The sequence below is a fragment of the Leptospira fluminis genome (genome assembly GCF_004771275.1).
Lineage (GTDB): Bacteria > Spirochaetota > Leptospiria > Leptospirales > Leptospiraceae > Leptospira_B > Leptospira_B fluminis.
The window spans coordinates 229,194-286,864 of record NZ_RQEV01000011.1; the positions used below are offsets into that span (position 1 = coordinate 229,194).

General features: G+C 47.3%; 55 protein-coding genes, 1 tRNA gene, 1 rRNA gene and 2 pseudogenes (2 of these 59 cut by a window edge). 19 read left to right on the top strand and 40 right to left on the bottom strand.

Annotated features, from left to right (window positions below; all coding sequences use genetic code 11):
• Positions 1-653, bottom strand: partial view of an acyl-ACP--UDP-N-acetylglucosamine O-acyltransferase gene (gene lpxA / locus EHO61_RS11185; RefSeq protein WP_135813670.1) — the 5' portion only. It extends 127 nt beyond the left edge of the window; the window shows 653 of its 780 coding nt (coding positions 1-653); it begins with the start codon at positions 651-653; its stop codon lies beyond the left edge, outside the window.
• 167 nt (positions 654-820) lie between these two features.
• Between lpxA and EHO61_RS11190 the strand changes: the two genes are divergently transcribed.
• The gene (locus EHO61_RS11190; protein WP_135813671.1) at positions 821-1,168 is read left to right on the top strand and encodes an Hpt domain-containing protein; all 348 of its coding nucleotides are present in this window, start codon (positions 821-823) and stop codon (positions 1,166-1,168) included.
• Between the two features lie 64 nt (positions 1,169-1,232).
• Here the strand turns inward: EHO61_RS11190 and EHO61_RS11195 are convergent, their stop codons facing one another.
• The 4 genes from EHO61_RS11195 to EHO61_RS11210 form a co-directional block, all read right to left on the bottom strand.
• Positions 1,233-2,375 carry an N-acetylneuraminate synthase family protein gene (locus tag EHO61_RS11195; RefSeq protein ID WP_135813812.1) on the bottom strand — a complete coding sequence of 381 codons (1,143 nt, stop codon included), beginning with the start codon at positions 2,373-2,375 and terminating at the stop codon, positions 1,233-1,235.
• A gap of 100 nt (positions 2,376-2,475) precedes the next feature.
• The gene (gene panB, locus EHO61_RS11200; RefSeq protein ID WP_135813672.1) at positions 2,476-3,276 is read right to left on the bottom strand and encodes a 3-methyl-2-oxobutanoate hydroxymethyltransferase; all 801 of its coding nucleotides are present in this window, start codon (positions 3,274-3,276) and stop codon (positions 2,476-2,478) included.
• 9 nt (positions 3,277-3,285) lie between these two features.
• Positions 3,286-3,723 carry a 2-amino-4-hydroxy-6-hydroxymethyldihydropteridine diphosphokinase gene (folK, locus tag EHO61_RS11205; RefSeq protein ID WP_135813673.1) on the bottom strand — a complete coding sequence of 146 codons (438 nt, stop codon included), beginning with the start codon at positions 3,721-3,723 and terminating at the stop codon, positions 3,286-3,288.
• Entirely contained in the window at positions 3,720-4,589 is an 870-nt protein-coding gene (locus EHO61_RS11210) for an ATP-binding protein (protein WP_167884859.1), read from the bottom strand. The genes folK and EHO61_RS11210 overlap by 4 nt, the downstream gene beginning before the upstream one ends.
• A gap of 368 nt (positions 4,590-4,957) precedes the next feature.
• Between EHO61_RS11210 and fcpA the strand changes: the two genes are divergently transcribed.
• The 3 genes from fcpA (at position 4,958) to EHO61_RS11225 (ending at position 8,132) form a co-directional block, all read left to right on the top strand.
• Positions 4,958-5,881, top strand: a complete 924-nt coding sequence (gene fcpA, locus EHO61_RS11215) for a flagellar coiling protein FcpA (protein ID WP_135767941.1) — start codon at positions 4,958-4,960, stop codon at positions 5,879-5,881.
• Between the two features lie 133 nt (positions 5,882-6,014).
• On the top strand, positions 6,015-6,389 hold the full coding sequence (locus EHO61_RS11220; protein ID WP_135813675.1) for a hypothetical protein: 375 nt from the start codon (positions 6,015-6,017) through the stop codon (positions 6,387-6,389).
• A gap of 165 nt (positions 6,390-6,554) precedes the next feature.
• A complete protein-coding gene (locus EHO61_RS11225) occupies positions 6,555-8,132 on the top strand; it encodes a flavin-containing monooxygenase (RefSeq protein ID WP_135813676.1) in 1,578 nt (525 codons plus the stop codon).
• On the opposite strand, the gene EHO61_RS11230 is transcribed toward EHO61_RS11225, so the two are convergent.
• The 21 genes from EHO61_RS11230 to EHO61_RS11335 form a co-directional block, all read right to left on the bottom strand.
• The gene (locus tag EHO61_RS11230; protein ID WP_135813677.1) at positions 8,133-8,915 is read right to left on the bottom strand and encodes a TlyA family RNA methyltransferase; all 783 of its coding nucleotides are present in this window, start codon (positions 8,913-8,915) and stop codon (positions 8,133-8,135) included. It abuts the gene before it with no gap.
• Complete coding sequence (locus EHO61_RS11235; RefSeq protein WP_135813678.1) at positions 8,896-9,846, bottom strand: polyprenyl synthetase family protein; 951 nt, start codon at positions 9,844-9,846, stop codon at positions 8,896-8,898. The genes EHO61_RS11230 and EHO61_RS11235 overlap by 20 nt, the downstream gene beginning before the upstream one ends.
• Before the next feature lie 6 nt (positions 9,847-9,852).
• Positions 9,853-10,881 (bottom strand): synaptic vesicle VAT-1 family membrane protein, encoded by a 1,029-nt coding sequence (locus EHO61_RS11240; protein ID WP_135813679.1) that lies wholly within the window; start codon positions 10,879-10,881, stop codon positions 9,853-9,855.
• Between the two features lie 143 nt (positions 10,882-11,024).
• Positions 11,025-11,816: a dienelactone hydrolase family protein gene (locus EHO61_RS11245; protein WP_135813680.1), complete on the bottom strand. Its 792-nt coding sequence runs from the start codon at positions 11,814-11,816 to the stop codon at positions 11,025-11,027.
• Between the two features lie 139 nt (positions 11,817-11,955).
• Positions 11,956-13,188, bottom strand: coding sequence for a hypothetical protein (locus tag EHO61_RS11250; protein WP_135813681.1), 1,233 nt, complete (start codon positions 13,186-13,188; stop codon positions 11,956-11,958).
• Positions 13,189-13,263: 75 nt separating this feature from the next.
• The gene (locus tag EHO61_RS11255; protein ID WP_135813682.1) at positions 13,264-13,785 is read right to left on the bottom strand and encodes a GlcG/HbpS family heme-binding protein; all 522 of its coding nucleotides are present in this window, start codon (positions 13,783-13,785) and stop codon (positions 13,264-13,266) included.
• A gap of 366 nt (positions 13,786-14,151) precedes the next feature.
• Positions 14,152-16,188, bottom strand: a complete 2,037-nt coding sequence (locus tag EHO61_RS11260) for a neutral/alkaline non-lysosomal ceramidase N-terminal domain-containing protein (protein ID WP_135813683.1) — start codon at positions 16,186-16,188, stop codon at positions 14,152-14,154.
• 279 nt (positions 16,189-16,467) lie between these two features.
• The gene (locus tag EHO61_RS11265) at positions 16,468-17,367 is read right to left on the bottom strand and encodes a tail fiber protein (protein WP_135813684.1); all 900 of its coding nucleotides are present in this window, start codon (positions 17,365-17,367) and stop codon (positions 16,468-16,470) included.
• A 160-nt stretch (positions 17,368-17,527) separates the two neighbouring features.
• Positions 17,528-18,433 carry a phage tail protein gene (locus tag EHO61_RS11270; RefSeq protein WP_135813685.1) on the bottom strand — a complete coding sequence of 302 codons (906 nt, stop codon included), beginning with the start codon at positions 18,431-18,433 and terminating at the stop codon, positions 17,528-17,530.
• The gene (locus tag EHO61_RS11275) at positions 18,430-19,383 is read right to left on the bottom strand and encodes a hypothetical protein (protein ID WP_135813686.1); all 954 of its coding nucleotides are present in this window, start codon (positions 19,381-19,383) and stop codon (positions 18,430-18,432) included. Before EHO61_RS11275 ends, EHO61_RS11270 begins: the two co-directional genes overlap by 4 nt.
• Complete coding sequence (locus tag EHO61_RS11280) at positions 19,380-20,582, bottom strand: baseplate J/gp47 family protein (protein ID WP_135813687.1); 1,203 nt, start codon at positions 20,580-20,582, stop codon at positions 19,380-19,382. The genes EHO61_RS11275 and EHO61_RS11280 overlap by 4 nt, the downstream gene beginning before the upstream one ends.
• A complete protein-coding gene (locus EHO61_RS11285) occupies positions 20,579-20,938 on the bottom strand; it encodes a DUF2634 domain-containing protein (protein ID WP_135813688.1) in 360 nt (119 codons plus the stop codon). Before EHO61_RS11285 ends, EHO61_RS11280 begins: the two co-directional genes overlap by 4 nt.
• A complete protein-coding gene (locus EHO61_RS11290) occupies positions 20,935-21,561 on the bottom strand; it encodes a Gp138 family membrane-puncturing spike protein (protein WP_135813689.1) in 627 nt (208 codons plus the stop codon). Before EHO61_RS11290 ends, EHO61_RS11285 begins: the two co-directional genes overlap by 4 nt.
• Positions 21,558-22,352 (bottom strand): phage protein, encoded by a 795-nt coding sequence (locus EHO61_RS11295; protein WP_135813690.1) that lies wholly within the window; start codon positions 22,350-22,352, stop codon positions 21,558-21,560. Before EHO61_RS11295 ends, EHO61_RS11290 begins: the two co-directional genes overlap by 4 nt.
• Positions 22,349-22,690: a phage baseplate plug family protein gene (locus EHO61_RS11300; protein WP_135813691.1), complete on the bottom strand. Its 342-nt coding sequence runs from the start codon at positions 22,688-22,690 to the stop codon at positions 22,349-22,351. The genes EHO61_RS11295 and EHO61_RS11300 overlap by 4 nt, the downstream gene beginning before the upstream one ends.
• A gap of 6 nt (positions 22,691-22,696) precedes the next feature.
• Entirely contained in the window at positions 22,697-23,269 is a 573-nt protein-coding gene (locus EHO61_RS11305) for a phage baseplate protein (protein WP_135813692.1), read from the bottom strand.
• 1 nt (position 23,270) lies between these two features.
• On the bottom strand, positions 23,271-24,911 hold the full coding sequence (locus tag EHO61_RS17300) for a hypothetical protein (protein WP_210415334.1): 1,641 nt from the start codon (positions 24,909-24,911) through the stop codon (positions 23,271-23,273).
• On the bottom strand, positions 24,911-25,120 hold the full coding sequence (locus tag EHO61_RS11315) for a hypothetical protein (RefSeq protein WP_135813693.1): 210 nt from the start codon (positions 25,118-25,120) through the stop codon (positions 24,911-24,913). The genes EHO61_RS17300 and EHO61_RS11315 overlap by 1 nt, the downstream gene beginning before the upstream one ends.
• Positions 25,121-25,521: 401 nt before the next feature.
• Entirely contained in the window at positions 25,522-25,938 is a 417-nt protein-coding gene (locus EHO61_RS11325) for a phage structural protein (protein ID WP_135813695.1), read from the bottom strand.
• An 11-nt stretch (positions 25,939-25,949) separates the two neighbouring features.
• Positions 25,950-26,978, bottom strand: a complete 1,029-nt coding sequence (locus tag EHO61_RS11330; protein WP_135813696.1) for a DUF3383 family protein — start codon at positions 26,976-26,978, stop codon at positions 25,950-25,952.
• 3 nt (positions 26,979-26,981) lie between these two features.
• Complete coding sequence (locus tag EHO61_RS11335) at positions 26,982-27,515, bottom strand: phage neck terminator protein (RefSeq protein ID WP_425460348.1); 534 nt, start codon at positions 27,513-27,515, stop codon at positions 26,982-26,984.
• A gap of 567 nt (positions 27,516-28,082) precedes the next feature.
• On the opposite strand from EHO61_RS11335, the gene gcvT reads away from it, so the two are divergent.
• The 3 genes from gcvT to gcvP are packed head-to-tail and all read left to right on the top strand — an operon-like array spanning position 28,083 to position 32,498.
• Positions 28,083-29,195, top strand: a complete 1,113-nt coding sequence (gcvT, locus tag EHO61_RS11345) for a glycine cleavage system aminomethyltransferase GcvT (protein ID WP_135813699.1) — start codon at positions 28,083-28,085, stop codon at positions 29,193-29,195.
• Between the two features lie 15 nt (positions 29,196-29,210).
• On the top strand, positions 29,211-29,603 hold the full coding sequence (gcvH, locus tag EHO61_RS11350; protein WP_135813700.1) for a glycine cleavage system protein GcvH: 393 nt from the start codon (positions 29,211-29,213) through the stop codon (positions 29,601-29,603).
• Positions 29,604-29,612: 9 nt separating this feature from the next.
• Entirely contained in the window at positions 29,613-32,498 is a 2,886-nt protein-coding gene (gene gcvP, locus EHO61_RS11355) for an aminomethyl-transferring glycine dehydrogenase (protein WP_135813701.1), read from the top strand.
• A gap of 114 nt (positions 32,499-32,612) precedes the next feature.
• On the opposite strand, the gene EHO61_RS11360 is transcribed toward gcvP, so the two are convergent.
• On the bottom strand, positions 32,613-33,077 hold the full coding sequence (locus tag EHO61_RS11360) for a hypothetical protein (RefSeq protein ID WP_135813702.1): 465 nt from the start codon (positions 33,075-33,077) through the stop codon (positions 32,613-32,615).
• Between the two features lie 579 nt (positions 33,078-33,656).
• Positions 33,657-33,773, bottom strand: a 5S ribosomal RNA gene (rrf, locus tag EHO61_RS11365).
• 124 nt (positions 33,774-33,897) lie between these two features.
• Here rrf and EHO61_RS11370 point away from each other — a divergent pair.
• Positions 33,898-34,278, top strand: coding sequence for a c-type cytochrome (locus EHO61_RS11370; RefSeq protein WP_135813703.1), 381 nt, complete (start codon positions 33,898-33,900; stop codon positions 34,276-34,278).
• Here EHO61_RS11370 and EHO61_RS11375 read toward each other — a convergent pair.
• Genes EHO61_RS11375 through EHO61_RS11385 form a run of 3 tightly spaced genes read right to left on the bottom strand, consistent with a single transcriptional unit; the run spans position 34,275 to position 35,811 of the window.
• On the bottom strand, positions 34,275-34,934 hold the full coding sequence (locus tag EHO61_RS11375; protein ID WP_135813704.1) for a biosynthetic peptidoglycan transglycosylase: 660 nt from the start codon (positions 34,932-34,934) through the stop codon (positions 34,275-34,277). The genes EHO61_RS11370 and EHO61_RS11375 overlap by 4 nt on opposite strands.
• Positions 34,931-35,587, bottom strand: coding sequence for a RibD family protein (locus EHO61_RS11380; RefSeq protein ID WP_135813705.1), 657 nt, complete (start codon positions 35,585-35,587; stop codon positions 34,931-34,933). Before EHO61_RS11380 ends, EHO61_RS11375 begins: the two co-directional genes overlap by 4 nt.
• Positions 35,584-35,811, bottom strand: coding sequence for a (2Fe-2S)-binding protein (locus EHO61_RS11385; RefSeq protein WP_135813706.1), 228 nt, complete (start codon positions 35,809-35,811; stop codon positions 35,584-35,586). Before EHO61_RS11385 ends, EHO61_RS11380 begins: the two co-directional genes overlap by 4 nt.
• 160 nt (positions 35,812-35,971) lie before the next feature.
• Between EHO61_RS11385 and EHO61_RS11390 the strand changes: the two genes are divergently transcribed.
• Both EHO61_RS11390 and EHO61_RS11395 read left to right on the top strand, forming a co-directional pair.
• A complete protein-coding gene (locus EHO61_RS11390; protein WP_135813707.1) occupies positions 35,972-37,321 on the top strand; it encodes an MFS transporter in 1,350 nt (449 codons plus the stop codon).
• A gap of 64 nt (positions 37,322-37,385) precedes the next feature.
• On the top strand, positions 37,386-37,616 hold the full coding sequence (locus EHO61_RS11395; protein WP_135766921.1) for a hypothetical protein: 231 nt from the start codon (positions 37,386-37,388) through the stop codon (positions 37,614-37,616).
• A 44-nt stretch (positions 37,617-37,660) separates the two neighbouring features.
• On the opposite strand, the gene EHO61_RS11400 is transcribed toward EHO61_RS11395, so the two are convergent.
• Together EHO61_RS11400 and EHO61_RS11405 are read right to left on the bottom strand one after the other, a co-directional pair.
• Positions 37,661-38,215, bottom strand: coding sequence for a hypothetical protein (locus EHO61_RS11400; protein ID WP_135813708.1), 555 nt, complete (start codon positions 38,213-38,215; stop codon positions 37,661-37,663).
• A gap of 207 nt (positions 38,216-38,422) precedes the next feature.
• Positions 38,423-39,217 (bottom strand): LIC13212 family protein, encoded by a 795-nt coding sequence (locus EHO61_RS11405; protein WP_135813709.1) that lies wholly within the window; start codon positions 39,215-39,217, stop codon positions 38,423-38,425.
• A gap of 86 nt (positions 39,218-39,303) precedes the next feature.
• Here EHO61_RS11405 and EHO61_RS11410 point away from each other — a divergent pair, with 86 nt between their 5' ends.
• From EHO61_RS11410 to EHO61_RS11420, 3 genes are all read left to right on the top strand, one after another.
• Complete coding sequence (locus EHO61_RS11410) at positions 39,304-40,512, top strand: hypothetical protein (RefSeq protein WP_246032102.1); 1,209 nt, start codon at positions 39,304-39,306, stop codon at positions 40,510-40,512.
• Between the two features lie 97 nt (positions 40,513-40,609).
• Entirely contained in the window at positions 40,610-41,200 is a 591-nt protein-coding gene (locus EHO61_RS11415) for a cytochrome C oxidase subunit IV family protein (RefSeq protein WP_135813711.1), read from the top strand.
• Between the two features lie 120 nt (positions 41,201-41,320).
• Complete coding sequence (locus tag EHO61_RS11420; protein ID WP_135813712.1) at positions 41,321-41,944, top strand: LIC_13215 family putative lipoprotein; 624 nt, start codon at positions 41,321-41,323, stop codon at positions 41,942-41,944.
• Between the two features lie 10 nt (positions 41,945-41,954).
• Here the strand turns inward: EHO61_RS11420 and EHO61_RS11425 are convergent, their stop codons facing one another.
• The 6 genes and pseudogenes from EHO61_RS11425 to EHO61_RS11445 form a co-directional block, all read right to left on the bottom strand.
• Complete coding sequence (locus EHO61_RS11425; RefSeq protein WP_135813713.1) at positions 41,955-43,082, bottom strand: bacteriohemerythrin; 1,128 nt, start codon at positions 43,080-43,082, stop codon at positions 41,955-41,957.
• Between the two features lie 154 nt (positions 43,083-43,236).
• Complete coding sequence (locus tag EHO61_RS11430; RefSeq protein WP_135813714.1) at positions 43,237-43,794, bottom strand: gamma carbonic anhydrase family protein; 558 nt, start codon at positions 43,792-43,794, stop codon at positions 43,237-43,239.
• A 7-nt stretch (positions 43,795-43,801) separates the two neighbouring features.
• On the bottom strand, positions 43,802-46,207 hold the full coding sequence (gene pheT / locus EHO61_RS11435; protein ID WP_135813715.1) for a phenylalanine--tRNA ligase subunit beta: 2,406 nt from the start codon (positions 46,205-46,207) through the stop codon (positions 43,802-43,804).
• Positions 46,208-46,267: 60 nt separating this feature from the next.
• Positions 46,268-46,963 (bottom strand): annotated as a pseudogene (locus tag EHO61_RS17440) (ATP-dependent helicase); the annotation flags it as partial.
• A gap of 510 nt (positions 46,964-47,473) precedes the next feature.
• Positions 47,474-48,970, bottom strand: a pseudogene (locus EHO61_RS17445) (DEAD/DEAH box helicase); the annotation flags it as partial.
• A gap of 161 nt (positions 48,971-49,131) precedes the next feature.
• On the bottom strand, positions 49,132-49,836 hold the full coding sequence (locus EHO61_RS11445) for a 7-carboxy-7-deazaguanine synthase QueE (RefSeq protein ID WP_135813717.1): 705 nt from the start codon (positions 49,834-49,836) through the stop codon (positions 49,132-49,134).
• 223 nt (positions 49,837-50,059) lie between these two features.
• Between EHO61_RS11445 and EHO61_RS11450 the strand changes: the two genes are divergently transcribed.
• Positions 50,060-52,633 carry a hybrid sensor histidine kinase/response regulator gene (locus tag EHO61_RS11450; protein ID WP_246032103.1) on the top strand — a complete coding sequence of 858 codons (2,574 nt, stop codon included), beginning with the start codon at positions 50,060-50,062 and terminating at the stop codon, positions 52,631-52,633.
• 96 nt (positions 52,634-52,729) lie between these two features.
• Positions 52,730-54,040, top strand: a complete 1,311-nt coding sequence (locus EHO61_RS11455) for a formylglycine-generating enzyme family protein (protein WP_135813719.1) — start codon at positions 52,730-52,732, stop codon at positions 54,038-54,040.
• A gap of 30 nt (positions 54,041-54,070) precedes the next feature.
• On the opposite strand, the gene EHO61_RS11460 is transcribed toward EHO61_RS11455, so the two are convergent.
• Positions 54,071-54,868: an SDR family oxidoreductase gene (locus tag EHO61_RS11460; RefSeq protein WP_135813813.1), complete on the bottom strand. Its 798-nt coding sequence runs from the start codon at positions 54,866-54,868 to the stop codon at positions 54,071-54,073.
• A 120-nt stretch (positions 54,869-54,988) separates the two neighbouring features.
• Between EHO61_RS11460 and EHO61_RS11465 the strand changes: the two genes are divergently transcribed.
• The 4 genes from EHO61_RS11465 to EHO61_RS11480 all read left to right on the top strand — a co-directional run.
• The gene (locus EHO61_RS11465) at positions 54,989-55,630 is read left to right on the top strand and encodes a DUF2889 domain-containing protein (protein ID WP_135813720.1); all 642 of its coding nucleotides are present in this window, start codon (positions 54,989-54,991) and stop codon (positions 55,628-55,630) included.
• Between the two features lie 39 nt (positions 55,631-55,669).
• Positions 55,670-55,741 (top strand) — tRNA-Thr (locus EHO61_RS11470).
• Positions 55,742-55,871: 130 nt separating this feature from the next.
• A complete protein-coding gene (locus tag EHO61_RS11475) occupies positions 55,872-57,053 on the top strand; it encodes a M23 family metallopeptidase (protein WP_135813721.1) in 1,182 nt (393 codons plus the stop codon).
• A gap of 34 nt (positions 57,054-57,087) precedes the next feature.
• Positions 57,088-57,671: the 5' portion of an AEC family transporter gene (locus EHO61_RS11480; RefSeq protein ID WP_135813722.1), read on the top strand. It continues 433 nt past the right edge of the window; only the first 584 of its 1,017 coding nucleotides appear in the window; the start codon lies at positions 57,088-57,090; its stop codon lies off the right edge, out of view.

Consider the following 57,671-nt stretch of genomic DNA (forward strand, 5'->3'; position numbering starts at 1 on the left):
TAAATGACCTTATATGCCTGTTTGATGGCGGCCCTAACCTCGGGGGAAAAACCTCCACGCTTCAATCCTACCGTATTCAATCCGATGATCGTACACGGGTTCCCGTCCGCCGTGGAATAGGGGGGAACATCCTGAACGACTTTGGAACAACCTGCGATCATCGCGTAATCGCCTACGAAGCAGAATTGATGGACTGCGACTAATCCGGAAATGAAAGCCTTATTTCCGACGGTCACGTGGCCGGCGAGGACCAAACCGTGGGTAAGAATATTATCGTCTCCCACGATACAATCGTGGCCGACGTGGGCGTTCCCCATAATATAATTCCGATTTCCTAAAACCGTCGGCGAATCCGTTTTCGTGCCGCGATGGATATTCGAATATTCCTTAAACGTATTATGATCCCCGATGATCGTTTTGGTCGGAGTGGCGGCGTCAAAACCTAGATCCTGAGGTACGACTCCGATAACCGCTCCGTGAGCGACTCGATTGAACTTTCCCATTTTCGTTCCGGAGAAAATACGGGCTCCGGTCTCGATGATCGTCCCTTCTCCGATCACCACGTCTTTTTCTATGATCGTATAAGCTCCCACTTCGACGGATTCGTGCAATTCTGCCTTGGAATCGACTATGGCTGTTGGGTGAATTTTCATTCTGTTTCGCCTCTTAAATCTCCGAGAATACGAAAAACGACCTGGATTTTTTATTCAAGCTATAAATAATTGGGGGGAGGCTCGTCTTCGAAGGATCCGAACCATGTTCGATTCGTTCCGAAAAAAGAAGCCCGATTCGATCCATTTTTCGGCTGAGGGGGAGAAGTATGATTCTAGATTGGTCCCGCTTGAACGGTCTGAAGCAAGGTGACGAAGAGGAAGATAGACTCTGGTTGGAGGACATGATTCGTTCTCTTCGAAAGAACATGAATGTCCGTTTGGATAATATAAAATCCTTCGCAGCACAACGAAAATCCGAAGAGCTAAGAGCGGAATTGCACCAAACCAAAGGGGTTGCAGCTAATTTCGGCTTGGCTGCCCTACAGGCAAAAGTCACCGAGGCCGAAGCGAAATTAAAACAGGGAGATCTCGCCACCTGTTTGACGTTATGCGAAGACTTACCTGTTATCTGGGAAAAAACGAAAACCGAGCTAGAAACGAAATTTCCGGAATAGAATAACTTCTAAATCCGGGCCGGAAGATGGAATTCTCTTCCGACACGACGAAGTTCCGAGCGGGTTACTTTTTCCCCTTACGTTCCGAAAAATAAGAATCCACCTGATTCGTCAGCGGTCGGATTTTTTCTTCGTAGGTCAGAATCGCTTCCACCGTTTTTTCGTACAAACTCATAAGCAAGGCTTGCGCAGCGTCGCACATCTGTTCCTTACGGAACTCCTCGACATGCAAAGTCTCCGTGATGGACCCGTCAGGATTGAAAGGCAAAGAAGCTAAAAGGTTGGAAACCACGATCTTATCGTCCCCAGCGACGTGACTCGGATCGAAAATCACAGGTAGGATGGTTTGATTCTTCGCGTGAGTGATCACGTTTAGATCCGGAGTATTCCTGCAATATCCTTCCTTGATGAACAGGGTCTTTACACCTCTTTCGCAAAGGATAATATTCAAATTTCCTTGATTAGCGATATATTCCGCGGCGGAAAACCATTCGATTGCCTCGTTTCCGAATCCCCGCTTCAGAATAACCGGCCTTCCCGTACGGCCTACTGCTTCCAGCAGCTCGAAGTCCTGGGCGTTTCTAGTTCCGATCTGAATCATGTCGGCATGTTTGGAGACTTCTTCCGCCATGGTGTGGTCCATCACTTCAGTGACATAGGGAAGACCCGTTTCTTCTTTTACCCGATCCAGAAGTTTGATCCCGTCCCAACCCATTCCCCTCCAATCGGTAGGTCTTGTTCTGGGCTTAAATGCTCCTCCGCGAAAGACGATGCGATCGAGGATTCCGAATTTTTTTCCGATCTCGACCGCCTGCTTCGCGATCGTAACGGTTTGCTCGTAGGTCTGGGGAGAATCCGGTCCGACGATGAAGATGTGTTTTCCGGTTCCGAATTTTCGGACAAGACCGTCCGCACCTTTAACTTCCACGATTCTATTCTCGCGATGAACGACTTCTCCGTTCTTGCCTGCAGCGGTGCGGGCGATATTCTTATAAGGCAATGACACGTTCCAAATTCGAGTGACCCCTGGGAGTTCCTTCACATAGCCTTCTTTTTCGGAGATATTTCTAGTGTCTCCGATGAAATGGATGGTATCCGACACAACCGCTCCTCGGATGATTTCGGTCTGGTTGCCGCATTCTCCGGCCAAAGCCTTGATCTTCGCTTCCGTTTCCGGGTGTCCCTTCTCTAGTTCGACTATGTCCACGTAGCCTCCGCCCGGGTACGGGCATCCTCCCGTTTCGGGAGACATTCTCGTTCCAGGCTTTCCTTAAACCGCAGAACGTCAAGAAATCCGTGGAAATGGCTCAGTGAGAATGTTCCGGCCCGGGAAAAATTCCTTCCTTCACTTCCTTGACGTACGTTTTCACGGCTTCGAAAACGCCGGAACGACCGTCCATGTACGTCTTTAGGAACTTAGGATGAAAGTCTTTGTTCAATCCGAGAAAATCGTATAACACCAGTACTTGACCGTCGGTGGCCGGTCCTGCTCCGATTCCTATAGTCGGGATCGGAATGGACGAGCTGATCTCCCCCGCTAAAATGGAAGGAATCAATTCGAATACGACGGAAAAGGCGCCGGCGTCCGAAATCCCTTTTGCTTCGTTTAACAATCTAATCCGGTCTTCTTCCGCTTTTCCCTGAATCTTATGTCCTCCGAACACGTTCACCGATTGGGGAGTCAACCCGACATGGCCCATAACGGGAATACCGATCCTCTCCAATTTATAAATCAGTTCCAGAATTTCCGGCCCGCCCCCTTCGAATTTCACCGCATCGCAACCGGATTCTTTCATGACTTTTCCCGCGGAGCGAATTCCATCTTCGAGAGAAACTTGGTAGGACAAAAAAGGAAGGTCCACTGTGATGAAAGTATTCGGCGCCCCTCGGCGCACGGCCTTCGCGTGGTAGATCATTTCATCCAATGTTACGGGCAGGGTACTAGGATGTCCTTGGACCACCACTCCCAACGTATCCCCCACTAAAATCGAATCCACCCCCGCTTCTTCCAGAATACGCGCGAACATATAATCGTAGCAGGTCAGCACTCCGATTTTCTTTTCCAAAGGTTTTTTCCCTTTCGGGAAGACTTTATTAACGTCCCTCATATTTCGTTCCTAAGATATCTCGAACGCGTCCGCAAGAAATCCTTCTCCCAATTCTTCCAATAACTCCCGGACAAAAGGACGCGTAAATAGACTATGATGCGGAAGGTGCAAACCTTTCTCATGCAAGCGGACACGATCGTAAATCAATATGTCTATGTCTATCGTCCTGGGGCCCTTATCCGTGGTTCGTACGCGCCCCATTTCCGTTTCGATCCGCAATAAAACGTCTAGCAGTTCGTGAGGGGGTAAGGACGTCGCGATTTCCAGAATCTGGTTCAGAAAATCCGGCTGGTCGGTTACTTCCAACGCTTCCGTGTTCAAAGGAGTCCCGCTCCGGACCAACCGTATTCCGGGTTTTTCCGAGATCCTGGAGGCGGCTTCCTTGAGAGAAGCCTGCCTGTCTCCTAGATTGGCTCCGAGGCAAAGAAAAACGCGGTGTTCCGTCATGGTTTCGTATGCACCGCGTGACTTACTCTATAATCGGAGCAATCCAGATGGATCTCTTTGGTCATCTCCATCAAACGGGAAAAGATCCGTCCTTCCGCTTTATCCTTCCAATCCGCAAGAGAAATATTGGAAGTCAATATCGTCACCCTCTCCTCTTCGTATCTGGAATCGATCAGATCGTAAAGTTGCGAATTCGCCCAATCGGATTCCTTGTTCGCGCCGAAATCGTCCAATACCAGAACTTCCACTTCCATGAACTGTTTTTTGATCGTTTGTTCCATCCCGTGGATCTGGCTGTCTTTTTGGTACGTATCCCTGATCGTGGAAAGAAAATCCCGATTGATTTTGGCGTATTTGCATTCCAGTCCGTAACGAAGAATCAATTCGTTTAATATGGCACAAGCGAGAAGTGTTTTTCCCGAGCCCGTATTGCCCCAGAGATACAACCCCTGCCGTAGAGATCCCAATCTATCCCACTCTCTGACCAAATGACTCGCCCAATCATGAGCGATAAAGAAACCCTGTTCGCTGGTGGTCGGAATATTCATATCCAAGCTATCCAAGGTTCTATACCTGTACTTCGCGGGAATTCCCGCTTTTTTCACCAGAGACTCGATGCGATTCATCTCCTCTCTAGCATCATGGCAAACGCAGGACATCATCCTGTTTTGGCTCTCGTCGTATATCATGAAAGGCGCTCTGCCTCTGGATGGACAGGCTCCGCATGCTTCGCTCATGCAGGAGCAAAGCACCAAAACGCCGGAGGACGAGTTTTGAACGTTCTCCTCCAGTAAAAAACCCACACCTTCACAAATCCTGCAACCTGGAGAGCCCGCTCGAATCGGAGTTAAATTCTTTAAGTTCATGCCGACAAACCGAGTCTAGTGGAGGACGGAGGAAGAGAAACAAAGAAAATCGCATATAGAGACGGAAAACCGTCTTAGGATCGAAAAATCTGCTCGCATTCCCGGTTCCATATTCGATTCTGGAGGTCGATTCCGACGGGAAATAAACCTCGGAATTCTTACGCGAAAACGTCTATCGGAGATCGACTGAGCGCTTTGGACCGGAAAAGATTCGGCGATTATGTCGCGAATTCGGCAAAAAAGGGAAAATTTTTTTCTCCCGGGTTTATCTGGAACCCCGAGCAACCGATAGTTAAACAGGAGAAAAGGACTTTGCCGTTCTTTTCCCGAATCCTATCTTTGAAAGAGAAGGCACAGGTGTGAGCACTATGAAGGTGATGAAGACTATTTTCGTTCTTCTGGCCGTGGTCGGACTCAACCTCTCCTTGTTCGCACAGAACCAGCAGCAAGGCGGAGGACAACAGAACCAACAAGAGGCCAAAGCGGCGGCCGATAAGATCGACGAACTCCTCAAAGGGGAACTCGTTCCCGAGGACGACGACAAGAACCTTACGGAAGAGCAGAAGCGTCGGAAGAAGGTGATCCAAGAGCAGGAAGCTGTTTGGAAGAACCCCGACTTCAAAGGCTATGACAAAAACTTCCAGGAACTCCATCAGCTCTCTAAGGCTTTCGCGAACAATAAGTTCCGCCTGGCCCTGACCAGCTACCAATCCGGAGTCAATACCATCTTAAAGATGCGGGAGTCTGTCGAGCAGTATCGTAAGGAAGAAGCCGAGAAGAAGCGTTTGGACGAGAAGTGGTATTGGCAAAAAGTCGACCGCAAAGCGCGCGAAGACCGCGTCGTTTCCAGACAGAAACTCGAGGCAAAACAATTAGCCCTTAACTATTTTACCAAAGCGGTTAACCATTTGGACGAGATCAAGAACCCGGACCTGCGCGAGCGTGCCGAGTTTAAACGTCTCTTATCCGATGTTTATCGCTCCTGGATCATTACGGAATACGACCTCCAAAACCTGCCTCAATGTATCCCCATACTTGAGCTCTACATCGAGGTCGATGAAAACGAGAAGGAATATCCGGCTCACAAGTATCTTGCTAGCTGCTACGCCTTCGAAGAAAACATGATCAAAAAGTACGGCGGCGCCAGCGAGGACCAAATGTTCAAATTCCGTCATAAGAAGAACATTCACCTTCTCCGTGCAACCGAGCTGAAATACGGAAAGGATTCTCCGGAATACAAACACATCGTCGCTCTGATCAACAAGGACGAAGTGATTTCGGTTCGTCCTTAACTCCTCTTTCATAAAAAGGATAATCAAGCCTCGGCGTTAGCCGGGGCTTTTTTATTTCTGCCGATCGGGCCGAAAGGTCCTTCATTTCCGAAAAAATATTGCGTCTATGTGATTCTTCGCTTATCCAAGTGGGATGCCCTTCTTAAGATTTCTCCCGAGTTCGAAATTTTTCCTAACGATCTATCTCTTAGCTCTCCTGCCCGCCTTTACGGAGAATTTACAGGCCTGCCGCCAGGATTACGACTGCACGGCCGGTGCGGTCTGCATCAAACCGCAAAATTCCCAGTACGGAGTCTGCTTAGGAGGAGATAGTCCCGGTCGCTCCAACGACGATTATTTGGATCCCGATCCTATGGATCCTTACTTAGGAACGACCTGCAACCAAACCCTCAATTGCACGAGAGGAAAGATCTGTTTCAAAACGGGAGACAGTGAACTAGGAGCTTGCATCCCGCAAGGTTGGATGAAGCGCAAGGATGTGAAAAATCTTTTGGAAAAGGGGAAGTAACTCCGGACAAATCGCCGAAAAATCCCTATCGATTTCGAAATCGGAATAAAAAAGGCGGTCGCAAATTCTAAGATCGGACGATGTATTTTTTTCGATCCGTTATTCTATAAACCGCAACTCCGCCGGAACCCGTCGGAAGATCCGATTATAGGAGAGAAAGAAAAGATGGTAGCTCACACCTTGGAAAGACCAAGCCAAAACCGAACCTCCCAATCCACGAAGGTACTGGATGTAGTCATCATCGGTTCCGGATTTGCAGGACTCTGTATGGGGATCCGACTCAAACAAGCAGGCATACATTCCTTCTTGATTTTGGAAAAAGGAAACGGAATCGGAGGAACCTGGAGAGACAACGACTACCCGGGAGCCGCCTGCGACGTTCAGTCCCATTTGTATTCGTATTCTTTCGCTCCTAAATCGGACTGGTCCCGTTTATTCGGCCCCCAAAAAGAGATATTGAATTATATGAACGACTGCGTCGATAAATTCGGCCTTCGCCCTCATATCCTTCTGAACCAGGAAGTCGACGGAGCGTTCTTTGACGAAAGGACCGGAACCTGGGAAATCGCCGTCGCCGACGGAGAAAAATTTCGGGCCCGCGCTCTCGTTGGTGGAACCGGCGGCCTCAGTCGGCCGGTGCTGCCCGATATTCCGGGAATCGAAGTCTTCCGAGGAGCTAAATTCCACTCCGCAAGATGGGATCACAGCTTCGACTTGAGCGGTAAGACCGTTGCGGTTATTGGAACCGGAGCTAGCGCCATTCAGATCGTTCCCGCGATTGCCCCCAAAGTCGGTCGTTTGGAACTCTTTCAAAGAACCGCTCCCTGGATCCTTCCCAAACCGGACGCGGCTATCGGCGGAAGCGTACGCGGTATTTTCCGCTTCCTACCTCCGCTACGTTGGTTATTTAGAAAAGCGATCTACTGGTTAAACGAACTGGGAGTCATCGCTTTCGCGATCAATCCGAAGCTGATGAAGATTTTCGAAAAATTCGCGAAAGGTTTCATCGTAAAAAGCGTCAAAGACCCTGCGCTGCAAGCTAAGCTGACCCCGAACTACACGATCGGTTGTAAAAGAATCCTTTTGTCCAACGATTATTATCCTGCTTTGAACCGTGAGAATGTGCATCTCGTAACGGAAGGAATCCGAGAAATCAAAAAGGATTCGATCCTAACTAAGGACGGAAAGGAGCACAAGGTAGATGCGATCGTATTCGCGACCGGCTTTCAGGCCGCCGAGGCGGTTTCACCTTTCGAAATCCGGGGCAAAAACGGTCAGTTGTTAAGCGACGCTTGGAAAGAAGCCGCAGAGGCTTATTTGGGAACCACTATCGCCGGATTTCCGAACTTTTTCATGATCGTCGGACCGAACACCGGTTTGGGCCACAGCTCCATGATTCTGATGATCGAATCCCAAGCTCAATATACGCTGCAATGCATTCGATCGCTGTTAAAGAAAGATATCAAGTATCTGGATGTGCGTAAAGAGATTCAGGATAAGTACAATTCGGAAATCCAGGAAAGGCTCGGCAGATCCGTTTGGCTGACAGGAGGTTGCGTGAGTTGGTACAATACCAGTTCCGGTAGAAACACCACCTTATGGCCCGGTTTTACGTTCGAATTCAAGGCGAAAACCTTCTTCCTGAGACCGAGCGATTATGAATTCGTCCGGATGGATGGAAAAAAAGAAAAGATCGGCCTCGGTTCTCGCGTATCTATGGCACTAAACGCCGCCCTGGGTTGATCACAACATCCAATACACTAGAATCTCCCGATTACCGTCTCTCCCGGTAATCGGAGATTCCGCCAGGCCGCGAACCTTCGCTCTCAGCTCCGAGCGCAAAAACCGGACAAAGGAGCGGATTGCCCGCCAACGGATCCGCGGATCCTTCACTACTCCCTTTAATAATTCCGACTTGGAAACTTCGAACTGAGGTTTAAAGAGACTGATGCCGGTCCAGATCACTTCCGGATTTTCCGATTTTAATTTCTGAACCGTAGGAAGCACGGAACGTAAAGAGATAAAACTCAAATCCATCGTTAAGAGAATTTCTCTGGGAAAAGGGTCCGATGACCGTTTCTCCCAAAGTTCAGTTAATAAATTCCAATCCGTATCCCTTATATGAAATCGATCCTGTACGGTAACGCGAGGGTCGTTCGCGATTCGGGAAGCCATTTGTCCGTAACCTACATCGAAGGAAAAGACCGCAAAAGCCCCTTTTTCCAAAAGGACCTGAGTAAATCCGCCTGTAGAAGCCCCCCAATCCACACAAAGTTTGCCCTCTGTGGAAACTTCGAATTTCCGAAAAGCCTCCAGGAGTTTATACGCTCCCCTACTCACGTATTCGGGTATGGTTTCTCGAATTCTGATTTCGGCCGAATCCGAAACGGAAACTCCGACCTTATCCACCACTCGATCGTCCACTAAAACCGATCCCGAAAGAATTAAGCTCCGAGCACGGGCCAGATCCGAAGCCAGACCCTTTTCTAGGACCAATCGGTCCAGTCTAGTTTTTCCTCGAGCCAAGGGATCCCGGTAGTTTTCGAAAAAAATCGGTAAAACGGATTCCCGACTCGGGAGAAGGAAGAGAAAGATCCAAATTTTTTCCCAATTCTTCCAGTTCTCTCACAAGCGAAGATACCATCTTCTTACATTCGTTTAATCCGTATAAAAAAGGATATGTGATCTTCCCGGAACGGGAATCTTTTCCCGGAGTTTTTCCTAAGTCCTCTCGGGATCCTTCCACGTCCAAAATATCGTCGGTGATCTGGAACAATAAGCCCAGCTTAATTCCATAGTCCGAAAAAAGTGCCGCGCGAGATTGGTGATCGGGCCGCAAGCGATTCCCAAGAAGAAGAGAGGCTCGAATCAAGGCGCCCGTTTTCAAACGATGAGTCATCGCCAATAATTCCTGCTTGGTTCCATGTAAAGAATCGGGCTTCCTTTCCAACGCTAAATCCAATACTTGCCCCGAGACCATACCCGGCCCGCCTCCGCCTTGGTGCAGAATGCGAACCAAATCCCGGTGTAAAAAAGGATCCGTTTCTTGACCTTTAGCATGTGTTAACCACTCGAAGGCATACCCTTGCAACGCGTCCCCCGCAAGAATAGCCGTAGCTTCGGAATACTTTTTATGTAGAGTCGGATTTCCTCGACGAAAATCATCGTCGTCCATGCTAGGAAGGTCATCATGGATCAGACTATAGGTGTGCAAAAATTCCAGAGAAGAACCGATGGCAAGGGAATCTTTGGTCATGGAGCCGAACGAGGCGATTGCTAGAATCGGACGTAATCGCTTGCCTCCGGCTTTTAAGCTGTATTCCATGGCCTCGGCAAGTTCGGACGCCGATTCTTTTTGGAATCGAGGAAAAACTTCCGATTCCAAATAAGATTCGAATTCCTTCTTCGCTTCGGAAAGCAGGGAGATAAAGGAAGGATCTTTTTCGCCGGTTTCCAAATCGTCTTACCTTTTTAAACCCGAACCGACGACAATCTTGCCGACAGTATTGCCTGTTTGAAAATATTTCACCGCGTCCGGCAGATCCACGAAGGCGTATGTCGCTCCGATATGCGGCGCAGGGAGATTCATTTTTAATAAATTTTTAATATAGGAAGATATTTCCTCCACACGATCATACAACCAAATGAGATTAAACCCTAATACGCCTTTGTTCGCGGAGATCATTTCCATCGGGTCTATCTTAGGTCTGTTCAAATATCGCCATGCCAGCGACGGCCAATTGACTCTATCCCCCTGACCCATAAAGGAAGCGGATCCGTAAACGACTAATCTTCCCATAGGAGCTAAGGCACGGTAACTATCCGCGAGGATTTTCCCGCCGATACATTCCAAAACTAGATTTAGTTCCCTTCCCCCCAATGCGGTCTTTAGTTCCTGCGCAAACCTTCCGGAGCGGATAATCCAGGCATCGTACCCTTCTTTTTCCAAGAGAGAAATTTTGGAAGGGTTTCCGACCGTCCCCAACGTATAAGCGCCCATTCTCTTCGCGATTCGGTTCGCGTAAATTCCCACGCCGCCGGCCGCACTATGGATCAGAACCGTCTGACCTTTTCGAAGATTTCCTAGAGGAACCAAAGCGTAGTAAGCCGTCAAAGCCTGGACCAAAAAACCGGCCCCTTCCTCGTAGGACCATTTGGGCGGAAGTTTGTATACGTATCGTTGGTCGATATTCAGATGATCCGCATAGGCCCCGAAACGGGTGACACCCATCACTCGATCGTTTTTACGAAAGTGTCTTACTTTTTTTCCTAAAGCCACGATCTTTCCCGAATATTCCAAACCCGGAATGAAAGAACCTTTCGGCGTCGCGCTGTAGAGCCCCTGGATAGCGAAAATATCCGCAAAATTTAAACCGATGGCCTGAACCTGAACGGTGACTTCGAATTCTCCAGGTTCGGAGAGCTCCTCTTCCTTTCTTTCCAACGAATCCAATGAGCCTTTCGTATCGACTCTGTAAACGGTGCGAATCATGGGGGCATTCTGTTTTACATTTTGATATTCTTAAAGGAAAAAATCGGATCGGATCGATTTCTTTCTTTTACCGAAAAAGCCCCGGAAAAGAGGGAACAAATCCCTGTGATCCGAGGCTCGCGCCCTTTTTAGAAAAAGAAACCTTATACGGAAGGAAAGATTTCCTTCAAAAAATTCTTCAACTCTATCCAGGAACGTACGTCCGCCTTTTCGTTATAAGCGGCACCTTTCGAATTGTCGTTTCCCGCTTCCTTGATCGTAAAAGAATGCACCGCTCCGCCGTAGGATATGAATTGCCAATCCACCTTGGCCTTTCTCATCTCCTCTTGGAAAGCCGCCACCTCTTCGGGTTTTACGAACGGATCATCCGCGCCGTGTAAGGCCAAAACTTTCCCTCGGATCGCAACGGATTCTTCCGGTTTCGGAGTGGATAATCCTCCGTGAAAACTGATCGTCCCCTTGAGCGGAGCTCCGCTTCTGGCAAGTTCCAAAGCGGCCGTGCCGCCGAAGCAATAACCGAGAATAGCAAGGTTTTCCGGATCCACTTGCGGTCTACTTTTCAGTGCATCGAGCGCGGCTTGAGTCCTGTCTCGGAGCAATTTCCGATCTCCACCCTGCCGGAAACTTCCGGCGATTTTTGCCGCCTCTTCATTCGATTTAGGCCGGACTCCTTTACCGTAGATATCGGCTGCAAAGGCAACATATCCTAAAGAAGCAAGCTGCTTGGCTCTTGCTTTCGTGTTTTCGCCTAGGCCGAACCAATCATGAACCAATACGATTCCCGGAGCTTTTTTTTCCTTTCCTTCCGGATACGCCAAGAAGCCTTCCAGAACGGTATCTCCCTGTTTGTATTCCACGATTTCGGTTTTTACCTTAGCGGAGATCGAAGACGCCGAAAGGATCAGCGCCGCAATACCTGTTAGAACTTTTTTCATACGTGAGGACTTCCTCGGGATCGCTCCCTATTTCAGATAAAGGATAGACGATCCTGCAAAAAAAATTGTCAGCGAAAAATCGAAGTCCCTGAAAAATATTTAAGAAAGTTAACTAATCACTGTGATGGTAGGTATAAGCTTAAAAATAGATTACCCGCAGATCGATGCCTCCGTGAGTCACATGAACGGTTTTCGTCTCCATACCACTAATACGAACAAAGGAAGACCAGGAGGCTTCATCCGGACAAAGTAGAAATCCGGCAATTTCGGCAGGGAGTTTTCTCCATTCTTTTAGAATTTCCGCCAACTGCCGGTAGGGATCAAAAACGTTTTCTTGCCGGATCCTCAATCCGTACGGAGGATTTAAAGGCATCCAGATCTTTGCAGGCTTTCCTAGAGAGATCCAAATTTCACGGGGAGAAAGGGAAAAAAAATCCTTTTCGCTCGAGGCCAAGGTCGGCGGCTGAAGTCCGGACCTTTGCTTTTCCAAAAATTCCTGAAACCGGCTCCCTCTTTCCCGCAAATATGACGCGGCATCCGCTTCTTTTTCATTCCACCAAAGAATGACAGTCTTATTGATCGCCGTTTCCGAAATCTTTCGCTTTAAGAACTCCCAAGTGGCTATCGGAAATTCCCCCAAATCTTCGAAGACATAGGATCTATCATAATGAGGAAAACCTAGCCCGAAAATATGAAAAGCCGACTCCCAGACGAAAGTACCCGAACCGGCAAACGGCACCAGAACCGCGTCTGGATCCGGAAGAATTTTCTTCAATTCGCTTAACAGAAAACGAGCCATATCCTCCCTTATCGGAGCGGATTTAGAAAGAGGCGCGAAACCGCCATGTTTAAAAAGAGGTTCGCCCGCTAAACTTAGGGAAAGAATTAAATCCTCCCCCACGCAGAGAGCGTTTAGTTCGGTAAAATTTCCGATTGTGGAATCGATCGGAATTTTTCCGTAAGCTTCCTCCCAAAGAATTTGGAGCTCCTCGCGGCTCGCGACGGCCCGACCTCGACTTTGCGGGTGAAATCGAATTTGCCAACCATTCGGAAGTAAAGAGGCCTGGCGCAAGGATTCCTGTAATCCGGAAAAACTGAAATCCTCCGACATATAAAACTTGCCTAGATTTATACGAAAATCACGCACCCATGGGAATCTTGTGAGAATTTCCAGAGCCTGGCGAAAATTCGCTTTTTCTAATATGAATTTTTCCGGAAAAACGTTCGCTTTCGGAAAATTGGTTCTAGGCAAGTACGGAGAGGAAATGGCCGACTCCAGTTCCGTTTGTGTTTCCCTAGCGCTTCCGGGAGGCAGCAGAAACTCCCATCTCTGAAGCCTTCCCGGTTTCCATTTCGAAAAAACCCAATCCATATGGGAACTTTCCTTTTCCCCCGTAGAAGCAAAAGGAAAAAGTCGACCGCCGACCTTCCAATCGAAAATGTTTTTCTACTGTTTTAAGGCGGCGGTTCCCGATCTCGCCACTTGGCCGTCCTGAACGGATTGTGCGCCGGAAACGCCGATCGCTCCGATGATTTTCCCGTCCAAAAGAATCAATTCGCCTCCTTCCAAGGGGGCAATCCCTTGGATCGCAAGCAGTCTCAGTCCTATTCCGCCCGCCGCGATCGCGTCTTCTAGACTTTTACTCGGACGTTTAAAGTTATTAGCCGTGACCGCCTTCAATCTTGCGATCTCTATGGAACCGATCTGAGTACCGTCCAATCTTTCGAACAATACCAAATTACCGCCCGTATCCACGATCGCGATCGCCATAAGCCAGTTATTTTTTTTAGCTTCGGCTTGCGCGGCTGAAATCACCTTCCTTGCCTGTTCCAAATTGATGGGCGAACCGTACATCAGCGGTTGTTGCGTTTGAGACTCCAGCGAACTTGTAATTCCGAAGAAAAGTAGGCCGGAAGATAATAAAATCGCCTGAACCGCTTTTGAAACAAGATTCTCTTTTTTGGTCATAGTGTTCTCCTATATTTGAATTCGATTACCGGCTGGCGATAACCGTCATCAGTTTTGATTTGAGGGCTTTACCGTATGACAAAGGAAACGGTAAAAAACGAGAGGTGGGAAGAAATTCGCTCCGAGCGGAAGAATTTCCTAAAATGGACTCAGACGAAAGTCTCCGCCGAGCTTTTTCATTATAGAAAGAGAATGGATAAGGTCAAATCAAATTTGAAGGCGAGGTGGTCCCCACCCTGCTCTGGGTGGGGGCCGGTGCGGTGGTACCCCCGAAGCGGCACTCCAACGCACATAGCACAATTTTACAAAAAAAGGAAACCTTTTTTGTCTAAATACCTTGTTGGAGCTCCTGCAAGAAATCCGAAATTAGAATTCCGGAGAAACGAAAATAGGCAATTTCGCTCTGGATTCGATCCGGAACCTGTATTTTCTCCGGCCGACTTGCTCCGGGTTATACCATCTAATTTCATAGACGGCCATTCCGCCACCGGCGTTCCCGACTTTCTTAACCTCCATATCGGTTCCTCTATCATCTGTCGCTTCACCTTCAGTATTAAGAGATTTCCATTCTCCTGTTTCTTCCTTGAATTCGATGGACACTAAAGATTCGTGTAGAGCGATCTTTGAAGGGCCGACATCCCTGTATCTGAAACTCCAGTATTTCTCCTGGTTCTCTTCGGCCATTATCAGTTCGGGATTTTCAACAACCGTTCTCGATCCGGAAAAAGATTCTTCCGCCGGATAATAGTTCTTCCTATCGAGTTCGTACTCCCAGGAAACCGGGAAAGTTTCCTTACCGCCCGCGATAGGTAAGTCTTTGGTAATAGCCGCTAGATGAGCCTGCAAAAACGGTTGCGTCCCCGGTCCGTAAAGAGTATGGCCTCCTTCATAATGCTGGCGGCTATATTCCTCGGGAGTAGTAACGTATCCGAAATATCCATTGGCGCAACTAATAATGGACGCCTGTTTGATTTTAGAAGCCCCGTTGTCGGCCTGAAGCGCAGCTTCTACGAAACGCCTTCCCGATTCCTTGGTGACCTCGAAGGGTAAGGGAAGGATAAGTGTTTCCCCTATACGAATCGATTGGAAAAGAAGTTTATGCGGAAATTTAGATTTCGGTAATACGATCGGCTGAAGGTATTTGAATCCGACAATACGCTTGTGCCCTTGACAGCCTCCGGTAAAAAACCATCTTGGCCAGCCTTCGGCAAAAAAAGGGGCCCAATTCAGAACAGGGGTTTTACCGTCTTCCGCCCCGGCAGTCAAAGCGGTACCTACGTACGGGCGATCGCAGACTTCCGCGTCTCCGAATTTCGGAGATTCGTAAAGATCGACCTCTTTCGAATGATAGGAAATCGTAGCATCGGAATGCAAAGACGAACCGAGAGAATCGAAAAGTTCGACAGCCTTTCTACCTAATACGTCACCGATTCTTTTGGATTCGATAAAGCCCTGCATAGACTCCCGATAATCAGGGGAATTATCTCCGTGTGTGGAATTGTTAAGCGCATGGATCGGTTCCCAACTGGGCTTGAACTCTTTGCGGATTTTTCTTTCCAATATTCTTTCCGGATAAGCGAACACGTCCGCGTTCACGACTTCGGTAGAATCGGAAACGGTAGTACCGTGAACGGAGAAAGTGCTGAAAGCTCCCAAGGGCTTATATTTGCCATCCTTGTCCAAAGCATCGATCCGTATCATAACGAGTTCCGGATTGATCGCCTCATATTGGATTTCCGGTTTCAGCTCGGTAATTCCCGAATTTTTATTCGCCCGAAACGCATCCAAGGATCGGTTCCTCGTAAGTCCCCAAACGGAAGTTTTCCCTGAAGCGATCTTTGCCTGTCTGGCCGTTTTGTGAGCTTCCTCCACTGCGGTGGTCAAACGATCCAAAACGAATTCCGTCCAAGCCTTATCGAATCCGGGCTTGTTGGAGGCAAATTCGTTATAAAAATTATTATCGTAGAAATTCGCGGGAGCGGAATGAGTGTGAGTCCCCGCAAACATGATTCCGCCGAAGGAAATATCGGTCTTAGCCGCCAGCCTCTCCGCCAAAAGATGATGAATCAACAAGGAACCGGACAAAAGATCGCTTTGGATCAGAACGACTGGGTTACTTGCATCTTTTTTAATATAAAAAACTCTGGCAAAAATCCGAGTGCGAAAACCCTGTTCCGTTTCGGCAAGCATAGAATATCCTGCCAAAGGCATTCCCGGGGGAGGCGTCAAGTCCACTTTAGAAGCGCCTGCGATTAGGCCTTTTGCGGCGGAATTTCCTGCCGGTTTTTTGTAAGCGATCTTAAATTGCGCCGTACTTCCACACGAAGTCAGAAAGAAAATCGACTGGACCAGAACGACGATTGCTAAACCTATTTTTTTCTTATTGCTTTGAACGATGTTCATTCCCCCTCCGGGAAACTTATTTTTCAGTTGGAATCGAAAGCCTTGCGTATCCGATAGAGAAAATTCCGCAAGGAATTTCGCTGGGAAAGAGGATATCGGAGGTACTTATAAAACAATTATATATAACTAAAAAGAATCATTCCATATCGGCAAATTCGCTAATATAAGTCGATTTAAGAAAAATTGCAAAGAAAGAATAAGGCCATATAACGAATTTCATTGCTTGCAGCCCGACTTTGGCCTTACTTTAAAAATGAATGTTCAACACGCTTGCATTAATTAGAGAACCCGCAATATATACTGAACCGTAGTAGAGGCCGGAGATGTCTCATTCCCGATTCTTGGAATCCCGTTTGTTCCATCCGTGGTAGGGTCACCTGTTGTACTTGAAGTCAAAAATTGTTGTACGCTACCAGGAGAGCCGAAAAAAGCAAGCGACCCGCCTGTAGGAATCTGATATTGGAAAAGCGTTCCAGCTCCTGGAAGAAATCTGTGCCCCTGGAACATATCCTGCTTCTCCTGCCCGATCACTCCTCCATCGTAATTTCCCCCCGCCGCCTTTGCACGTAAACCGTGTTGGCCTGCCCCTCTCGCGAAGATCCCTCTTCTGTCCGGAACATTGAATGTGGTCGAGCCGTCTCCAAACCCGTATTGGATATGGGCAAGTAAATCCCCCGTTTGATTGGAAGTAAGAGAGATCGCGATTCCTCCCGGAGTTAAGGAAATTTGGAAGTCGTTCGTAGTAGGATTAATGACAAAATAAGAAGTATTCGTCGTAATTCCCCCGCCCGTAAAAGAGAATTTCACCGCTTGCCCTGCGGCAAGTCCGTGAGCAACGCTTTGAACGCGCCCCGTTGCCGGAACCAATCCGCCGATGGAACGCCAAACGAGTGCCCACAAAGAGGAATATGTGGTTCTTGAAATCGCTTGTCCGTTTGCGACAGCGAAGTTCTGCGGAATGTTCGGGAAATCATATTCGATCATCCCGCCTAACGGAATATTCGTTTGAGTGATCGAATTCGCAAGAGCACTGATCTGCGCTTGCAACCCCGCAATTTGGGATTGTAGAGAATTATCGTTCGCATACAGAGAAGTAAATTCACCGTCAAAGAGCAATCCATCATTGGGGGTGGTCCGGTCCCAGGTTCTAGTTTTATTGGGATTTGGAATCGTAGACATGGAAACATTCTCCTAGGAAATAGAATAAAATTTTGCCGAAATTTTTCTTCGACAGCACAAACACGACTTCAATGCGGTTCCTATTAAATACTCTTTACCAACACAACTTCTGTTTCTATTGAACAAGATTCGGGAAAAATCTTCGCTAAATCGATTTCACTTATTGCACTCGGATAATATACTGAACGGATGTCGAAGCGGGCGCCGTTTCGTTTCCGGTTCGAGGAGTTCCATTGGTTCCGTCCGTCATCGGGCTTTTTACGTTCTCCAAAATTGTACCTGGATATGCCGGATAATTATAGTAGCCCGCATAAATTCCTAAAGGCAAAGAACCTCCTGTTGCTCCAGTTCCATTATCTTGCACATGGAAGTGGCCCTGGAACATATCCTGATTTTCCTGCCCGATCGATCCACCGTCATAGTTCCCACTTGCCGCCTTTGCACGTAAACCGTGTTGCCCAGCTCCTCGGGCAAACACTCCTCTTCGATCCGGAATGTTAAACGTACTCGAACCGTCTCCGAACCCGTATTGGATATGGGTTAGCAAATCCCCCGCTTGGTTCCCGGTAAGAACAAGGGTTGCCCCTCCTGCAGTAGCGGAAATCTGAAAATCATTCGAAGTCGGATTCACGACGTAATACGGAATATTCGCGGTAATTCCTCCTCCGGTAAAAGAGAATTTAACGAGCTGTCCCGCTACTAATCCGTGGGCGGCAGACTGAACACGACCCGTACTGGAAATGAGCCCCGAAACGGCTCGATGGATCTTGGCCCATAGAGTGGCGTATGTAGTTCTGGAAATTGCCTGTCCGTTCGCGATCTGAAAACCGGGAGGAATATCCGGAAAATCATATTCCATTATGGCGCCCAAAGGAACATTCGATTGAGCCACCGCCGCAACGAGAGAATTGATTTGCGCCTGAAGATTCGCGATATCCGCGTCTCGTTGCGTTTGCAAAGCGTTATCGTTCACGTAGAGGTTATTGAACTCCAGGTCCAACAGGACGCCGTCGTTCGGGGTGTTCCGATCCCAAGTTCTGGATTTGTTCGGGTTTGGAATACTCATGAAATCGGGATCTCCTTTAGTTTAAAATCGTAAACAAGAGTACTATCCTTCGGCTTGGGGCTAAAGACGTCCTTGAACACCAACCTCCCCCCGGAAAAGTAGCCTATCTCGTTCAAATTATCTCCGTTCAATTCCGAATAAGAGAGAGAAATCGTATACTGCCTGGTTCCGTCCGACATCAATTGCATCAAGATCGGCTTCCTCGCCAATTCATGGCTCAATCCGGTATCGGAAGGTCCGGGAAGAACGCTCCCCCCATCCCCTACTGCCCCCTGATCGATTGCGTAATTTGCCTGCGGATTACGTAAAGTCAATCCGTCGAACAATCCCTGCCCATCTAAGAAGGCTCGCCTTGTGGTATACGTTTTTCCGTTCGCTTCCAAAAATAAAAAACGGATTCTGGTCTTCGCATAAACGCCTGCCGGACGAATCGAATCCACGGCTTTAGCAAGCAAAGTGGGAACCTGCAAATGATCCACATCTCCTTCCACATCCAATTCGAAGGAGGCAGGACTTTTGGAACTCGGATCCAGAGGCTCTAGTCCGTCCAACAAATAACTCGAATCCAAATAGATCGGATCCAGATCGTTATACAATTCCTGGGGAATAAAGACTGTTCCGTTCTCCAAACCCGCGATATTCTTTCCGATCTCTATAATTTCGGGAAGCGTACCTTTCGCAAGTCCCTTACTGATGGCGATCAGAATGAAGAGTCTGTACGTATCGTCGCTTTGCCCAGGTACGCGATCTTGGTTCAATAATTTTCCCAATGCGTCCAAGTTTACCCCTGTCGCAAAGTAGATATATTCCAGATCCTTCAAAGCCTGAAGCTGGACTTCCACTTCGTCCAACTCTGCGGAAATCACACTCCATAATCTACCGAGAAAGGAACCGGAGTCCCGATTCAAAATAGACTGGGGAAATTTCTGTAATGCGTCTATGGCGCTCATGATACGTTGACCGTCACGTTAGCGGTAAAAGTCTGGGCGAATTCGGTAGGGCCGAGAACCAATTTGGCCGAAGAAGTCGGAACAGTCGGAGCGAATGCCATCCAGACCGTAACATCGTCTATCCCCGGGATTTTGTCGAAACCCGCTACTATTTCCCAAGCCACGACGCTTTGACCCACATCCAGGCCGTGATATTCTATCACCTGTGTGCCGATCGTATCCGCTCCACCGATCGTCTGAATCACCTTCGTTTTTATAAGTGGAATATTCGAATCCGACCAATTCGCATTTTTCGTAATATTCACGATGACATTGATCGTTCTATCCGTCGGAACGGACCAGTTCATTACGTGAGTTTGTCCATTTGCATCCGCGACGGTATAAGAATGGGTTCCTACGGTTTCGATACCTGCGGGCTTGGAATTGAAAATTGCCTGGCCCAGATCGCTATCGGAAGCGGTTCCGGAGACTACGATTTCGATGGAATGCGGAGGTCTTCCGGAAGCGTCCGCCGTATTCGCAGCGTTCTCATAAACGAAAACGGTAGTGACGTTAGGAACATTTAAGATCGCTTCCCGAATTGCCGGAAGGGACGAACCGCCGGAAGACTCTCGATCCTTATAACGTTGCCTTAATTCCGCGTCCGTTTCCACGAGTCCCCCTCCTAGCGAAGGTTGGTTGTTCGAGACACTACTGATTCCGGTCATAGGAGTAACTATGTTCGTAATCGATGCGGCGGGGACGTTTGTTTGCGGTCCTGTATCGATACTACGAAACGTGAAATCCGTTCCTGCCGAACCGGTCAATATTCCGGGAGTAACGATTTCGAATTGGATGCCTTGAGAAGTCTGAATGATAAAGCCGGGGGCGACGGTGGCACCGGCCGTTCCCTGAACCGTCACTTGAACCACCGATTTCCTAGCCGGAAGACGTGAAATCCCTCCTTGAGCAACGATCCGATCGAGCTGGACCCCCTCTGCTAGATTGATGTATTTGGAATAATAGGTGTCCTCTAACCCCTGCCAGACAGAATCGATTTCCTTCGCGACGTTCTGGAGAATCATTCCGACCTCTCCATACGCAGAGAGATCCACATCCGGTCCGAAATTTTCCGGCAACCTTGCTCGGTCCTCCAAGGACTGTAATATATCCGAATAAAGCTTCCGACTGAAACCTTGGGGAGTCACTCCGAACGTCATAAACTGCCTCCCGAAACCGTACCGTCGACGAGTCCCAGACTGGTTTGCACTTCAAAAGTGATAGACACCGATCGATCGGACCGATCAAAACTTGCATCCAGCTTATTGATGGAAATAACGGAGGGTTCCTTTAATAACGCCGTTTTGATTTCATTTATAAAAGCGGTGCGGGAAAATCCCGACCGATCCACTAACCCGAACCAATCTATTCCTTCTGAAGGCGACAAGTACCACTCTCCGAGAAAAAGTTTCAATCGGTTTCCGAGAATCTGTCGCAAAGCGTCTATGCCTTCCAACACGACCAATCTACCGTTTTCGTATACCAAATCGTTATTTTCTATCTTTAACGTTTTCATAATGGAGTACCTGGTATATTCGTCATGCCCGCAGGTCCGGAATACGCGTGAGTGTGTGCGTTAAATCCGGCTTTGATCTGTCCGATGGACAATCCGTTTTCGATTACGTGTCCTCCTTCCAGATTTCCGGACGCTTTCAAATCCCCGGTGATCTCTACGCCGGAGGAGCCGATGGATATTTCCGTCGAACCCACTTTTAACACCAATTTCTCGTTTTCGAATTTTATTAAATTCTGCGGCTCGCTCCAGGAATTGGAGGCGATCCTTCCAAGAACACAGGCGTTCTCCATTCCGAAAATTTTCGAATCGGGAGTAACTGTTTGCTTTTGACCAGTCATACTTCCGGCCATGTCGAAGGTGGAAAACCCGACCCAAACAAGATCCCCTTGTTGATAAAAAGGTTTAATATAACAGTCGGCCCCGATTTGAACGAACTGAACCGGAACCCCGGGAAGAATCGGATAGTCGGAGGTTTCGTTTAAAATATTCCGTTCCTGCACGAGCGGAAGAACGTCTGCACGCATCGCAGACCCGTCGAAAGATTCAATTTTACAAACCATACCGACTTGGATTCCGCGCTCCCGCATATCCACGTATGTCTCCAGAAGTTCGGCAAAGCTCATATAGGTTCCACCTCGAACTCGCAATACGCATCCCCGAACGTAGAGAATGTGCGGTTTACTTTACAGATTTTCGCCCGAACATTCACTTCTTCGGATTTGATTTGGACTACGCTTCCAAGAATCAAATTGTATAGGAAAAGAGTTTTGATTTTGTATCCGTAAGACGTTTTTTCCGGTCTTTCCAGAAGACCGGAAGCCGGGTCCAAACTGACGATGGACGTAACGTTCGGATTGGAAGGAATGATCGTTAATAATCCGTTCTTAAAGAAAAAATCCGAATTCGTATCTCTCGAAATCTTAGCAATCGACTCACGGAATCCTCGCAATACGATCGATTCGTAAAACTTCCCGACCCCCAACGTGATTTCTCCCGGAGTAAGATTCAGGGTTTTGCAGATGTCCCTCACAATAGCTTCCGCGGAGGAATTCTTGTACGACTTATTGATCATCGCGGTTCCCCATCTCGTAGCTGCGTCGGAGATCTTGATTTCCAGAATCCGGTCCTGTGCTTCGCGGGTTAAAGTGTATGCGAAGGCTTCGCCTAAAATCACCGTGCCGGAGTCCTCCTTGTATCCGGCGGAAACCGTAACCGTGGGAAAGACCTTTCCTCCGCCTTTCGGTTTTGCATCGAAGACGCCGACAGTTTCCGGAGCCGGGTTGTATAACTTCAACGTAGCCGATTGGGGGCCCTTAAACTTGATTTCCTGGGTGAACTCTATGGAAAACGGCGGAAAGGAAAAGGACCTATCCGCTACGCTGACGGTCGCCACACGATTGTATAAAGCGGTCATGATGAAATAACGTTCCCCAATAAGAGAAGGATTGTCGAACCGAAGGACGCTTCGTTGACTACTTGACCTTGTAAGACGCTTGCTTGCTCGATCTCTTGCGGATTCAAAGGCAGGATTAGGCGATTCAGGTTCAAGCCGTCCACTACGGAATCTACCAGAACCGCACCGTATAATATTTTAGTTATGATTAAAACGTTACCGTCCAAATCAGCGATCGTGCAGGTGTAAAAATCCTTCCGATCGTTATAAAGGAATAAGAAGGAATATGTTTCTCCGATCATAAAATCCTTCTGAACGGGGACTTCGTCTACGGTTACGGGCAGGTAGAACAGATCCAAAACGACTTACCCTCCCCTTACTGCCGAACATGAGGGCTTGTTCGCGCCTGCGTTTCCCGAGATCGAAGCTTTGGCAGGCTGGGTCAGACCTTTTTTTACCGGTGATTTTGCATCTACCGTCTTCGATTCGACTATATTGATTTGTTTCAATTTGAATTGGAGCTGTCGTCCCTGCCCCAAATCGACGCTTTGTTCCTCCGAGTACGACTCGATGACGACGTTCTCGATACTCTCCCCGTAATAAAAGTATTTCAGGATTTCCTTATTATCCATCCATTGCTTCAGAAGATCCAAACGTTCTTTGACGTTTTTGTTGAAAAACGACATCGGATCTAGGGGGTCCCAATCGGCATCCGAAATGATCGCGGAAAAATTGACTGTGATCGGATCCGAACTGACATGATCGGTAACGTCCGAACCCTTTTCGATCGCGTGATTCGTAACGGAAGCGGACCGATCTATAGAGATACTCGTGGTGGAATCGAAAACGATACTGTCACCGGAAGACTTTAAGGAGGTCTGACCGTCCGCGCCGAAAAGCCCGAACCCATTCGAAATTCTATTCGCTAAAGAAGGCATATTACGGGATCGCCATTCCGAGTCTGGCAGGCAAAACATCCTGAGACAATTCGTCCAAGGCTTTCAGAACCGCATCTTTGATTTCTTGCCCTGCTGCAGCCGGTCCACTCACGTTCACAGTTAAGGTTCCGACTACGCTCTGGATTACTATCGAATTTGAACCGCCAAATGTTCCGTTCGGAAGGATTTTACCCGACGAACCCGGAGAGAAAAGTTCCGGACCTCGCTCTCCGACCAAATACGTTTTTCCCGCGGAAACGGGACCGCCGGAAGCTTTACCCGGAGGGCGGGAGGAATCCCCGAATTCTATCATATTAATGATGGACGCCAGCTTCGAGAATACTCCACCGGCAAATTGTTTCGAAATCCATGCAAATAGACTTATAAAAGCCGTTTTGATTTGATCGAAGTATAAAAAGATACCTGCAATCGGGAATAGGAGAGTAATGATTAAGCGACCGTACGTCCGGAAAAAATTGACCAAATTGTTAAAGGCGTTCTTGATCCAATTGATTCCGGCCATGAAAGAATTTATCACATTGTTTTTAAAATCGGCAAAGGGACCGAAAAAGTTTCCGATCGCAGATTCTCCTCCTTTTAGCCAAAGGATCAAATCGCGCACCGCGAACGCAGTGGTAATGACAGGACCTGTAAAAGCGTTCGTAAGGGAGACCAAAGCAACAAATGCATTTTCCAATCTCTCCGCCCCATCTTTCGAATCTGCAAAATAATTCACTACAGAGGCAAATTTATCAGCTAAATGACCTGCACTAACCAATAAGTGACCTACCGCTCCATGCAATTTTTCCAATGAATTACTGAACTGCTGATCGGCATAAGCCCCGGACAGAATGATTCGATTGTATTCTTCCTGCAAAGCAGACATGGCTTTCTGATCGCGGGTATATTTTTCTAAAAGCGTTTTCCTTTCTGCCTCGGAAAGAGAATACAAGTCGGACATTTTTCTTCCAGTCGTCGCTGCAACTTTTTCAAACGTCCCGAAAGAACGCGTAATAAAATCGATCGAGGCTCCGTATTCCAGAGCCGCTTTAGCGGCCTCATTCATTTCCTTCGGGGAAAAAAGATTTCTGGATTGGTCCGCAGCGTTTTTCAGTGCCTTCTCTAATTCTGGGTAACTAGATCCCGTAAGATTTTTTAACTGAAGCTTCTGCCTTTCCAACTCGCCCGAAACTTTTACCGATTCCTTAAAAAAATCGAACAAAAAGCCTGCGGCATCCGATGCATAATTCTTTAACTTACCTCCGCTACCATTCTTTCCATCGGCAGCAGCAGCATCCGTCGGCGGAGGTCCGATACGCCGAATCCTTTCCCGGGATTTATCCAAGCCTTTGGTCGCGGAAGAAAATTTTTGTATCGTCGATTTTAGGTTCGAAAACGCATTTTTAAATTGGCCCGCCAAAGGTTTGACATTCCCAAGAAGATCCTTAAACCCGCGAGGAAGTTCGCGAATGCTTTTTTCGACATTACGGAATTGGGTTGAGAGAGGTTTTATCGCCGTGACTAGGCCACGCAAACTCTGGGAAGCTCCCGTTGCCTGTTTTGCAAGAGCAAGGAGTTCGGTACCGACCTTCCTCGCCTGAGAAGCAAGTTGGCGCATTTCTTTCAACCAAGCCTCGTCCATTAACCTTTACCGGATTTTCCCTTCATTGATTGTTTTTGCTCTTTAATCATCCGATCGACTAAAAGATTCGCCTTTGCCAAATCGCGAGGATGCATCATACACGCTTCGGTATAGGTTAAGATGCCGTTCACTACCGGTCTCCAAAGCGCGATTTCTTCATCCAATTCACGCTTTAGTCGGAATTCCTCCAGTCGATTGATCTGCGCCAAATGCTGTACCGTTTTCTGGTCGAGCTTCTGGCCAGGAAAATCCGGGCTCCAAGTCCCCTCTAAGAAATCGAGGTAGGATGATTTCCCACACCTCCTCGAGTTCGCGTATCCATTGTTTCAGCTCGTTTCTCTGTAATAAAACAGCCCTTCCCTCGGGTCCTAAGGGCCCGTCTATGGAAAGCTTAGGAGCTCCATTTTCCGGAAACACCACATGCTCGAAGCAATATTCCAAAACAACGGAAAGATCCATATTCCCGTCCGTAATCCGAAACATCTTTGACTTTAACTTAATCCATTCTTTTGTTCCGGGATGCTGTAGAACGTACTGCTTGCCATTTACCGAAATTTGTTCCTGATATGCCGACATGTGATTTCCTTGGTATTTTTATTTCGAAAGCGGATTATAGATGGGACTTGTTCAAATCAGCGCACATCAACACCCATTCCACTTCGGTCTCATCCATTGCGAACTCTTTGTCCGGTTCCGCGTTGATCCACGCTTGACTCGACATAGCCATGAATTTCCCGTCGGAATTATTCTTAACCAAAACCGGAAAAGCGGAAGGTTGGTATTTGATCAGATCGAGAAAGGCATTGTCCGGAGAAGTTCCTTTTAACTTAAACGTGATGGTCCCCGAAGTGTTATTGTTCTTCGTCCTGGAAATTTCCCCTTTTGCACCCACATGGGTCTTATAATTATCACTAACAGTTCGTTTAATGGAAATAAAGGTGCCGTCGGAAAATCCCGAGACCAGCCTCCCCGAAATGGAAAGCGTCACTTCGTTGGGATCGTACGTTCCTAGAAATTTGTCAGCCATCGTTGGTCTCCTTAAACCGTAATCAATCCGTTGACGTTAACCTTATGAATCGCACCGGCCAGATAATAAACGAACTGGACGCCGTTTAAGGCGCGATTCGCCCTATCCGTGGCGGAAAGATTCGCTCGCAAAGGGACCGTTACTTGACTCATGTACACTTTGTCGTCCGAAAGTTTCAAATCGTCCGCCGACGCTGCCTTTGCAACGATGCCTGCATCGCCCGCCCTTTTTAGAACGTCTCGGACTACGCTTTCGACCTGCGCTATTCCGGTGTCGTCTAATGAAACTTTATTGTTATTTAGAAAAAGGGAAAGTAGTCCCGTATTCAACTGGTCTTCCACCCAGTCCTGTCCGATGATGACGTCGACGAATTCGCCTGAAGTTGCCACACCCTCGTTCACGTAAATCGCTCCGGAAAGTTCCTGGAGCGCTTGTCCGTGCTCCGTACGAATCGTGGTCAATTGGGTTTTGGTAAAGGTACTGGCATTTTGACCGTTCAAACGCTTCCATTTGAACGTAGTGGAACCGGGTTGCTTCGGAATATTCTGCCCTACCCAAGCACATTCAGGATAATCCTCCGGATGATTGTCGTGGATCAGATAGGACTCTCTGTCTACGTTCCTTGAATCCAGGGACGTAGCGTCGGAGGAGCATCCGAAAAAGAATTTCTTATTGGAATTCGCCCAGGTTCCGGCCGCGTTCAAATCCGCCTTAACTCGGGAAGTGATGCAGACTGCATAAAAATTATCGTCCAGCTCGCGGAGAGCGTCTAGTGCGGTGGCGATCGGGTCGTGAGAGATCGCGACCATTATATCTTGAGGGCTCGGCGACTGCGCGAACATTGCAGCGGCCATTTTATAAACGTCGTCCGAAGAAGTGAAGCCGGCCGAAGTAAGGTCCGTTAAACCGGATATAATGTATTTCCGTAAGGTGGTTGCGGTCGAGTCCGCCGCTCTTAGGATCAAAGGACGGAAAGATTTTTGGGTCAATCCTTGCGTTCCCCGAGTTATATTGATCACTATGTCGTTGATAAACGCCATTCTTTACACTCCTATTGTGATTGTACGATTATGATTCCCGAATTGAGCTTGGATGCCGACCGAAGAAATCGCGTCTAAATTCTCCACGATTTCGTTCGTATAATCGAACCGGATCAGGAACGAAACCAGATAAGACCAGGCTCCGTTTTGAAATGTACTTAAATCGTCCACGGTCAGGTTCAAAAACTTCGGAACGACTCCTTTCGACTTGCAAAAATCCGAATGATCCGATTTTGAAAACCAATTCAGAACCTTATCCGCCGCTTGCCAAACATCGTCGATGTTCGAATTGGAGTAGAAATTCAAGGCAAGCGTTCCTCTGTACTTTGCGTATCTCGTTCGAGTAACCTGCTTGGGGTTACCGGCGGTCGCCGTTTGAACAATACTGTTTTGATACGGAGCTTCTAACAGCCCCGAGATGACTCTATAGTTTCCGTACGGATACGCCGAACCGCTATGGTAAAATGGGACCATTACAACGGAAGTATCCGTCTGAATTTGAGCAAATATGGCCGAAAGAGTGGCTGACGGAATCAAAAGAACCTAACTCCCATTACTCGAAATTGATCTGAATATAAAGACTCTATCGGATTTACGGATACCGATACGGTCCGAGAAAAAACACACTTTCCATATTTCGCATAACCTATCAAGAAAAAAAATGAATCCCCGTAGATTTATCCTAAAATGGAAACAAAAGAAGAAGCAATTCGACAAATCGCGCACAACCTTGCTAAATGAACTGCACGATTACAACCCGAAACGCCGTCGCAGAAGCGGAGAAACGGCTGATTTTCGTCAAAACGGAATGCAGATTGGAAAGAAACAAAAAATAGAACGGTTAAAAGTTACAGACATCTTGCCCCTTTCACAAAAATTCCAATAGAAGGTTCGCTTCCGTCAAGAATACATTAAAAAAATAGAATACTCCATTTCGATTCCGGCAAAAACGCAGAAGGATCAGCAACCGCCCAAATTCCGTCAGATCGCAAAGGGCAAGAATCCGTTCACTCATCGCGAATCGGATTTTCGAAAGCGGCGATTTTTCTCCCAAAATTAGTTTTTCCCATCTGCAACTAGGTGAAATGATGGCATCAAACGCTTATGTCCCAATGTAAAACGACCCCGCTACACGAAGAGCACCGAGCTCTCGGCGCCAAAATGATTCCTTTCGGAGGCTGGGATATGCCGGTCCAATATTCAGGAATCATTGCGGAACACCTCGCCACGAGAGAAGCCGCCGGATTATTCGATGTTTCGCACATGGGTGAAATTTTTTTGGAAGGAGAACCGCAGGAGCTCCTACAATATCTCGAATCCGTTACCTGCAATTCGGTCTCGTCCCTACAAAACGGACAAGTCCAGTACAACGCTGTTATTAATGACCAAGGCGGACTGGTCGACGACATTACTTTATACAAATTCGACGAACGCAAATACATGATCTGTGCCAACGCATCCAATGTGGATGCAGTGTACGGCTATTTATCCTCCAAGTTGACGCCCGGAATCAAATTGCAAAACGAAAGCGAAAAATGGCACCAAATCGCAATTCAAGGCCCGAAAGCGGACAAGATTTTATCTTCCTATTTAAAACGGGATCTTTCTGCGATCGGGTATTATAAGTTTCTCTTAATGTCCTTCCAGGGAGAAGAGATCATTTTATCCAGGACGGGTTATACGGGAGAAGACGGTTTCGAAATTTACAGTTCGATCTCCTTGGGTAAAAAACTTTGGAAGGAGCTGCTCGAATACGGGAAAGCGGAAGGTCTGATCCCGGTTGGACTGGGAGCAAGGGACACATTGCGCATAGAAGCGAAGTATCCATTGTACGGTCACGAGCTGAACGAGTCGCGTTCTCCAGTGCAATCCGGAATCGGTTGGATTGTTAAAGAAAAGGAGATCCGATTTCCGGAATACGAATCGATCATCGGAGAGAAAAAAAAGGGCGCTCTTCGCAAGATTACCGCTTTCGAACTGCAGGAAGCCGGAGTTCCGAGGGAAAATATGAAAGTATTCGACGAAGACGGAACGGAAATCGGAATCACCACTTCGGGAACCTTCTCGCCTTCGCTGAAAAAAGGATTAGGACTGGCGTGGATCGATTCGGATAAAATCCAGCACGGACATAAAATCCTGATCGAAATCCGAGGACAGAATAAACAGGCGGTAGTATTTACCCAGCCTTTCGTCCCGGGAAGCATTCGGAAAAACTAATTTAAGGATAATTCAATGGCAATCACCAACCCACCACCAGGATACAAATTTACCGAAAAACACGAATGGGTAAAGGTGGAAGGAGATACCGCGCTCATCGGAATCTCCGATTATGCACAGGCGGCATTGGGAGATATCGTATACGTGGATCTTCCTAAACCGGGAAAAACGATCAAGCAACTCGACTCTTTCGGGACTATCGAATCCGTCAAAGCAGCGGAGGATCTATACGCTCCGATCTCGGGAGAAGTCACCCAAACGAATTCGGCTCTCGCCACGAACCCGGCCCAGGTGAATTCGGATCCTTTCGGAGCATGGATGATTCGCATAAAAGGAATCAATCCGGCGGAGTTGGAAAAACTTCTGGCCCCGGAAGCGTATAGAGAATATGTCAGCAAATTAGATTAGGAAAAAAGAATGAACGCAGCCACCTGGAACCAAACGGAAACATCGAAACAGGGGGATCGACTCGCTCCATTGGATACCTTTCTAAGACGACATGTGGGTTCTGATCCGACGCAAATCAAGGAAATGCTGTCCACTCTCGGACTTTCCAATCTGGACGAATTGGTAGCTAAATCCGTGCCGGAAGGAATCCGATTAGCCGAGGAACTCCAATTGCCGGAAGCTTTTTCCGAGCGCAAATCTTTGAACGAATTGCGTAAGATCGCTTCGAAAAACAGGATCTTTCGTTCTTATATCGGCGCCGGTTACCAAGGAAGCGTTCTCCCCTACGTAATTCAAAGAAACATTTTGGAAAACCCGGGTTGGTATACCGCCTATACTCCCTACCAGGCGGAAATTTCCCAAGGTCGACTGGAGGCTTTGCTCAATTTCCAAACCATGATCATGGATTTGACCGGTTTGGAAATCGCGAACGCCTCTCTCTTGGATGAGGCGACCGCAGCTGCTGAGGCGGCATTCCTCGCCTTCGGTTTGCGAAAAAACGAGACCGCCAAACTGCTTTTCGTCTCGGAGCTTTGCCACCCCCAAACCATCGACGTGGTTCGGACTCGCGCTCTTCCGTTAGGAATTGAAGTGAAAGTAGGAAGCCATTTATCGGCGGAGCTGAACGAAGACTATTTCGGAGTCATCGTACAGTATCCAGGTACGGATGGAAGCATACACGATTACGAACGTTTCTTCGAGCTTGCGCATAACGTGGGCGCACATACGATCTGTGCTGCGGATCTATTATCCCTATCCCTATTAAAACCGCCGGGAGAATTCGGCGCGGATGTTGCCGTCGGTACCAACCAAAGATTCGGGCTTCCTTTCGGATTCGGAGGTCCTCACGCGGGATACTTTGCGACCAAAGACGAATTCAAAAGAAATATGCCGGGACGATTAGTCGGAGTCTCTAAAGATAGCCAGGGAAATCCCGGGCTTCGCCTTTCCTTACAGACACGAGAGCAGCACATACGGAGAGACAAAGCGACTTCCAATATCTGTACCGCCCAAGTTCTCTTAGCGGTTCTCTCGTCCATGTATGCCGTTTATCACGGCCCCAAGGGGATCAAAGAAATCGCCCTGCGGATCCATCGCTTAACGGAAGTACTTGCAAAGAACCTAAAAGCCCACGGATGGAAGATCTGTAATCCGACTTATTTCGATACCCTGACGATAGAATGCGGTCCCAAAGCCGCTTCCGTCCTATTCGCAGCCCGGGAAAAAGGAATCAACCTACGGGATTTCCAAAACGGAAAAATCGGAATCGCATTGGATGAAACCGTGGAAAAGCAGGATCTCGAAGATCTCCTTTCGGCATTCGGTATATCCGCTCTGGATCTGACCGCTGTCGAGGAATCGATTCCGAACGAGTTTCTGCGTAAGACCGAATATCTGACTCATCAGATATTCCATTCGCACCATACGGAAACGAAAATGCTTCGGTATATTCGAAAATTGGAATCTAGAGATCTTTCCCTGACTACTTCCATGATTCCTCTCGGATCCTGCACGATGAAGTTGAACGCCACTGTGGAAATGCTCCCGGTGACATGGTCTGAATTCTCCGCCCTTCACCCGTTTGCTCCTGCGGATCAAACGGAAGGTTATCGAACGATCTTCCGCCAGTTAGAGTCCTGGCTCTCCCAAATCACCGGATTCCCGGGAATTTCTCTGCAACCGAATGCCGGCTCCCAAGGGGAGTATGCCGGACTTCTGGCGATCAGGAATTATCATGTTTCCCGGGGGGAAGGAGAAAGAAACGTTTGCCTCATCCCGATTTCCGCTCACGGTACCAATCCCGCTTCGGCCGCGATGGCCGGCTTTAAAGTGGTCGTGGTGGCTTGCGATTCCGAAGGAAACGTGGATGTGCAAGATTTAAAAACCAAGGCCCAAGAACATTCCAAAGACCTGGCCGCATTGATGGTGACATATCCTTCCACACACGGAGTGTACGAAGAATCTATTAAGGAAATCTGTTCTATCGTGCATTCGCACGGAGGACAGGTGTATATGGACGGGGCGAACATGAACGCGCAAGTCGGCATCACGAGACCGGCCGATATCGGCGCGGACGTTTGTCACTTGAATCTTCATAAGACTTTTTGCATACCTCACGGGGGTGGCGGACCGGGAGTGGGTCCGATCGGGGTTGCGGAGCATCTTGTTTCCTTCCTGCCCGGCCATCCTTTGGTAGATAACGGAACGGGGAATTTCCACGGAGCGGTTTCCGCGGCGCCATGGGGAAGTGCGAGCATCGTCCTGATTTCTTGGGTTTACATTGCGCTTTTAGGAGCCAGAGGACTGGAACAATCGACTAAGATGGCTCTCCTAAATGCGAATTACATTGCCAAGCGTCTGGAAAACTATTATCCGGTACTGTATAAAGGTAAAAACGGATTCGTGGCCCACGAGTGCATCCTGGACCTTCGTCCGTTCAAAAAGACTTCCGGAATCGAAGTCGAAGACGCAGCCAAACGTCTGATGGACTTCGGGTTCCACGCTCCTACCATGTCCTTTCCGGTACCGGGAACTTTCATGATAGAACCGACGGAATCGGAATCTAAGGAAGAGTTGGATCGTTTTTGCGAAGCGATGATTACGATTCACGAGGAAATCAAGGAGATCGAAAACGGAAAATCCGATCCCAAAGACAATCCTCTAAAAAACTCTCCTCATACCGCCGCCATGGTGATTTCGGATCATTGGAAGCACCCTTATTCTCGGGAAAAAGCCGCTTATCCGGCGAGTTGGACCAAGGAGCACAAATTCTGGCCCTATGTAGGAAGGATCGATAACGTATATGGGGATAGAAACCTGGTATGCTCCTGCCTTCCCATGGAGAGTTACGAGTAAGATTGAAGGTAAATTCGTTCTTCGCGTAAACGAAGAGGAAGAGATAAAAAAGGCCGGGGAAAATTCTCCGGCCTTTTTGTTAAATGAAAAGGGGTTAAGGGAAAAGACCCGAAATCAATCCTCTTTTTTGTGCTTGGATTTTTTGGATTTTTTATCCTCTTTATCGGACTCTTTCTCCTTTTTAGACTTCTTATCCTTTTTGGATTTTTTGGAATCCTCGTCGTCGTCTTCCTCTTTTTCTTTCTTAGACTTCTTTCCTTTTTTGGATTCTACTTCTTCGTCATGATCCTTTTTAGAATCCGATTTCTTTACGGTATCTCCGTCTTCTTTCTTCTTATGATGTTCGGCGGAATGTTCCCCTTCGCCTTTACCCGGTTTTGCGCGACAGTAGGCTTCGACATTCTTTCCGTCTTTCTTCTGGTATCCGGAGACCCAAGTACAATCCGAATCGGCTTCGCACTGGCCTTTAGAAAGTCCGTGACATTTGGACTCGGCACTCAGCGAGCCCCAAGCGGTTATTAAAAATAAGGATAGTACCAGGCCAACGAACCTGAGCGTGCGAATCGAAACAGTTTTCATTCGGATGAGATCCTCCAAGGAAATTTGGAAGACAAACATCGCCTAGGGTCCGGATTTTGCGATCCGGAAATTTATTTCTATCTAAATATTTTGATTCGAAATCGGAAAGGGACTGGGACAAGACTAACAGAAATGCGTAAAAAGGTGGGCCGGGAGGGGAATTCCCCCCGGCCAAGCACAGTCAGGAATCAACCGCCATAGTACATTTTCGAAACCCGTTCGAACGAAAACCGAATCCCATCTTCATGTTCTTTGCTTCCCGGGTATCCCCGCTTTTACAAGCGGACCGAATTCTACTTCCGTGTCTTCGAATCGTCAAGCAGAGAAAGAAAAAATTATAGAAAAACGGAGGTAAAATAACATTTTTATTGATTACATGTTATGGAAAGATATGCCCCCTTTTTCACCTGGCGACATATTAGTAAATTCTCGAATTCTAATTCGGTTTTCAACGGGCTTAAAGAATGGCAAGTTTTCAGAAAAAGATTCACGGAAGGCTTCCGAGTTGAACAGAGCGGCGACTCCGAAAATAAAAAACCCGATCCGAAGATCGGGTTTAGAAAAAGGATAATTGCATAAACCCGGCGACGTCCTACTCTCCCACACAGCGAACCATGCAGTACCATCAGCGATGAGAGGCTTAACTTCCGTGTTCGGGATGGGAACGGGTGTGACCCTCTCTCTATAATCACCGAGAATCTAAAGTCAGTATCGGAAACTCACGCAGTAAGTCCAGTAACTTTTACCCGAAAATTAGGAAATTGCCTGCAGTACCTGAAAAAAAGTTTTCCGTCCCAAAAGTGCGGGAGAGCCTAAAGATATGAAATTCCAGATTTCTTTTTTTACCCTTTCGCTCTGCGCGATTTTTTTGAGTTACTGCAGCTCCGGTCCCGGCAAGGAAGGATCACCTCCTCGAACTACCGATGAATTGAAGATTTTTGCCGATCTGTATTGGCGCCAAAAATGCGCCGTTTGCCACGGCCTGACCGGAACCCCCTCCTCGGAAACGAATCCTGCTCCCCGGAAATTCGGAACCTTCGGCATGAAAATGGGATTTTTCTTCGGCGGAGATAAAATGAGGGCGGGAATTTTCAGAACGGTTCGGGATGGAAAAAACCAAGTCATGCCGGCATTCGGAAAGGATTTGAGTGAAGAGAAAATTTGGGCTTTGGTGGAGAAAATCGAAAGATTACCGCACTAAAGAAGTTCCGCCAAGGAACGCACCTCTTCACGGGAGTATGTATCCGGTTTTTTTAATATTTGCACTAGGGCTTTGAATTCCTTCAATTCCAGATTTCCGGGAGCTTTTCCGAAATAATACCGGGAGGATTTTTGAATACCGTTGATTCCTCTTCCCCAATAAACCAGATTTAAGTAATATTCCAGAATCCCTTTTTTTCCGAGTTCTCCGTCCAAAGCCTGTGCGATCCTGATTTCCCGTAACTTTCTGGAAAAAGTCTTGTCTCGCGATAAGAACAATGTCCTAGCCAATTGCTGGTCTATGGTGCTGGCTCCTCTCAACTTGCGGAATAGCAGGACCGCTTGGAGAACGGAGGATTGGATGTCTGAAAGCGAATATCCTCCATGCCTGTAAAACCGCGCGTCCTCCACTTCGACCAGATAATCCAAGCTCCCGGGAGGAAGTTCTTCGATTCTAACCCAGTCCGGCTCCAATTCCACCGATTCCAGATTCTCCGGCAAATACTTGAGATGGTTCTCGGAAAACAGAATGGTTTTTTCAGGAAATGTCTGGTAGTAGATCAGAAATATCGTCAAAGCAAGGATCGATATTCTGAATAAGTTCCTACGCGAAAAAAAGGATTCGAGGCGGGACGGGAAAAGATCTTGTCCTTTCATAAGGAATGCTTTTCGTAGATTAGGAAAATTTCGTCTTCTTTCGATTCACAGGACGCCAATCGCCAGCGGGAAGAATCGAAATTGGGAAAAGCCGATTTCCCGTCCGTGATCGAGGGCAGATCGGATTGCCCGATTAAAAAGGGTACGATCGTCAAATAAAGCCTTTGCACAAGATTCGTCCGCAAAAAGGAATCGTTCAATCTCGGTCCGCCTTCTAGCAACACGTTTCGATGTCCTTGATCGTACAATTCGCTTAATATTTTTTCGATAAGGATATCTTCTTTTCCGGCGGTTCGGATTTCCGCAAGATCGGATAACTCTGCGCGGACTTGATCCTCGTTTTTTTCCGTACAAAACAAAAGCGGTTTTTTTTTGGAATGAACGAAGACTTTGCGATCGGTTGGGAGGGATCCGCTTCGAACGAGTAGGATCGGTCTGGGTTCGATAGCATCGGGCACATAACGGATATGAGTGACGGGATCGTCGTTCAAAAGGCTATTTTTCCCCAGAATCAAGGCGTCGGACTCCGCGCGGATTTCATCCATCCTTCTCTTATCCGCTCGGGAAGAAAGTCCGTACCATTTCCCGTCCGGTCGAACGACCTTTCCGTCCAAGGTCATGGCCATGTTGATGGAGACTCGCGGCAGATTCATTCAGTGCGTGCAGCTAAGGTTTGGGCAAGTAACTTGCTCACGGCACCGCGACAAGTTCCGCATCCGGTACAACAGCGGGTGTCTTGCATTAATTTTCCCAACGTGTCGTTTCCTCTTCGGATGGAATTCAATATCTCTTCCTCGGAAACCTGATTGCAAACGCAGACTTTCCGCGGTCGCATCAAGGAATTCAAATCGATCTGATTAAAATCCGGGGAATTCATGGTCCGTCTATTTATTGGACTCCGAAACGGAAAACATCCCTCAAAAGTACGAAGGAAAGAAACGAGCGCAAGAGAATTTTTTGCCGAATATTTCTCGTTGACATAGGGTTTTTGATTCGTAATGTCCTTTGAAATTTCTATAGGGGAAATCGATTACTATATGCAGGTTACAAAACGCGCGCCTCTGCGGGAGATTCTAGGATGGTGCATGTTCGATTTTGCCAACTCCAGTTACACGACCGTCATCATCAGCGTTACTTACGGAGTGGTTTTCAGCCAGCTAATCGTTCCCTCTTCTGCAAACTCCCAAAATCCTTATGAAACGGGAAATTTCCTCTGGGGGCTAGCGCTGGCCTTTTCCTATCTGATCGTGGTGATTACGGGACCGATCTTCGGAGCGGTTACGGATTATTCCGCCAAAAAAAAGACGTTTCTGTTCTGGAGTTATATTTTCTGCGTAATCACCACTGCGGCTCTATGGTTCGTCGTTTCTCCCGGACAATTCGGTCTCGCCTTTCTCTTAATCATTCTTTCCAATTTCTTCTTCGCCTCCGGGGAAAATTTCGCGTCCAGCTTTCTTCCTTTTCTAGGCCCGAAAGAGGAATTGGGAAAGATCTCCGGTTACGCTTGGGGAATAGGATATTTCGGCGGAATCGCAGCCGTCGCTTTAGTCGACACTTTGGGAGAACCGGTTCCTTCCAATTACGATAATATGAGGTTGGTAGGTCCGTATACTGCCTTCTTCTTTTTGATGGCCGGAGTTCCCACTTTTCTTCTCCTAAAGGAATATTCCATCGGAAACCCGAAACCCGAAGGAACCAGTTATCTGAAGATAGGCATTGATCGAGTGCAAAGCACGCTCAAAGACATACAGCATTTCCGCGATATGGCGGTTTACCTGATATCCCTTTTCTTTGCCATGGCTGCGTTGGGAGTAGTGATTAGTTTCGCATTCATTTATGGAACACAAGAGATCAAGATGGAAAAAGAACATAGGATCGCCATGTTCCTTTTTATCCAGCTTTTTGCCGCCCTCGGCGCGGTCATGTTCGGCTTTCTGCAGGACAAGATAGGAGCATTAAAAACTTTTAATATTACGTTGGTTGTCTGGATCGTTTGCCTTCTGCTGATTTATTGGGTCAAGGAACTCGTAAGTTTGATCCATTCCCTAGGTTTCGATGTTTCGGTCCAATGGATGTTCGTGGGAATCACCGTACTTGCCGGAAGCGGATTAGGTTCCACGCAATCAGCTAGTCGGGCGATCATAGGGATTTTTTCCCCGGAATCGAAATCCGGGGAATTCTACGGCCTTTGGGGCCTTTCGGGTAAGGTAGCTGCGGCTTTCGGCTTGGTGGCAGTAAGCGTTCTCCAAACTTTATTGTCGTTACGGAACGCCTTTCTAGCGGTTTGCGTTTTTTTCCTGATTTCCCTTTTGGTAAATTTACTTGTGGATGAGGAAAGGGGAATCAGGCAGTCAGACGAATACGAAAAGCGGCATAAGAAGGCCTGATCTCCGTTTAGTCGGACCCTAGTACCTGCTTGCCAGAAACTCGGAAAGATGTTATCTTTCTTTTATGGCAAGCGTCGAATTTCAAACCGAGGACGAATTCGAGTCCCACCAAAGCCAAAGACGTCTTGCTTTGGCGACTATGGACGAATTGACCCAGACGAAACTCGACCTACTGGAAGCGGGGCTGGAAGTCCCAAAATTTCTGAATTACGCGATCTCTTACCTGAACAGAAAATACCTTACCGAAGAGAAAGTGATCAGTGATCTGATCGTACGCCGAGACAGCGGAGGTTGATCCCTGTTTTTTCCTTAAAGAAGAAGCCTCCGAAAAACGAAGGCCTATCTCTTTTTGGCTTTTTTCTTGGGAGAAAGTTTTTTCTTCGCAATCGCCTTCTTCTTACTAGCGACTTTCTTCTTTATGGCGGTCTTTTTCCGGATTACAGTCCGTTTTAGACCGTCTTCGCTGATGGTCAAACTTGGATCTCTTTCCATATTCTTGATGAGGGAAACATGCCGAAAGCGGAGCGCGGACCAATCATCGTCGATCGCGATCATTCGAACTCCTTCGTAACCCACTTTTCCCAGCGGATCCCAACCTGCATCCCTGTGAATGGAAACGTTGTATTTGCGCGAGGTCTTTTTCGGATAAGCTAACCAGAGAAGCCCATCCTCCGCAAGGCAGGTGGGCACCATGGAAGCGATGTTTCGGATTTCCACCTCGGTCTGGACAAAGGCCAAAATCAATCTGTATTTCTTTCCGGAGCGCAAGGCGCGATCTACGGGTCCTCCTAAACTCGAAAGAGCGGGTTCGAATTCGTAAGGGGAGGAGAGAACGCATACGTCACCTTCTCCCAATTTAAATTGAAGTTTACCGAATACGGAGTGGAGAGCCATGGGGAAAGTGATACTTCCCCTCTTTAGAAAAGGCAAGCGGGAAACACGAATATTTTATTTCTTCTTCTTCGCATCCCCGCCGCCTATCGTTCCAAGACGACAAGTACCGTCACTGCTTCGGACGGGATTCTATCCATCAAATTCTTTTTCACCCCGAACGAGCGGCGTTTCTAGCAGGAAATCGAACGTCCGAAAGAACGGAGACGATTATTGGAACTCGAGCATTTTGGAGATCAAACGTTTCTGATTCAATTCAAGATCCGAAAGCTTGTGACGGACGTTCTTATCCACTTTTCGAAGATATTTTTTGTAGGTAAGAATGATCAGTTTCTGTTTATTGTACGGAAGCGGGTTCGTTTCCTCATGGAGCTTCGTCTCTACCCCAGGCTGAAGGGGCTGGGTAGGAGTGTCCGGCCAGATAAAATCCGTGTCGTAGCTGGAGTAATATTCCAGCCGGATTTCCTTATTGTTATTCGGTGTCCGTTTTCCTTCCGAACTTACTTGGGGTCCCTTCGGGTCCGAGTTAATCACCCGACGCATTTCGCGGACGAAAATCTCCCCGTTGGAATTAGTCCTCTTGAACTGCATGATGATCTTTTCCAATTTATCGGGAGTGGCGCCTGGATAGATGAAAATCCGCGCGTTATATAGATAGGTTTTGGGAAAATCCCAAAAAGATTCGCCGGATCCCATGTCTATTTCCAGGTAAGGCTTATTGTCCCGATCGGTCTTCAGAAATTTGATCATCTCCTGCGGCTCATCCCCGATGTATCGGAGAGCCTTCTTGGTGGTATCCATCTGAAGGATCTTATTGATTTTGAAGATGTTTTCCGAAATGGATGCGTGTAAATTATCGATTTCAATATCGGAAAAACCCGCTTTGCGGATCGCTTCGATCTGACGCTCTATCTCCCGTTCCTCCATAGTCAATAACTTGGGCGCGGCTTGTAGTCGGAGCGCGGCAAATAAAAGGAAGAAAATAATCAGGACTCGGGTTTTCATAGAGATTGCCTTCCATCTATATATCGAAAAGAGTACACCTCATTCTTGATCTTCAACAGGAATTTTTCCCGTTTCCGTACCGGATTATGACTCGAATCTTTCGCCCGAACGCTTACTTTGAGGAAGAACTTTCCGCTGGAGAGATTTTTCCTCCCGGACTCGAAGCCCAAAACGCGATCCTCGAGTCTTGCTTTCTCGTTTTGACGGGTCCGGAAAAGGAATTCGGAGAGATCCTAGCTCATTCCGTCCCCGAAAAGAAATGGTACGAATATTGGAAAAACCAATTCGGAAGCTCTCTTCCGATTCCTATCAGGATCCAAGAGAGAAAACCCGAATCCCTGGTCCAAGTACCTCTTTTTCTGGAAGAATGGGGACGGATTTCCCAATACTCCGAAAAAAATGGATTCCAATTAAATCCGACGGCATTCGAAAGATCCGCTCATCTTTCCTCCAAGATCGCACAAACCGAATGGAAAAAAAAATTTCACATGCAGGAATTCCCGGTCTGGATTTTTAAAAACGATTCGGAATGGAAATCGGATGGAGAATTCCTCCGCCTTCAAGCCCCCGCTTTTCCTCTGTACGTGAGAAAATTGGAATTCGGTTTTTCCGGAAGACAGGAGTTCCTTCTTCCTTCAGACTTAGGAAAGCCTTCCAAAAAGGATTTTTTCAAAATTAGGGACGTTGGGTCCGTGCTCGAACCCTGGATGGATCGAACGCAGGATTTCAGTCTTCTTTTTTCCGCGGAAAAAGGATCTTTCCGACGGATCGCATCCACGATACTTCTTTCGAATCAAAAGGGAAAATATTCGGGGACATGGTTAACTTCGGAGGAAGAAAGCTCTTGGTACTCCGAAAGAATGGAGCCGGTGCTTCGGAACCTATCCGATTTCGCTCCCGATTATACCGGATACGGATCCATCGACTCCTTTACTTACCGAACGATCGACGGACAAGAGGAATTACGCAAGGTTTCCGAAATCAATTTCCGTTGGACTATGGGACGCATTCTTTGGGAACTCTGCCGCAAATTTCCTCTTTCCGGCGTCCGAGACCTGTTGCTATTCGTTTCCCATAAAGGAAGCATCCATGAAGATTCTTATCGAAAACTCGAGGAATGGAACCGGGAAGAACCGACCCGGCGAATGTTTCCTCTCTCCCCATTTTACGGTCCCAAAGGAAAACCCATGCCGAAAGTACTCCTCTGGTTCCGGATCCAAAAGGACGAAGTCTCGGATCCGCGCCAAACCGCGTCCGACCTGGCTGCAAAAGCCCGCACCAAGTTCGGCGGGTGAAATGTACTTGTGATTCTTTCCCTGCCCCGGAGACTGGCTCCAGTCCCCATAGGACGCAAAAGACCTTAGATCCGTTCAGGAAGGATAAGGATACTAGATGGAACTGTTTCTCAACTACGCTCTTTACATTATTGTTAGCATCGGATTTTTAATTCCTTTTACGGGATTCGTGATCGGCGCGGGCGCGATCGTAAACGCAACTGTCGCAGGCGCGATCGTGAATTTCGCGGCTCAGATCGTAGAGGAAGACAAACTCAAAGCCTTTTTGGATAAAAACAAAAATACCGCGATCGGAAAAGCGCTTCAACAAGCCGTAGATACCGGTAAAACGAAATTAAACCCTGTAGCTGCTGCACCGAAGGCCCATTCTTCCGAGGAAGCTCATGGAGAACACCATCTGATTTCCGTACAGACGTACGCGCTGGTATTCGCCGCTTTGATCATCGGCACGATCTTAACCGTTTGGGTGGCGGGAATCGACTTCGGAGCCGCAAATACGATCATAGCGATGCTGGTCGCTACTATCAAGGCTTCTCTGGTGCTCGCATATTTCATGCATCTCAAATACGATAGCCTCATGAACCGAGTCATTTTCGGCTCCGGATTCCTGTTTTTGTTACTCCTATTCGGATTCAGCGCGGCCGATATTTTCACCCGTTCCAAAATTTATCTCGGTTTCCCTTACTGAGACTTTCCGCTTTCGAATGCTGAAGAAAGCCGGTGTGAAAACGCCGGCTTTTTTATTGTTGCTTTACCTACAAATTTCGAATTCAGTTTATCGGCCCGTATTTTATCGCGCCGATTTAAGATGGAATTCGATCCGAGAAAACTTTCGACCGTTTTGTTTGCGCTGTTCTTGGTTTTCCAATGCAAGCCTCGAATTCCCGATGTGAACAAAACGATAGAGATCTCCGAATTGGGTTTGGTTTTCGATTACGAAGGCTGGACTTACGGTGAGGACGCTTCCGAGCAGTACGAATATCGGACGAAAAAGAAATCCAAATCGGATAAGAAAAAACAGGATTTAAAAGTCCTATTCTATCTGATCGACTCCGAGGAGAATTCGAAATCCGGGATCCGAACCAGCATCAATTTCATTTCGGAACCTATCCCGGTAAAATACTCGAAAGCGACACTGGACGACTACGTCGCTTCCATGGGCGCATTGTATTCCAATGTGTACGGGAACTATCAGATGCTTAGCGTTCCTCAAAAGATCTCTTTAGGAAATCATAAAGCTGCCCTTCTGGAAGCGAAGTTTCTTCTGGAAAGTTCGGGCCGAGAAACGGAAATCCACACTTACCAAATCGTATTCCTAAAAGATGGATCCGCCTACGTCATCTCCGCTTCCACACCGGAAACGGAATTCAAAACAAAGGGACCGAAGTTACTCGGCACTCTAATGCGGATACATGGAAACGAAAAACCTTAATCTCAGCGGATTAGACGTGAAGAGTGGGCGTTTCTTGGTATTCGACCAGCAGCTTATAAATGCTCACCGCATCCTTCCATATATGGATTTTACCCTGCTGGTTCAGTTGACGGACGAAATCGTTCACTTCTCCCAATCTCGATCGGAAAAAATAGAATAGCTTTTTGTCCTCGACCGCAATATGACTGATCAGCCATTCCTTGAGATCCTGTAAAAGTTTGGAAATCGCATCCGTATCGTCGTCTTTACTTCTCAAAACCAAATCCCCGATCAGCGCGTTGAAATCGCGGTGTTGTTTGATATGCGAATTCGTATCATGGAAATTGAATTTTCTCATGATGGCTTCCTCGGTACCGAAATGTTCCTTAATGTAATCTATAGTCGCCGAAAGCGCTTCTTTGAGCTTTACCGTCAGTATTTCGCTACGGATCTCCTGCTTTAATCTTTGCCGATGCAACTTTTCCGTATTTACTAGCAATTGCAACAGCCAAAGATGCTGCATATCCACGATCGCTATCCCCGTCTTGAGTTTGTATCGGAACCAGAGCTCGGAGATGATTTTCAGATTGTCCTCTCCTATCGTCTGGAATTCCGTCTGATGAAATTTCCCGTTGGGATTATTCACCCTTTTGTACAAATCTTCTATCTCGTCCCTATGCATGGAGTTTCCAAGCTGCAAATTCAACCAATCCTTGATTTCCTCGTAGTGAACGGTCAGGATGTCCATGTAACCCCGGTCTTCCGAAAGAATATGTTGGAAAAGCCAAGTCCTTAGGTTCCTCAAGAGATTCAAAGCCGCCTTTTTATAATCGCCGGTAACCCTCTCACGGGCCCTCCTCCTTAAAACGGCCACAAATCTGGTGTGCTGCACTCTGTGTTGGCCCAGCTTGGGATAACTCACAATTTCCAGAATCTTTTCCTCTAAGGAAAAATGTTCGATCGTATAATCTAGGGCCCGAGTGAGGGTCCTCGTAAAATTATCCTCCATTTTTACGGGATCTTGGTTTTCAAGGTCCTCTTCCAACTCCACAATCATTGCGATCAACCAAAGATGCTGTTTGTCGATCGCCGGAATATTCAAGGCCATATCAAAGGTTTGCCAGATGGTTCTTATTCTTCCGACCGTGCTTTCCTTCACAAGACTCTCCTAGATAGAAAGGTTTAGAATCGATTCGAGAATAAACCCGCGTAAAGGAATGAAAAGCTTAAGCAGGAGATTCGATCGGACAAGCGGCTTGATTAATGTCAATCGAGGATACAGTTTGCGAAACGATCGCGTAAAAAGAAAGAAGTCAAATTCCGAGATCGGAAACGATCCGTTCCGCTTCTTTCAAAAATCCGGCTTCCTCTTCCGGGGAAAAGGGACCGAACCGATCTGCAAGAATGCGCTTGGAAAGCTCCACGTATTCCAGGCAACCCGCGATCGTCATCGCAGGCTTAGCCTTGTTCGGATAAATGACGAGATCCCCGTTTTTGGGAAGAACCATGGCCCTGGGCGGTATTTTTTTTCCGCCTCGTACGATGCATCCGGCGAGGATCATGGCTCCGGAACCGATTTCCGCATCATCCAGAACCACGGAGCCGATACCGATGAGACAACCTTTCCCGATTTTACAGCCGTGGAGCATGGTATTATGCCCTACCAACGTGTAATCGTCGATAAAGATCCCGCGCGTGGAATCCGTGTGCAAGGTGGAGTTGTCTTGGATGTTGACAGCTTCCCCGAGTCGAATCGTATTCATATCCGCGCGCAGCACGGCTCCGGGCCAAATGGAAGAATTAGCTCCTAATTCCACAAGCCCGATCAAAGTGGCGGCAGGATGAACGTATGCCGACTCGTGAATCTTCATTCCGATCTTAACGCAGCGGATATCCCGCGGATTGGGCGATTCCGATCAAGGTATCCGTAATCTCTTTGATTCTTTCCTGCGTTAAATTTTTATCCTGACTCAAAAGGCGGAATCGATAGGAAACGGATTTTTTATCCGCAGGCAGATTTCCTCCGCTAAAAACGACGGTCACTCTTACGTCTTCGAGTTCCGGAATCGATTCTTTTAGGACAAGTTCCGCAAAGTTGGCGCTAGATTCATTCGAATTCATCACTATAGACAAATCGATTTCCGTTTGAGGGAAATGGGACGGGACCTTAAAGTGATTTGTCTTTCTTAAGGATTCCCAAGCCGTCAACAAAGCCGCAAAGTCGAATTTGCCGAGTAAGGTTCGTTTCTTTAGATCCATCCGGTCCGCAAGAGTAGGATGGGCATAACCTAGTTCTCCGATCTTCATTCCTTCCGAATAAAGAGAAAGGCTCGCCTTAGGATGAAAATAGGATCGGTTCTCCGATTTCCAAACAAAGGATCGTATGTTCAAATTCCGAAGCACCTGCTCGACACCGGAACGAACCCGCAAAAAATCCTCTTCTAATAGACCGGCATCCTTTTCGTTCCATTTTCTTCCGTCACAGACCGCCCACGCGAAAGATTTGGATTCGTTCCCCGGTTCCTCGGTCTTTTTGTACGTGCGTCCGAATTCGAAAATTCTCACCCTTTCAAATCTGTCCGTATTCAAACGTACGTTTTTCAAAAGAGAAGGAAAAATGGAAGTGCGCAGAAAAGCCTGTTCTTCGGGCATCGCGTTCATGATTTTAACGAAATCCTCTGGCTTTCCTTCCACTAAATTATCCGACCCGGAGGCGTAGGAATAATTAAAAACTTCGTTATATCCTAATACTTGCGAAAATTGCCTCTTTAATAGTCTTTCCAACTCGCGGGCCTTATTCTGTGCCGGAGGCTTGACTTCCGCGGCCAACGGTCGAACCGGTATGCTCGCATACCCGAGAGACCTACCTATCTCCTCCACAAGGTCTTCCGGAATTGTAATGTCGTAATTCTGTCTGTATTTCGGGACCGTTACCATCGCTCGATCGCCTTTCCAATCGGAAACGAAAGAAAGACTGCTCAGCACTTTTTCCGCAGTCTCCCGGTTTATATCGGTTCCTAATTTTCTGTTTAAAAAATCGAGACTCAATTCGATGACGACTTTCTTGTCCGCAGTGTGAATGTATCCTACTGGATGACTCGCCTTTACTTCGGGGCAACCGTTCTCTTTCAAAAGTTGTAATGCTCTCTTGAGAACGGGAAGCGTAGTCGTAGCTTCCAAACCTTTCTCATAACGAACGGACGATTCGGATCGGATTCCGGTTTTGCGGATGGATTTGCGAACCGATTCCCTGGGAAAAACCGCGGATTCCAAAACTACGCTTTTCGTCGTATCCGAAACAGCGGTTTCCGCTCCGCCCATAACACCGGCAATCGCCACTCCTTTGCCGGAATTCCGAATGATCAGAATCTCCGAATCCAACTCGGGAGACGTGCCGTCCAGAAGCGGAAACGATTCTCCTTTTTTTGCCGGATCGACTTCGAGAGAAACCGCACCCATCGCTCCTAATTTTTCACGATCGAAAAAGTGCGTCGGCTGCCCTGTTTCCAACAGAAGATAATTCGATACGTCCACGATATTATTGATTACGCGAATCCCGCACTTCTTCAAACGGGAACGAACGCTTCGATTCGAAGGGGAGATTTTGACGCCTTCGATTCCTACGGAAAAATAAGAATGGGCAAATTTCGTATCCGAAACCTTCGGCTGAGGAACGCCATCGTCGAATTCCCAATCCTGTTCAAGAGGATGAAAGCGGACCGGAAGTTCAAGTTGGGCGGCGAGTTCCCGAGCGAAGCCGAAATGACTCCAAAGGTCCGGTCGATGAGTGATGGATTTGTTATCCACATCTAGAATTTTATCCCGAAAACCCAGGAATTCCCGCAAGACGTCTCCCGGCTTGGCTTGCGGATCCGTTACTACAAAAACTCCCGAATCCTCGTCGGAAAGTCCCAGTTCCTTTTCGGAACAGAGCATACCGGAACTCCTCACCCCTCTCAGTTCGGAATCCTTGATTTCCTTTCCGTCTAGTACGGCTCCGGGAATAGCTAGTGGAACCAAATCTCCCACACGCAGGTTGGGGGCGCCCGAAACGATCTGAATCTTGTTTTTTCCGTCGCTTACTTGAGCGACCTGCAACTTATCCGCTTGGGGATGTTTTTCCAAAGACTCGATACGCACCAAAACGACCTTTTCCAAGTGCGCAAAGAAATCCTCCACTCCGTCGATCTCGCAGATCGAGGCGGCGATTTTTTTAAGAATCTCTTCTAGAGGTACCTCGCTCAAAGGTACATATTCGTTCATCCAATCCAGGGATAATTTCACGTTCCGAATCTCCCGATGTCGACGATTTCGACTCAGTACATTTACAAAAGCCCGGGTCGGTTAGGAATGTCCAGCAGGAAAACTCGATTTGGATAACGGAAAGTACACTTGAAACAATTCGAATCTGTGTTGAATCTCTTTTCCTACTTTCACTTTTCTGAGTTCGATTTCGAAGTCTTCTTTCACCTTCTGAATCTCGTTTTTAGTCCGATTCATGGCGGATTTTTTCTCCGGCTTGCCTTCCCATTTGAATGCGGCTTCCTGCCTCATCAGTTTTTCTTCCAACTGACGGAGCGTGTTTTGGTTGCTAGTTCGGATCTTATATTCCTCTTTCAGAAACAGATCCTTGGTCTGTTCATGCAACTCCCGTTTGCGATCTTGCAAGGCTCCGTCCAAAGCCTCGCACGCGGCGACGAATTGGACTTCGAAATCGGAAAAAGGAAAGTCCTCCGGTCCGGAGACCAAGGATTGTCGGACGGAATCGGGTAGATCCTCCGAAACGGAGACTTTTCCTGTTTTACGATCCACAGCTACGGTAAAAATTTCCTTACGATCCAGGGAAAAACGGAACTCCACCATAAAAACGAAATATACTAGGTCTCCACCCGAACGATAAAAACCGGATCTCCAACCCTTCTTATCCTTTAAGAAACACAGAACCGCCTCGTCGATCAAGGGATGACCGAAAGCTAAAAACTCCAGACTATCGTCGGATAAGGCCCGCTCGGAATCGAACGTCGCTTTTTTCCCTTTATATTTAGGCCCTTCCAAAGTATAGAGGTGCGGGGCATCGTTCCGTATCGCCAGACCTATTTCTTTTCCGAAGGATTCGGTATAACGCACGAAGAAATCCTCGAGATGGGAATTCGTGTACGCCCTCTCCTGCAACGTAGTCTTATAATAATCCTCCAAATTGAAATCGATCAGTTTCGGAGTGACTAGGGATCCTAGTTTTTCGAATCCTTTTTTTGCGATTCGAATCCTTTGGTCTATCTCCTCCTCTATCTCCCCCAACTTCTTATTTCCGGTCACGAACTTCATAAAACTGGAATGAAAATCCAATTCGTCTTCTATAGCGCCCAAAAGTTCGTCGGAATTTCCGATCGACTCTTCGAAAAGACGAATCTTATTCGATAGTACTTCGAGGACCCGTTCCGCCACGGTTTCCTTGGAGGCAAAATTAAAAATGAATACGTTGTCCTTCTGCCCGAAACGATGGATTCTTCCGATACGCTGCTCGATTTTAAGAGGACTCCAAGGAAGATCGTAGTTGAAGAGCACGTTGGCGAACTGAAGATTCCGCCCCTCTCCTCCCGCTTCGGTACAGATCAGTATTTCGGACGATTTTCGGAATTCCGTGATCGCATCCTCTTTTGCGTCCGCACTCAAAGACCCGTGAAACAAAGTGACTTTATAGTCGGAAAGACTCGCGGCGAGGAAATCCTGCGTACTACGGAACTGGGTGAATATTATGAATTTAGGATGCCCTTCCTTCTTTAACTTTGCGATCGTTTCCTTTAGTTTTTGGGATTTGCGGTCTTCCTTGATTTTTTTGCCCAATAGAATCAACCGATTCAAGGAAAGCAACTCTCGTCGAAGGTTGGCTAGATCCGTAGGCGCGGACTCCTCCAGGTCGGATACGAAATCCTCCACACCTTCCGTTTCATCGAAGTCCCAATCCTCCAATCGTTTTTCGATGGATTTCAGGTGATGAAGTCGATTTTCCAACATGAACTTTCTTTTGGAAAGAGCGGACAACAATGCAAAGACCGAAGAATCCAATAGTTTCTGGAATACGATCATCACAAAACCGACCGCTCGGTTTTGGGTCCTCATCGCCAAATTGTATTCCCTTCTCACATATTCCGTCGTTTCGTCGTAGAATTGCCTTTCGGTAGGAGAAAGTTCGATCTTTACGGTTTTGGCGAATCGTTTCGTAAATCCTCCGACCTCCACCTTTCTGCGTCTCAACAGGACCTTGGAGATTTTTTCCTTCAAATCCGTTTTACCGCCGATCACGTAGTCGTTTACGAAAGTATTATACGGACCGAGAAGATTTGAATCGATCAGATGGACCAGATAAAAAAGCTCCTCCAACTTACCGCGGAACGGAGTAGCCGTAAGCAAAAGAAGACATTCGCATTTTTTGGCGATCTTTTCGGCAAAAAGATAAGCCCTGGTCACCTTGTGATAATCCCGTCTGAGTCGATGCGCCTCGTCGAAAATCACGATATCCCATTTTGTTTTTAGGATCTCTTCGGCGTACTTAGGGTTCTTGATAAAATCGACGGAAGTGATTACGTGTTTGAAGTTCTTCCAATTCTTCTCTCCGGAAGCTAGAAAATTCCTTCTCTTTACGATCTCGAAATCCTCGTTGAATTTATTCTTCAATTCCTGTTGCCATTGGACTAGCAAGGGAGAAGGAGCCACGATCAAGACTTTCTTATAGCCTCGCCTGAATATGAGCTCCTTCATGACCAGAGCGGCCTCTATGGTTTTTCCTAATCCGACTTCGTCTGCTAAGATAAATCTCGGCTTTAACGAATTGACCACCACGTACGTGGATTCGATCTGATGTGGCAATAGTCGAGTGCGGGAATTGGAGAGCGCCGATAGCTTGTCGTACGCGTGCGTAAGCTTCAATTCGAAAGCGGTTCGACAAAGATCCAGTGTCTCCGGATTTCCGGGAGATTGTAAAAAAGGAGTCGGATAGGAGCCAATGATTTTCAGATGCGGGGAATTTTCCGAAACCGTTTTCCGCACATTGGCTTTCGGAAAAAAAATCTGAACCTTTCCGCCCTCGGCCCCTTCTATCTTAGCGATCCCGAATCCCGGTTCGTTGCGTAGATAGCAAAAATCTCCCCTATATGCGGAGGGAGATTCCGAATCGAAGTCCAAACTTAGTTGTAATGTAGACTCCAAGTTCAAACTCCTCTCTTATCCCCCCAAATGTACTTATGAGTCTGCAAGGACAATCTCAGTTTTCCCGCACCTCTTTCCTTTATCCAATCCACCAAAGTTTCCGGAGACAATTCGCCGAAAACGGGCGAAGCCAAAAGATTTCCTTGCAGTTCAAAATGCTCCACGATTTCTAAACAACGCACGAAATCCCTCTCATCCCGGATCACGAACTTAACTTCGTCTAACGGATCCTTTCTTTCATTCAGAAAACGTAAATTCTCCTGGAGCATCCTTTCTTCCATCCCCGAACCGGGAAGTTTATAATCTAAGGTAAAGACCATATCCTCCAAATCGGCGATCGACTCGGCTCCGTTCGTCTCGATTCTAGTCCTCAGAAAACGACCGTAACGTACTCTATCTTCCCTTAATCTTGCTGCCAAAACCGTCGAGAAATTCCGATTGTGACCTTCCAACGGTTCTCCTCCGGTAAAAAGCACTTGCACCGGATCTGCGGAAAGCCTCCGAATTTCGGAAAGAACGGACTCGATGTCCATCTTCTCTCCCGCATTAGGGGAAAGTGCATAAGGAGTATCGCACCATAATTTTCTCGAGCCGTCCATTCCGCAGCGCAGGGAGCAGCCCGCAAATCGAACGAATATTGTGGGCAGTCCAGTCGAGATTCCTTCTCCTGAAACGGATAAGTAGATTTCGTGAATTACGGAATTCATTTTATAGCGAGCGGTTCGTTCGTACAACCGTTTTCCGGATCTTTTAGGATTGTACTAAAAAAAGGATCCTTCGGGAATACCAAAATGTCCGAATTCCGTTCCCAGTCAAGACCCGATGGAAACCGAATCGAAAAAAAGGTTGAGACGGTTCCAAGCCGGGTGTAAAAAAGTCAATCTCCCCTTTTAGGCTTTTTTTCCGAAAAATGAGTGCGGTTGAACAGTTTTGATACTCTTCGAAAAAAAGAACCAAATGCCATTGGAAGGGAAAGTTCGACTCGCCTTCTCTCTCGTCGCCGTCCTTATGCTCGGAGGTTTCCTTTTTTCTTTCTGGATTTTAACGGAAAGGGAGAACGCAGCAGATCGGATACACCATACTTACGACGTACTTAGAAAAATCGACCGCGTAAAGGAACTGACGCGCGAAATCCGTTTTTTTTTCGAAGTAAATACTCCGGAGAGCAGGATCCAGAGGACGGCGATCCTTAACGACCTAGAATCGGAGCAGAATCAACTCTCGAAATTGGTAAGCGATAACAAGGTGCAAATCGCAAGAATCGATCTGATCGTTAATGAAATCGGGAATTTAAAAACGCGCGATCTTGGCCCGAATAACACTGCGCTTAAAAAACTGGAGGAAATCCTTTCGGAAATGAACGAAGAAGAACTTCGTTTATTAAAAATTCGGAATGAAACCTGGCAATCCTACATTGTGAACAGCTATCTAACGCTATCTACGTTATTCTTCGGAAGCCTACTCGTAATAGCGGCCAGTGTTCACTTGATCCGAAAAGACATAGGTGGAAAAAAGCAGATCACCGATCGATTGATACAAAGCGAGTCCAGACTCCTCTCGATTCTGGACGGACTCCCATCGGCCTTCACTATGCTTGATACGCAAGGGCGGATCCTATATCATAACCAGGTTTTTGCGAGAAAATTCCTGGATCCTACCTACGAGAACGCTCTGGACCTGGCCAAATTGTTCGGAAGGGAAAAGTCCGCCTATATAGAGAGAATGTCGGAAATGTCCCTCTCTAAGCTCTCCCCCATCGAATACGAACTTGATTTGCCTATCAAAGATACGATCCGTACGTTCCATTGCATCAATCTCCCTTTGATGGATATAGAAAAAAAACCCTACGCTATTTGTGCGTTGTTTACGGATATAACGGTCCGGAAAAATTACGAGGACGATCTTAAGAAAGCGAAGGACGAATCGGAAAGAGCCAACCAAGCCAAATCGGAATTTCTCGCCATGATGAGTCATGAAATCCGGACACCCATGAACGGAGTCATCGGGATGACGGAGTTACTGTTGGACTCCGGAATTCCGGACGAGCAAAGGGAGTACGTGGAGATCATACAAAAAAGCGGGGAAAGTCTTTTAGGCATCATAAACGACATATTAGATTATTCTAAAATAGAATCCGGCACTCTCAGTTTGGAGATCGGTGAGTTTTCGATGCATACCGTCGTGGAGGAAACTCTGGACCTATTCCGCTCCAACGCGGCGGAAAAAGGGTTGGATCTGATCAGCTACCTGGATCCGAACGTGCCGGAAAAGGTCATGGTGGATAAGTTAAGGCTCAGACAGGTTCTGATCAACCTCTTCGGAAATGCCCTAAAATTCACCGAAAAAGGGGAAATATTCCTATCGGCGGAACTTTCCAGGCGCGACGGAAATCTTTGTACGATCTTGTTTTCCGTTCGCGATTCCGGTATAGGAATTCCGAAAGACAAACAGAAGGAATTGTTCAATCCGTTTTATCAAGTGGATACGAGCTCTACCAGAAAATACGGAGGCACCGGATTAGGGCTGTCCATCTCCTATCGCTTGATCGAGATGATGGGAGGAAAAATTTGGCTCGAAAGCGAAGTGGGAAAAGGAACGATCTTTTCCTTCGAGATCCAGGTGGAAAGCGTGGCTTCCGACAATAAGACGATCTCGGAGCCGAGCCATCCGAGCCTAGAAAACCGAAAAGTGATCATTCTCGACGACAATTCTACGAACCTGAAAATCCTAGCTCACCAATTGCAGTCTTTGGGTTTGATGACCTTTTCCGCGAGTTCAAAGAAAGAGGTCCTATCGTTACTCGAAATGGGAAGCCAACCGGAATTGGCGATTTTGGACTACGATCTTCCCGATACGACGGGAATAGAGATCGCTCAGGACTTGCGAAAGCGGAATTTTCTTTTTCCGATGATCCTTCTCTCTTCGTCCGCATTGGACGCGAAAGAGAGAGAGGAAGTTCTTCGTCTTTTCGTAGGCCAATTGAGTAAACCGATCAAGAAACGGGAATTGGAGGAAATCGTGACGGACATTCTCGTCGGAGGAGGGGAAAAGGGGAAAGCGAACCAGACTTCCTCTTATTTGGAAAAGCAAAAGGAACTCCTACAGAATACTTTTCCGTTCCAAGTGTTGGTCGCGGAAGACAACGAAATCAACCAGGCCTTGGCCAAACGGATCTTGCAACGGCTGGGCTACGAACCGGCCTTGGCCGTAAACGGTAAGGAAGTCATCAATCTCTTGAGAGAAAAGAAGTTCCATGTGATCCTAATGGACGTTCATATGCCCGAAATGGACGGAATCCAGGCCACTCAAATCATCCGAAATACTTGGTCCCAAGAAGACCAACCTTATATCATAGCGATGACCGCCGCAGCCATGCAAGGAGATAGGGAAATCTGTTTACGTGCGGGAATGAACGATTATGTTTCCAAACCGATCGTATTCGAAGAACTCATCCATTCCTTACGAAAGGCGGGAAACTCACTCTTCCCGAAAGCAAAAACTTAAAAATCGGTTTGCCGACGGGAAAAATTTGCCGATGAAATAGATAAATGGAATTTCCCTAAAATTCCGAGGACAAACGCGCTCTCGACGAAAAAGAATATGATTCGGAAACGTTTTCTATTTGTACTTATATTCTGCATTCTTTTACTTCCTGGCATCGGAAATTCCCAGGAAAACGAGAACTCGGATCCCGATACGCGTAAGACCGTCCTCTGGACAGGGGAAGTCTTGGGCGTATATAGAAATAAGGGAAAAGTGAAGATCCGTATCGAGCGGAATTCCTACTTCGCAGATCGTGACGAAGACGAAATCCGCGCAGTGCTGGATGTGGGCAAAAAATTTCCGCTTCTCCGAAAACCTAAAATGGAGGAGATCGGATCCTTTTCCGTCGAGACCGTAGAAATCGAGCATGAAAAAAGAGGTCGCAAATCCCTACCGAGTACGGTGGAATTAAGAGGATCCTTTTCCCTAAGCCCAAACCTACCGGATCGTCTTTTGTCCGCCGGGATTCTCGTCGGACATTTTGGAAAAGAAAAATTTTATCAAGATCCGGCCGTCTTCGATTCGACGGATCTCGTTCGGAATCGGCTCCCGAAAGCCCTTTTGCATCCGAAAGACGGAAAAGAGATGGTGTTGGTCAGTTCGGGTTACGAATCCAACGGAAAGATACTCTATGAACAAATGGGTTATTTCCTTTTCGGCCAGGGAGACGAGCCCTCGGAAGACAGTTACAATCCGAATTTTGAAATTCCGGGAAGGGACACTTTAGAGGAACTTCCTTCCTATTATATGGATAAATACGAAGTTACCAACAAAGAATATTATAAATTCATAAAGGAAACCGGAACTCCGCCACCTTCTCATTGGGAAAACGGGATTTTTCCCAATGGAAAAGAATACCACCCCGTGGTCAACCTAACCTATCGGGAAGCGGAACTTTATGCAAAATGGTCCGGAAAACGGATACCCACCGAATTCCAATGGGAAAAAGCCGCCAGAGGCACGGGATTAACTTGGCGTTTGATGAAAGATGAGAGCTACGAATTCGTTTCGAGCCCTCGCGAGTATCCGTTCGGTTCCGAATACGATTCCGAGTTATGCAATACTAGAGAAAGCGGCAAAAAGGCGACTATCTCCGTTTACAATCTCCCAGCAAAAGGACAAAGCCCTTACGGAATCGTCGGGATGTGTGGAAACGCTCCGGAATGGACCAGTTCTCCCTACCTTCCGTATAAAGGACACAGACTTTCCTCGATCCGATTCGGGAAGCATCTGAAGGTGATCCGCGGAGGTTCCTATAGCTCAGACAAAGAGGAAGCTAAGGTGTACTTCCGGGATTACGGCGGAGTTCCCAACCTCTCTTCCGACAGGAAGGCCGGACTTCGGCTCGTTATCGACGCAAAACGTTAAAGAAGAAACAATCCTGTATCGGGATTTTATTCAGGTCACTCTGCTTTTTAACAAAATTCTGTCCAAAATCTCGGGGGAAAATCGGCTTAAGAACAAACCGAATTTCTCCTTAAACCCCGCCGGATAAAGGTCCCGTTTTCTGGATTCGATCGCTTTCAGAATTTGGCGAGAGACGATACCGGGTTCCAATCCCCGTTTCTGCCCCTCGTCCAGAATTCCGTGAGGGGAACCGTCCGCGGAAAAAGCCTTAATCGAAATATCCGTTTTTACGAATCCGGGAGAAACGGTCAGGACATGAATTCCTGATTCGGAATTTTCCAATCGAATACTATCCATAAACGCCTGAACTGCGTGTTTGCTCGCTGCATATCCGGAACGGTATTGGGTTGCGAATTTTCCTTGAATGGAGGAAACCGCAACCACGTGTCCGTTGGTTTGCCTCAGATCTTTTTCCAGAGATCGATATAGATACACCAAAGGATAATAATTGGTGTTCATAATATCTCGAAAAACCTTTAGATCCGTTTCCGCGGCCAAGGCTCTCATCGTGACTCCTGCATTGTGAATGAATCCGTCCACACTATGGACTTTTTTACGAAACTCTTCTAACGCTTTTTTCAATTCGGATTCGGAAGTTACGTCGGCAGGAAGAACGATCATCTTTTCCGGATGCGAAACGGAATTTTTCAAATCTCTAAGGAATTCCTTTCGTCTTGCGATGACCCCTACGGTCGCTCCTCGATCGGACAATTCTTCCGCCAAGGATCTGCCTATCCCCGAGCTTGCGCCAGTTACTAAAAAAACCTTTCCTTCGAAATAGGAACTCATACCGGACCGGATCTTTAACTCCGCAAAATGATAAGGAAGATTCCCAAAAAAGCAATTCAAAACGGAGTAAAATCCTTTCTGGCTTTGCTCGCCTGAAAAAAACTGAACAAGGGGGAAAACATGGCGCTTTCTCAACTTAAACAAAAAATCCGATTCAAGGACTGCGGTTTCCAAAGACGGTACGAGAGCAGATATTATTGGTTCCCGGAGGAATCCCCACCTTCTTGTCTGATCGAAGTCAGCCAGAGGGATTCCTATCACGATATGAGTCTCTATATGTTGATTAACCTTTCAAACATGAAGATCATCGACATAGACGTGGAGGAAGACAGGGTCCCGTATGAAACCTGTCCGAATGCGATCAAAACCTATTCTTACCTGATCGGAGAGGAAATGTCCTACGGCAAGATTATGAGGAAATTTCCCGAAGATCGTACGACCGGCTGCCTTCATATAAACGAATTATTGCAGAATGCGGCCCAAAGTTTCAGCTCCGCTTACGCTTTTTTTCTGAAGGAGAGGAATTTTCCTCCGGAGTTGGACGAGTATCGTATGTATATGGGAACCTTGGATGCGAAAAGCAGAAGAGAAATCGGTCGCCATTGGTGGATGAAAGATAAGGGAGTACGCAACTCCTGCCATAGCTTTTCCTCCCAACACGAGACTCCGGAATTGAAAGAGCAAGTGAAACCTCTTGACAGTATTACGGCCATGATGGTAAAAGAATTTCGAGGGTCCCGAAAAGACCGGGAATCTCCGTAAAAAGCGGATCTTAGTAAAAAAATCGATCCGTTCAAAACCGCCCGCTTAGCTCAGGGGTAGAGCATTTCCCTCGTAATGAAAAGGTCGCCGGTTCAATTCCGGCAGCGGGCTACCCTACTCTTCCACGATAACCATATTGCACCGGCCAAAGAACGAACCGATTCTTTTGTCTTCGGAAATATTTTGACTACACAATCTGTACCAATACTGGAGATTCGATAGTCTAAATCTTCCTGAGACAATGCGTAGCGGAATTTTACTCCTACTCTTTCTGGCGGTCTTCTATCCCGTAGCCGGAGATCCCGTCGAATCCTGCGACTCCAAACAAGTATGTTACAGCGTCGAATCTGGAGGCTCGGACGGTTCCATTTTTCTCCGAGCAAAATGGCTCCCGCCCGAAGCCTATTTCACGGTCTATCTTACCGTCTCGGGAGAAAATACGGTCACGAATCCGAAGACTCCTCTGTCCGTCGTTCTGCAAGGTCCGGAACATAAAAAGGCCCTGGATTTGATTAAAATCGATCCGGTTCTCCGATTCTCTCCGCAAGTCAGCTTGGTTTCCTATTACGGGAAATTGCACGCTGTCCACGACGACACTTACGTATATCTACTTCCTTATGAAGGAAAGGCTTGGGTATCCGTAGGCTACAATTCCGGAAACGAACACAGAGGGGACGCTGCTCAATCCATAGATTTCCAAATGCCGGAAGGAACTCCTATTCTGGCGGCAAGAGACGGAACAGTGGTGGAAACGGAAGATAAGTTTGAAGAAGGCAGAATAGATCCTATTCTCATCGATAAGGCCAATCGAGTCATCATCGCTCACTCCGACGGAACGGTCGCCATTTACGGCCATCTAAAAAAATCGGGAGTTTCCGTTTCCGTAGGTCAAAAAGTGATCGCAGGGACTAGGATCGGCTTTTCAGGAAACACCGGTTACACAAGCGGTCCTCATTTGCACTTCGAGGTTTATGCTCCGGAAGAAAACAGGAGAAAGAAATCCTTTGCGACCTTATTCAGAACCGAATCGGGGGAAGCGGAATTTCTAACCGAAGAAAACGCTTATTGGTATCCGGAAAATAAGAGATTTCCCGGGTTTCCGGTCACGGATTTAGGTCAACTTTGTATCAGTAGCGCCCGTCCTCAAACGGGCTCCGATCCGGAATGTTTGGAAACGGTACCTGTCCAAAAAGATTTCTACTTGTCCATGCCTATTTATAAAAGCGGTCCTTACGAATTCGAAGCCAAGTTATTCCGTTCCGGAGAAAAAAAAGCAGTGTTGGAGTTTTCGGACAAGATCCCGGCCGGAGTCACTTCCGTTTCCTGGAATTTTCCGCCGATAGCGATAAAAGGCAAGTACACTCTCCGCATTCGTCTCGGAGAAAAGGAGATCGGGGACAAAACGTTTCAAATCCTTCCTTGACCGGACCGCAAGAGACTATAATAAGGAACGGTCCATGTCCAATTTTATCATCATAACGATCTGCTTCACGGCCGGAATGATGGTCCGTCGCTGGGGAACGTTTCCGCCGAATTCTCATCGCGTTCTGAACTCCTTCCTCATCACGATTTCCCTTCCCTGTCTGGAATTTGTTCCGCTCAGGCATGCCTCGCTGGATGACAATTTTTTAGTTCTAGCTTCGATGCCCTGGTTTCTTTTCGGAATTTCTTTTCTTCTCTTTTCTTTTTTAGGAAAACGTTTGCACTGGGATTTCTCCACCAAAGCCTGCCTTTGCCTTTCCGCCGGATTGGGAAACACTTCCTTCCTAGGCATTCCGCTCGTCGAAGTTTTTTACGGAAAAGACTCGGTTCCGACTGCGGTGGTAATCGACCAATTGGGTACCTTTTTGACCCTTTCGATTCCGGGAACGTATCTAGGAACCAAGGCGGCAATGGCGGCTAGTTCCGGAAAAAGTTCCACGGATCTTTTAAAACGGATCCTCTCATTTCCGCCTTTTTGGGGAATGGTGATCGCTTTGCTAAGTCGACCCTTTTCACTTCCTCCGGAATTCGAGAATGCGATTTCCAAAATCGGAGATAC

Coding starts and splice junctions, on each gene's coding strand:
- EHO61_RS11190 (WP_135813671.1), top strand. CDS start 821: ATGATTCTAGATTGGTCCCGCTTGAACGGTCTGAAGCAAGGTGACGAA.
- panB (WP_135813672.1), bottom strand. CDS start 3,276: ATGAGGGACGTTAATAAAGTCTTCCCGAAAGGGAAAAAACCTTTGGAA.
- folK (WP_135813673.1), bottom strand. CDS start 3,723: ATGACGGAACACCGCGTTTTTCTTTGCCTCGGAGCCAATCTAGGAGAC.
- EHO61_RS11210 (WP_167884859.1), bottom strand. CDS start 4,589: ATGAACTTAAAGAATTTAACTCCGATTCGAGCGGGCTCTCCAGGTTGC.
- fcpA (WP_135767941.1), top strand. CDS start 4,958: ATGAAGGTGATGAAGACTATTTTCGTTCTTCTGGCCGTGGTCGGACTC.
- EHO61_RS11220 (WP_135813675.1), top strand. CDS start 6,015: ATGCCCTTCTTAAGATTTCTCCCGAGTTCGAAATTTTTCCTAACGATC.
- EHO61_RS11225 (WP_135813676.1), top strand. CDS start 6,555: ATGGTAGCTCACACCTTGGAAAGACCAAGCCAAAACCGAACCTCCCAA.
- EHO61_RS11240 (WP_135813679.1), bottom strand. CDS start 10,881: ATGATTCGCACCGTTTACAGAGTCGATACGAAAGGCTCATTGGATTCG.
- EHO61_RS11245 (WP_135813680.1), bottom strand. CDS start 11,816: ATGAAAAAAGTTCTAACAGGTATTGCGGCGCTGATCCTTTCGGCGTCT.
- EHO61_RS11250 (WP_135813681.1), bottom strand. CDS start 13,188: ATGGATTGGGTTTTTTCGAAATGGAAACCGGGAAGGCTTCAGAGATGG.
- EHO61_RS11255 (WP_135813682.1), bottom strand. CDS start 13,785: ATGACCAAAAAAGAGAATCTTGTTTCAAAAGCGGTTCAGGCGATTTTA.
- EHO61_RS11260 (WP_135813683.1), bottom strand. CDS start 16,188: ATGAACATCGTTCAAAGCAATAAGAAAAAAATAGGTTTAGCAATCGTC.
- EHO61_RS11265 (WP_135813684.1), bottom strand. CDS start 17,367: ATGTCTACGATTCCAAATCCCAATAAAACTAGAACCTGGGACCGGACC.
- EHO61_RS11270 (WP_135813685.1), bottom strand. CDS start 18,433: ATGAGTATTCCAAACCCGAACAAATCCAGAACTTGGGATCGGAACACC.
- EHO61_RS11275 (WP_135813686.1), bottom strand. CDS start 19,383: ATGAGCGCCATAGACGCATTACAGAAATTTCCCCAGTCTATTTTGAAT.
- EHO61_RS11280 (WP_135813687.1), bottom strand. CDS start 20,582: ATGACGTTCGGAGTGACTCCCCAAGGTTTCAGTCGGAAGCTTTATTCG.
- EHO61_RS11285 (WP_135813688.1), bottom strand. CDS start 20,938: ATGAAAACGTTAAAGATAGAAAATAACGATTTGGTATACGAAAACGGT.
- EHO61_RS11290 (WP_135813689.1), bottom strand. CDS start 21,561: ATGAGCTTTGCCGAACTTCTGGAGACATACGTGGATATGCGGGAGCGC.
- EHO61_RS11295 (WP_135813690.1), bottom strand. CDS start 22,352: ATGACCGCTTTATACAATCGTGTGGCGACCGTCAGCGTAGCGGATAGG.
- EHO61_RS11305 (WP_135813692.1), bottom strand. CDS start 23,269: ATGCCTTCTTTAGCGAATAGAATTTCGAATGGGTTCGGGCTTTTCGGC.
- EHO61_RS17300 (WP_210415334.1), bottom strand. CDS start 24,911: ATGGACGAGGCTTGGTTGAAAGAAATGCGCCAACTTGCTTCTCAGGCG.
- EHO61_RS11325 (WP_135813695.1), bottom strand. CDS start 25,938: ATGGCTGACAAATTTCTAGGAACGTACGATCCCAACGAAGTGACGCTT.
- EHO61_RS11330 (WP_135813696.1), bottom strand. CDS start 26,978: ATGGCGTTTATCAACGACATAGTGATCAATATAACTCGGGGAACGCAA.
- gcvT (WP_135813699.1), top strand. CDS start 28,083: ATGTCCCAATGTAAAACGACCCCGCTACACGAAGAGCACCGAGCTCTC.
- gcvH (WP_135813700.1), top strand. CDS start 29,211: ATGGCAATCACCAACCCACCACCAGGATACAAATTTACCGAAAAACAC.
- gcvP (WP_135813701.1), top strand. CDS start 29,613: ATGAACGCAGCCACCTGGAACCAAACGGAAACATCGAAACAGGGGGAT.
- EHO61_RS11360 (WP_135813702.1), bottom strand. CDS start 33,077: ATGAAAACTGTTTCGATTCGCACGCTCAGGTTCGTTGGCCTGGTACTA.
- EHO61_RS11370 (WP_135813703.1), top strand. CDS start 33,898: ATGAAATTCCAGATTTCTTTTTTTACCCTTTCGCTCTGCGCGATTTTT.
- EHO61_RS11375 (WP_135813704.1), bottom strand. CDS start 34,934: ATGAAAGGACAAGATCTTTTCCCGTCCCGCCTCGAATCCTTTTTTTCG.
- EHO61_RS11380 (WP_135813705.1), bottom strand. CDS start 35,587: ATGAATCTGCCGCGAGTCTCCATCAACATGGCCATGACCTTGGACGGA.
- EHO61_RS11385 (WP_135813706.1), bottom strand. CDS start 35,811: ATGAATTCCCCGGATTTTAATCAGATCGATTTGAATTCCTTGATGCGA.
- EHO61_RS11390 (WP_135813707.1), top strand. CDS start 35,972: ATGCAGGTTACAAAACGCGCGCCTCTGCGGGAGATTCTAGGATGGTGC.
- EHO61_RS11395 (WP_135766921.1), top strand. CDS start 37,386: ATGGCAAGCGTCGAATTTCAAACCGAGGACGAATTCGAGTCCCACCAA.
- EHO61_RS11400 (WP_135813708.1), bottom strand. CDS start 38,215: ATGGCTCTCCACTCCGTATTCGGTAAACTTCAATTTAAATTGGGAGAA.
- EHO61_RS11405 (WP_135813709.1), bottom strand. CDS start 39,217: ATGAAAACCCGAGTCCTGATTATTTTCTTCCTTTTATTTGCCGCGCTC.
- EHO61_RS11410 (WP_246032102.1), top strand. CDS start 39,304: ATGACTCGAATCTTTCGCCCGAACGCTTACTTTGAGGAAGAACTTTCC.
- EHO61_RS11415 (WP_135813711.1), top strand. CDS start 40,610: ATGGAACTGTTTCTCAACTACGCTCTTTACATTATTGTTAGCATCGGA.
- EHO61_RS11420 (WP_135813712.1), top strand. CDS start 41,321: ATGGAATTCGATCCGAGAAAACTTTCGACCGTTTTGTTTGCGCTGTTC.
- EHO61_RS11430 (WP_135813714.1), bottom strand. CDS start 43,794: ATGAAGATTCACGAGTCGGCATACGTTCATCCTGCCGCCACTTTGATC.
- EHO61_RS11445 (WP_135813717.1), bottom strand. CDS start 49,836: ATGAATTCCGTAATTCACGAAATCTACTTATCCGTTTCAGGAGAAGGA.
- EHO61_RS11455 (WP_135813719.1), top strand. CDS start 52,730: ATGATTCGGAAACGTTTTCTATTTGTACTTATATTCTGCATTCTTTTA.
- EHO61_RS11460 (WP_135813813.1), bottom strand. CDS start 54,868: ATGAGTTCCTATTTCGAAGGAAAGGTTTTTTTAGTAACTGGCGCAAGC.
- EHO61_RS11465 (WP_135813720.1), top strand. CDS start 54,989: ATGGCGCTTTCTCAACTTAAACAAAAAATCCGATTCAAGGACTGCGGT.
- EHO61_RS11475 (WP_135813721.1), top strand. CDS start 55,872: ATGCGTAGCGGAATTTTACTCCTACTCTTTCTGGCGGTCTTCTATCCC.